This is a genomic window from Belliella aquatica (genome assembly GCF_014637795.1).
Classification (GTDB): domain Bacteria; phylum Bacteroidota; class Bacteroidia; order Cytophagales; family Cyclobacteriaceae; genus Belliella; species Belliella aquatica.
The window spans coordinates 196,768-254,438 of record NZ_BMFD01000003.1 but is presented as its reverse complement, the minus strand read 5'-3'; the positions used below and the strand labels follow the sequence as shown (position 1 = coordinate 254,438).

Genomic DNA, 57,671 nt, shown 5'->3' with positions numbered 1-57,671 from the left:
CACCTACATTTCCTGATGTAGTTCTTAATGGACTAGCACGCTCCTCAACAGGCGCGATCTCTTCCATCCCTTCCATTTCTGTAGTTGTCTCTTCTTCTGTCTTATTCTCTCCGCCGCAACCGTAAAAGGTCATTGATCCAGCCAACAAAATGGCCATCATCCAAGCATTTGATTTTTTCATATGTTTTTGATTTTTTCGAATTCGAATTTAAAGATTTTTTTTTGAAGTCAATGCTAGCAAAGTTATTTCCCTTAAACAAAGAGACAATAGAATCCAATGTCCTTAATCAGTTGACATCAAATCTTGGAAGATTTAACCCAATCAAATAATGGTATGAATTTCATTGCTCCAATGGAAATTTGAAAATCTGATCTTCAATTTCTGGATGTAAAAAGTAAATAAATTTATCATCCAAGGATGGCGAAAACACATTCGCCCATTCCGGAAGGATTATCTTCTTAATAGGTTTTCCTTCAAAATCAATAACATGCAATTCCTTATCAGATATACTTCTGGAGCTTAGGCCACCTTCACTTTGAGGATCATCTTCAATAATTTCCTCTTGATAAAAAGCATAAATAAATTTATTCGACACTTTTACATTTTTATAAAACAATTGGTTATCAGGTGCAATTTGATTTTTGTTCCCTGAGTTATTGGAATAAAAATCTCTGTTATTCTTAATAAATACTTCCTTTAGACCTCCTGATTTGACATCAAAAATTCTAACTAAAGGCAAATATGAATAGGTCAATACGATATAGCTACCATCTGGTGAAACTCGTGATTGATTTTGAAACATTCTTTCTCTTTCATAAGGTTTTTCATTGTTAAAAGAAAAAAAGTCAGGATAATCTACTAGCTCAGTAAACTGGAAACTCTTAATATCGAAGCAAGTGATGTGCTTAGAAGACATTTCAACCTGACCGCAAATCGTATTTGGATTTAAAAGGAATGGAAAGTTTAAAGGGATCATTTCTGACGGATAGGCTGTTCTAGAAAACTGACTCTCCTCTGACCAAAAATCGCTGTTTAAATCAGCTGAACGCATCGACAACAGATCACCAATGACTAGTTGTTCACCACTTACAGTCATACCAGATGAAAAAGGCATTGTAAAATCCTCAGGGCCCTCTCCTTCATTTCCAAACTCACCAACTAAATCTAGACTTTGCAAGTCAAAAACTTTAAAATAAGCTCCTTGGTCAGCCCCTAAGGTTATAAGATGATCAGGAGTAATAAGCATATCTTTTTCAAGTAATAAAACTGGACTTACTTGTATCGTCTCTAGATTTTCTTCTAAAACAACTGTTTTACCGAAAAAAACATCTTTGGAAGACTTCATTTCTTCACAGCTAAAAAACAAAACAAACAAAAAGAAATTTCTATTTTTCATAACATTTCATTTTAATCATTTTCATGAATAACTTTTAAAGCTGCAAACTAACTGTTTTTTTTGAAGCAAATCAAAGTATCATTTCTTCTGTACAATCACTTGTTCAACTTGAATATCTTTAATTTTTTGTGGCGTTACTTTCAGTGGATTGTCGGAAAGAATCACAAAATCAGCAAATTTCCCTAGCTCTAGAGAACCTGTCATTTCTTCCATAAAAGCTGATCGTGCACCATCTATAGTCATGGCCTTCAGTGCCTCTTCAACTGTTAAGGATTGACTCGCAAACCAACCTGAAGGAGGATCCTTTTCAAGACTCATTCTTGTAACTCCAAAATACAAGGTTTGCATGGGCTCCCATGGTTCACCAGGCATGTCTGAATTGAGAATAAAAGGCACTTGATTATCCAGCATATTCCTCCATGCATAGGCATGCTTTATTCTATTTGGTCCCAATCTGTCCTCGGCCCAATTGCGATCACCTACAGCATGACTACTCTGCATACTAACCCAAACACCAAGAGATGCTGCTCTATGGTAAAAGTTTTCGTAGACTACTTGAGCATGTTCTAGCCTCCATCTGTGGTCAAAAGGCTGCTTTAGAATAGCCTCTTCATAGACATCCAAAATCCTATCATTTCCCAAATCTCCAATGGCATGAATAGCCAATTGAAAACCCTTGTCAGCTGCGCTTGTTGCAAGCTCTTTGATTTTTGCAATACTGATTCTTTCTGTCATTCTCGCTGCTTTGGGATTGTCAGAGTAAGGTCCAAAAAGCAATGCTGTGCGAGACCCCAAAGATCCATCATAGAAGACTTTTATACCTTTGACTAGGAACTTCCTATTTAGATCCATCATAGGCCCTTTTTCAAACCATATCTCCATCATTTCGTCATCATTGCCATTGAGCATGCCATAGACACGAATTGGAAGGAGGTTTGCATCATCTAATTCCAAGTATGCTTGAAGAGAAATTTTTGTCATTCCTGCTTCGTGTATTGAAGTAATTCCTTTAGCTTTCAAAGTTTCTAGGCCAGAAAGAATAGCCCTTTTTGCATCTTCAACAGTTTCCTCTGGAACATGTTTATTGACCAATTGCTGAGCTGAAATTTCTAAAACTCCGGTTGGTTCTCCATTTTCTCTCCGAATGATCGTCCCAACTTCTGGATCAGGTGTGTCTTTATCGATTCCTGCTATTTCAAGTGCTTTTCCATTGTAGAATCCAGCAAAACCATGTAAAGCTTGTAGTTTGATAGGATTATCTGGAAAAGCAGCATCTAGCAATTCTCTATCAGGATAGCCTCTGCTGGCCCATTCTCCTTCATCCCAACCAAATCCTAAAAGCCATGCTCCTACTTGGGGGTTTGGAAAAAATGCTTTCAATCTCTCGACCATTTCCTCAACAGTCTTTGTTCCTTCAAGATTGGCTTTAAGTGTTTGCTGTCCAAATTCATGCGCATGCACGTGAGAATCTACTACACCAGGAATGATTGATTTCCCACCAAGATCAATATGCTCGCTAAGAGGAAACAACAACTTCATTTCTTCGTAAGTACCCAATCCCACTATTACTCCATCCTTGATCACCATTGATTCTACAATAGAATTCGAATCGTCCACCGTGATAATATCTCCATTGTAATACAGTTGAGCTGAATCATTTTCTTTACATGAAAATAAAATAATACAGACCGCTGCAATAAGAAGAGTTTTTATATTTGACATTATTATGTTTAATTCCATAAATTTTGAATGAAAGAATAACCCCTAAGATATATGAAACACTTATTTTATGCATTGAAATCGATGCTAATTGCATTAATTATTTTATCAGCTTCTAGCTCCTGCCAAGAAAACACTCCTGAAGAGTCTCCTTTCCAGAATCCATTTGCAGGGACTAGTCCTTGGCCAGAAATCAGAAAAGAAAGACTGCAAAAACTTCTTCCTCAGGCCATGGCAGAAGCCGGCGTGGATGCTTGGGCGGTTATTTGTAGAGAAAATAACAATGATCCCATTGCCCATCATGTAGGTGGAGAAAATGCTGGCGGAACCGCAGTTTTCCTTTTCCACAAAGATGGAGAAAAGATAAAATCAACAGTATTCTGCCCAATTGGAGAAGCCACTGCTTTAGCGGATTTGAAAATTCACGATGAAGTAATTGCGGTTGAAAGAGGTAATTCTGCTATTTCTCAAGCTGCAGACTTTATCAAAACACAAAATTTCAAAAATATTGCAATCAACAGTTCTTCAGAAAATGAACTAGCAGATGGTCTCAGCTATACGCAAAGAATAGCTTTTGAGAAAGCTTTAGGAAATGACGCCTCAAAATTAATTTCTTCTGATGATTTGGTTTATGAATTTTTGGCAATCAAGCTGCCAGCAGAAGTAGAAATCATGACTCAAGCTGCTCAATTCACCTCTGACTGGCAATATGAAGCTTATGCAGAGATTATCCCAGGAAAAAGCACCGATGCAGATATTGCGGAGTTTCTGAAAAAGAAAATGGAGCTGTATGGAGTTACGGATGCATGGTCACCTGATCAAAACCCAAATGTAAACTCAGGTCCAGACCGTGGTCATTCTCATTCCACTGAGAAAGTAATTATGCCAGGTGATGTGATTCAAATTGATTTTGGTATCCGCGTTTTTGACATGTGGGTATCAGATATCCAAAGATTCGCATATGTCCTAAGAGAAGGAGAAACTCAGGCGCCTGACTCTGTTCAGTTCTATTTTGACTCGTCTATTGGGGGAAATCGAATTGCTTTGGAAGCCATGAAGCCAGGCGTTTTAGGTTACCAAGTGGACAAAGCTCAACGTGATTGGATGACAGAGCGTGGATCTGAGTATGTCATGTGGAGCACCGGACATCCTGTGGGATATGTAGCCCATGACATTGGACCAAATTTAGGTGGCGGCATGTTGGAAAATCCAGCGAGCAGACCTGCTGCTGTAAAACCACTCAAAGAAGGTATGCTGTTCGCTTTTGATGGATTTCATGCTTGGAACCTACCCGAAGGAGGTACTAAAACCATGTCAGTAGAGGAAATAGCCGTAGTCACTGCTGATGGTGCCAGGTATTTGATTGAACCTCAAAAAGAATTGATCTTGATTAAATAATTTAAAATTTCTCTTCGACACCCAAGCCAAAAAGTGCAAAATCATATTTAACAGGATCGGCTGGATCAAATTCTCGGAGCTTTTGCGTAAGCTCTATAGCGGTGATCCAGTCGGTTTGTTTTCTGGTGATCAGCCCAAGCTTCCTCCCTACCCGATCTACATGCAAGTCACAGGGACAAATCAATTGACTGGGTTGAATTGTTTTCCAAATTCCAAAATCGACACCTTTGTCATCTTGCCTCACCATCCATCTGAGAAACATATTAATGCGCTTGCAGGCAGCTTTTCTTTTTGGTGTCGCAATATGTTTTCTAGTTCGCAGCGGTGCATCAGGAAGCTGAAAAAAGAAGTCATGGAAATTAGCCAAAAGTCTATCCATCACATCTATATCTTGTGAATATTCTTGCAAAAAAGCCGTTTCTAGACTTTCATGATTGCGGTAATACCAAGTAAAAAACTCAATAAAATATAGGGTATCTATGTCATTGAAGGTCCTGTGCTTAAAATTCAAAAAGGGCTTAAGTTCATTTTCTGAATGATTCAGCATAAAATCATGTGGCGCGTTGTCCATCATGGCAAACAATTCAATGCATTTGTTGATGATCGTTTTGCGCTGACCCCATGCCAAAATTGAAGCTATAAAACCTGATATTTCAATATCCTGCTTTTTGGAAAACATGTGGGGAATTGAAATTGGATCCAAAGTGATAAATCCGGGCTGATTGTATTCTACTACTTTCGAATCCAAAAACTCTTTTAAATCCATCTTAAAGTGCCACTTTTACTTCACCACCCTGAATCCCATCAAACCACTTGAAAGAAAGGCTTTGTTCTTCGATTTCTGAAAGATGCCAATCAAAGCATTTTATGTTCGTCAACGACTTCAATCTATCCTCATCCGGATAATACAAACAGATATCAAAATCAGGAAGCTGCTTTGAATCTGTAGCATTCCATTTTTCCAACAGAATTGCTTCTTCCATAAACCTCACTTTCCCTCCAAAGTAAAAATCTTGTAAAACTGAAGGTACACCATCTTTTCTTCTCAGCTGATAACAAGTCGGTCCAAACATGATTTGTTTGTGAATTTTTGCTTCCAACAACTCATCCGTATTCGGTAAAATCTCCCAATCAGACACAGTCACTGTTTCTGTTTTTTGATCGGGTCTCCATTTGGTAAGTAGCTTTGATAAAGATGAAAAAGCATATGTCACACCGATAAATAACAACCCAAAGGTCGCCAATACAGGGTAACTGATAATGAAAAGTGCATTCCAGACGTATCTGAACGCATGATGAAGTATGATTTGAAATTTATTCATGAATTCTGCTCTCACAAAAGTACAAGCTTAATCTTGAATACCAAAGTTGATCAAATGGAAGAAAACTAAATCTCCTGAAAAGTAAAAACCGATCAAGATTTGCATCCTGATCGGTTTACTAATTATTCAAAGAATATCTTTATCAATATTTCTCCGAAGGCATATTGCTACAATATTTCAGCTATCAATAGGATACCTCAACAGGAAATCTTGAATTTACCGCTCTAAGTTGATCAAAAGCAGCTTTTGAAAGTTTTACTACAAGCCTGCTATTGTCTCCTGTATTCGGCAATTTGCCTACAACTCTAGCAAAAATAGTGATGTCATTCTCTTCATTTCTTACACGCATAATTGTCCCCACAGGAGCTTCCTTGTGCAAGACTAGATATTTTTTGTGATTACCAGTCCCTTCGATCACCTCAGCTAAGCCTGTTTGTTTGATATTTTTGTAAGGCCTATCGTCTTCTTTTGGAGTCGTCAAAACTGCTTCAGCTCTTTCATTATTCACGATCACTGGGACTGTAGAACTGACAACAGGAACGGTAGAAGGACCTGCGGCTCCTCTGCCGACTTTCAAACGTTGCCCCACAGAAAGGTTATTTGATGATAATCCATTCCAAGTAATCAAATCCTCGACTTTGGAATCATATTTTTTTGCTACCGCAAATAAAGTTTCTCCCTGCTCTACTGTATGTGTAATCCATTCTCCAGGATATACATTCGCACCACTTTCTGTTGATTTAACTTCCTCTTTTACTTTAGCAATTTCCTCAGATGGTTTGGCAACTTCTTTTCTAACTTCTTCCGCTTTGCTACGTGCTTCGTCTTTCTTCTCTTCTGCTCTTTCTTTGTTTTCTGCTGCTTTAGCTTTTCCCGCTGTTGCTACAGCTGGAACAGTAGCTTTTGCTTCCGCTACTACTTTAGGTACCTCTGGTTTTACAACTCCTTGAATAATTAGACCCTGACCTAAGCTAAGGTCGTTTCCTTTTAAATTATTCCAAGTCATGATATCTCCCACCGTGACCTCATAAGCTTTAGCAATTGAAAATAAAGTTTCTCCTTGGGCAACATTATGCAATTTGGCCCCTTCAGGTAAAGCTGCTGGAGCAATATAAGGGATACGGATCCTTTGACCCATTTTTAATCCCGCTTTCAACTCGTCATTATTTGTGATGATTTCGCTGACAGATGTAGAATATCTTTTTGAAATTCCAAACATGGTTTCCCTTTCCTCGACTTGATGTATGATAAAAGTCTTGTCGCCAACTTTTTCAATTCCAATAGAATCCAATCTTGTCAAATCAGATGCATTCGCATGCAAACTCAATGTAATCAAAAATGCAACTAGGATGTTTCTTTTCATAATTTATCGGGGTAGATACTGTGATACAAATTTCTGATTAATTTTATCAAATCCAAGTATACAAACGGAGACTTCCACAAATCGTTCCATACTGCTTTATTAACGCAGCAGACAATTTAAAATTTATTTTATAAAGTTTTTTCTTCTCAAAAAGGTTAACTGGATGCTTATATCTTAATTATTGGTATATTCAAAAATCAAAAGAATTACTTTATGAAAAATGTATTTACACTTACCTTATTATTTTTTATACTAGCTCTAAACTCAGCTTTTTCAAAACAAGATAGTCTTCAAAATGTCAAAAAGAAGGTCTATACCTTTGAAATCAAAAGTGACATTGATCCGAGGATGAATAGAAAGGTAAAACTTGCTCTTGAAGATGCTAAAATCAAAGAAGCTGATCTTATTATTATAGAAATGGATACTTATGGAGGCGCCGTCAATGATGCCGATGATATCCGAACCATGGTTTTGGAGACAGAAGTTCCTATTCACGTGTGGGTCAATAAGGATGCAGCATCCGCTGGAGCTCTAATTTCCATAGCTTGTGACAGTATCTACATGGCACCAGGTGCAAGCATAGGTGCAGCTACCGTAGTGATGGGTGGTGGTGGTGAAGCCGCGCCAGATAAGTATCAGTCCTATATGCGCTCCATGATGCGCAGCACTGCAGAAGCAAAAGGTAGGGATCCAAAAATTGCGGAAGCGATGGTTGATCAGAATCTTGAAGTGGAAGGCGTAAGTGACAAAGGTTCTGTGATCACCTTTTCGGTATCAGAAGCGATTGCCAATGGATTCAGCGAAGGACAAGTCAACAGTCTGACCGAGGTAATCGAAAAGCAAGGAATTGAATCTTTTGAAATTATCAAATATGCAGAGTCAAATGTCGAAAAGGTAATTTCAGTTTTTCTAAACCCTGCGGTAAGTGGCTTCTTAATCTTAATCATTTTTGCAGGAATATATTTTGAAATCCAAACTCCAGGAATTGGTTTTCCCTTAGCGGCTTCGATAATTGCCATTGTGCTTTATTTTATCCCTTATTACCTCGCCGGCCTCGCGCAAAACTGGGAGATTGCAGTATTTATTGTAGGTGTAATTTTATTGCTGGTAGAGTTATTTGTAATCCCCGGATTTGGTGTGTTTGGAATTCTAGGGATCATTGGGATTTTGACAGGACTTACGTTAGGGATGATTCCAAATGATGCATTTGATTTTACTTTTGTACCATCGGGTGATTTGTTCGTTGCACTATTGACCGTTATTTTGGCAGCAATAGTAGCTATGGCGCTGATTTTTTTCTTTGCACCAAAAGTCAACCAATGGAAAGCTTTTAGCACAATCGCCTTGGCAAACACGCAGCAGCGATCTGATGGATACACCTCTACTTCTTATCAAAGTGATTTGCTAGGCAAAGAAGGTGTCGCCCACACGCGATTGATGCCAAGCGGTAAAATTCTTGTGGAAGATGAAGTTTATGATGCTTACTCAAGAGGAGAATTTATCGATAAAGGTGAAAAAGTCATTGTAATCAGTACAGAAGGCACTTCTTTGAAAGTAAAAAAAGGAAAAGCTTAAAAATAAAAATTGAGATCCCTCTAAAGGAAAAATCTAGATTTGACTTTCAAATTAAAATATTAGAATAATGTTTGACGGGGCAGATTATCCCAAATCACTTGATGAATCAGTTTTTGACGATTGGCTCGAACAAGGACGCAACAGTAAAATTCCTTATGCTTATCTGATGATCATATGGGATGAACTTTATGCAGCGTACTCACCCGAGTATGTTGAGCACAGAAAAGATTTACAACAATATACCCGCTACGGACATGGCCCCGACCATCATCTCCTTGTAGCAGCTTACGACTTGTATTCAGAGACTAGGGTGATTTGATCGTATTTTAAATTTTTTCGATTTTCTATCCATTTTTAATAGAATTTGGAAGCATCAGTAAAAAAGGAAGTGCTTTTCCATAATCTAAGGAAGGGTATTCTAAGCCTAAAATGCTGATGTTTGAGTAGTAGGTTTGATGTTGATCATAATACATTTTTTCACTTTGTATAAACCAGGCCTTATCACCTAATTTTTCTGCTAAGAACCATTTTTCTATTAATCTGGCACTTCTGCCATTTCCATCATTCCAAGGGTGAATTTTGACAAAAACTAAATGAATCATGGAGGCATAGAAAAAAACTTCTTCTGTGGACATAGCTGTTTCAAGTAACATGTTCAAATCTGCATAAAACTTCTCCATTTCCTGCTCTACCTCAAAGGGAGAAGCAGCTACATATTCTATCCGTCCATCCGGTGTGGAAACATACATGTTTTGTGTACGGTATTTTCCCTGTCGGTTTTTTGCAAGTATATTTTTGCTCAACAATGCATGAGCTAGGGCGATATTCTCTTTGTTCAGCTTATTGGTTTTTGCAAGGGTGTAGGCGTCGTACAAGTCGTCTATTTTTCTAGTGTAATCCGGTGAAAACTCAATACCAAATTTTTTGTGCTTAACGTAACTATCCAATTCGATGGCTTCCCCTTCTATTTTGCTACTGTAAACGGAGGATACAGAGGTATAAAAACTAAAACTTTCTGTTGAAATTTCAGCATCTTTCAATGCTTCTAAAGCATGATTTAAACCTTTCGGTGCTTTTTCCAAATACTCTGAAAGTAAATCATTGCTTAGAATTAGTAGTTGTTTGTTCATCACTTTTACAGCTCAATAAAAAACTAAGTTAGTCAACTATTGTATTGAAAAAAATAAATGGTTTCTAGAGTTATCTAAAACAAAAAAAGCCCTGCATTTCTGCAAGGCTTTTGCTCCCCCTCTAGGGCTTGAACCTAGGACCCCATGATTAACAGTCATGTGCTCTAACCAACTGAGCTAAGGAGGAATTTGATAGCTTTTGATACCGCTTTCCGTTATCGTGATGCAAACATAGCAGGATGTTTGATTTTTTCCAAACTCTCCAACAAAAAAAATCCCTTTTACGAGCCTCAAACTTATTTTATCCTCTATATCAAGGACTTATTTTTCAAACATTTTATCATCCTATTCTAATCTTCTACACCTTGTTTTGATAACAGCTTATTATAAATATAACTCACCCCCAAAACCATTAATCCTGCTATTACAGCCAAGACAACATTATAGTAGGCCGGAGCAGAAAGTGTCAGTCTTAAGAAAATCGTTGCCAAGGCAAATGAAGAATACCTAAATAAATTGTAGTATTTTGTCGTGTACCTCAATGAAAATAGAAGTATAAACACATCCGTAAAGATCAATAAAGTATAGAACAACTCAATGCTATAAACAATCTCGTGGACTTGATAGGCCAAAATCACATCATAAATTCCTAAAAACAAGAAAGAAAGACCCAAATACAAGGAAAGGATTTTTTTGATGGAAGTAAATCGCTTTTGCTCCTCCATACTCTGTGTGATTCTTGTATGCTTCTGAACTCTGTAAAATATACCTGTAATAAAGAAAATCAAAATCGCACCAAATGCATCAGAAACGATCGGAAGCAACTCTAGCACAAACTCTAATTCCCAATTGACTTCTTCCAAATAATGTCCAAATTCCTTAAACGCATCGCGCAAAAGAACCAAAGATATAATTTCAAATTGCTTTCCAACTGAATCCGCTACAGATTTTGGAATTAAAAATATCAATCCTAAAACTTCAAATATCAATAAGACATTGAAAGCCAATTCGATTGCAAAAAACGGACTGAGAACGTCACTATAAAAAATAACTCCTAAATAATTCAATAAACCGACAACCAAGCCAAGTATAAATGACGACAAGACTATATTAGAAATTAGCTTTGATACTATCGCACCTTCCCAATGCTCATCGAGGAAATCAAAAATTCTAACCTGAAACCTAAAGACTTTTTTTAACATGAATCTGTTTTGCAAACGCTAATGTATTGCAAAAGCCTAACAACATATTGCGACAAAAGTTACAATTCAAAGAAATTAATCACCTCATTTTATTTGAGTTAGGCCTAACCCCCATTTCAATAAAGGTGAAAACACTAAAACAGTTTTAAATCAATTTCTTAGTTCCCTCATCACCAAAACTGGTTCCAAGGACATTCCTCCTGGATTCAATCCAAGTTTACCCTCTGGAACCTTATGTCCAAGATCTGAAAAATAACTCTCCCAAATAGGGAAAAGCTCCCCCGTATCTGGATCATTATATGTCATAGGTTTTGGTGAAAATAAATCTCTACCACCATTCGCCTCTCTAAATGCAAAATGAATCAATTCAGAACAATAAAAAGCATCATTTTCAAAATCAAAAACTGAATCATAAGGTTTCCCAAGATGCTTCTGTGCTTCTTTGATTGCTGCAGGAATCAAATCTCTATATGCTGGCTTGAGTCTTCCAATCATTACTTTTGGACTTCCAAATTCATCTACATGCCGATCCAAAAAGTCTTGAAGTGGAGTTTTACTCACTCCCTTCCCTATTGCCTCCAAAACAAACCAATCACCTGATTCTTTCATGAGCAATCCATTATGGGAAAATTCCTTACCCTCATGGCCTTGAGTCACCTTTCTGATTGCATCACAAAAATCACCACAATTACCATTTTGAAATAGAATATCACCTTCATGAAACTGTTCATTTGTAACACATGAAAATGAAACAATTAAAAATAGAATCAATAATACATTTGAAAACCTATTCATATTCAATCTTATAAACCAATTGACTTTGCTATGCACGTCATATAACCAGGAAGAAAAAGAATAATGCAACTCCTAAAACCAAAACCATTTTTTTTGATTTATCCTTGATAGCCTCACTAATTTTTCTTTTCCTTAACACCAACACAGCTATACTTAACCCCATAAACTGCAATGCAATCCCAACACCATTCAAAGGGCCCATAGGAGCCTCTAGAAGCTTATAGTAGGAGTTCGCTAAAGCAAGTATACACAATCCAATCCCAGTCACTCCAAAGAGAAATGACCTTTGCAATAGCAAACTCTCATCTTTATTCATCCAACTCATAGGTGATTACTATTTGATTTTATTTTTTCTCTCTTCAAAATATTTATTTAACTCTTCCTTACCCAAGGCATTGAAAGTCATTTCAGCGGTTAAACCCCCTTTTCTTCCTATCAAAACACCGTAACGCATATCATCATAACCTTCCATCGCATGTGCATCGGGATTAATAGCGAGCTTTACTCCTTTTTCAATGGCATAATGGACCCATCTCCAATCTAAATCCAATCTCCATGGATTTGCATTGATTTCTATAATAACTCCATTAGCAGCGCAGGCATCAATGATCATTTTATGATCCAATGGATAACCTTCCCTTCTTAACAATAATCGTCCTGTAGGGTGTCCCAATATGGTGGTGTATGGATTCTCTACTGCTTTTAGAATTCTCGCCGTGGCTTTCTTTCTGTCCATACTTAATCCAGAATGAATCGACGCAACGATAAAATCAAAACTAGCCAACACGTCATTAGGATAATCCAAACTGCCATCTGTCAGAATATCACTTTCTATTCCTTTGAAAACCTTGAATGGTGCTAGTTCTATGTTCAGCTGATCAATCTCAGCTTGTTGCTTTTGTACTTTTTCGATATCTAGTCCACCTGCATAGGAGGCTGTTCGGCTGTGATCTGATATTCCCAAATATTCATATCCTAGCGATTTACAATTTTCGGCCATCTGACGCAAAGTGTGTTTCCCATCGCTATAGGTTGAGTGATTGTGCAAAATCCCTTTTAAATCCTTTTTTTCAAGCAATGGTTTTGCGCCATCTTTTGCCCAATCGAACTCAATGAACCCCTCTCTCAGCTCTTCAGGAATCCAAACATAACCTGCCTTTTCATAAACCTCTTCCTCTGATGTGAATTCAAAGTTTTGCAAAATATCTACAAATGGAAGATTACCTTCCATTGGGTAAAGCAAATGAGCTTTACTTCCGGTTCTTAAGATTTTTTCTTTGATGAAACTTGAAGAGTCTGTAAAATGAATCATAACATTCACTTCAGGCTCTGTCATTTTCCCCCTCCACTTAAATGGACTACTGCGCTTCAAGTCTTGTTTTAAGATTGAAACTGATTCAAGAGATTTCATAACTTTCTCTTTGTCACTTACTGCGAAAAGCCATTCTACATGATTTATAATTTCTAATTTCCGAGCAAACTCGCCAACAATAGCTTTGGATGAAATTCCATCGATTTTCCCAAATTTATCATCTACTGCTAATACTGCATTTTCAATGTCAGCATAAAGCCACTTCCCTTGATTAGAAGCTTTAAACTCTAAAGCTTGAATGATACTTTCTTGTGTTTTCTCGCCAAAACCCTTGATTTTGGCAACTTGTCCAGCTTGGCAGGCTTCGAGAAGTTCATGTACAGAAGTGATATTCATCTCTTCCCAAAGGACTTTTACTTTTTTTGGGCCAAGACCTTTGACTTCCAAGATTTCCAAAATCCCTTTTGGTGTCTTTTCTAACAAAGTCTCCAAATAAGAATGGGTTTCTGTAGTACCTAATGCAAAAATAACTTCAGCGATACTTTTACCAATGCCACCAATTTGCTGAAGTTCATCTAAACTTTTTCCTTCAACTGAAATATCTTCTCCCCTCTCCAGGGTATTCACTGCGGACTGATAACTTCTGATTTTGAAAGCATTTTCATCATGAAGCTCCATCAATTTAATAATGAGCTTCAGCTTTTTTATAATATTCTTCTGATCCAATTTTTTAGAGGTCTTGATTCAAGATTAGGACAAATGTCACGATTAATTGTTTTAAAATAAAATCTTAACGCTTATCTTAAGAAATCGAACAGAATAAAACTATAAACCTTAATTAAGGTTATTGACGTTAGAAAAAAACAAACATCTTTCATTAAAGATTTCCTAAAATTCAACTGCTGTCATGAGATATTTATTTTCAATTTGTATTTTCTATCTCACCTATTTGCCTTCTACTGCACAAGTAGATTTTGTCGCAAGATTAGAATTTGAAGCTAAGTTTGGCGAAAGTAATTACATGACTGTTTTTAACAAAGATGGAATTCTTGGATTCAGAACAGTAAAAGAGTCGGGTTTAAACCCCAGACAAATTTTTGAAATGTTTCAAACAGATTATAATCTTAACACCTCATCTCTTAAAAAATTACCCATCAAAGAAGGTCATAATCTGATAGGGTACGATACAGACGAGAACCATTTTTATGTTTTATTTCAACGGGGCAACTCGATAGAAGGAAAAGATCGGTACTTGGTAGACCTTAATTTGAAATCCGATGATGCAAAAGAGTTTAATATTTCAAATATCCTAAATATGGATTTGAAAGAATTTTACGTCATGAATGGCAAAGGTATTTTTATGGGTGTTTCAGAATCTCTTCCAGTAATTCAGATTTTTGATATGAAATCGGGAAATATTATCACTACACAAGGCATCTATTCCAAAGACACTGAAATTCTTCAATTGAGAAAAGATCAAGAGCTTGGTGTATTCGATGTATTGATCAGTAAAAGAGATCAGTATAAAGTAAAACAAGTATCAATTTTAACTTTTGATCTAGAGGGAAGCAAACTTAGAGAAGTCAATATTGGGAATTTGTATGACTCGAAATTAGAAATCATAGAGGGTATACTCACACCATTTGAAGAATATCAGCAAACATTGATTGGGACATTTGGGAAACAAAGGCAAGAAGCCTATCAAGGTATTTACCTTACCGAAATCAATGAATTTGGTGAAACAGTTAAAAAATATTACACACTAGAGGATTTTGAAAATTTCTACAATTATTTGCCAGAAAAGCAAAGGGCTAAAAGAATCCGATCTTTAGAGAAATCTTTGAAAAAAGGTAAAATACCAGACATCAAACCTGTGCTTTCTACTCGTGAGGTTATTACAATGAATGACGGGTATTTGGTTTACAGTGATTTGTTCACGGCTAATAATCCTAGATATTACCCTATAGATGGAATGTATGCCAATAGCATGTACAGAGCTTCGCCTAATATTAACACGATGAGTAATGGAGTTATTGGAAGTAATCAAGAATTGAATTACATCAATAAGCAAAATATGATTAACTCATCTCTTTTCAGAGATGGAGAATATAAGTTTCATGCAGCTCAGCTTCTTTTATTGGATAAAAATGGCAATATCATCTGGGATAATTCCTTAAGTCTTCCGAGCAGGACAACAACCAATCCAAGTAAATTTGGTGAACTAAGCTTAACTGGAGACAAGCTTCATTTCATGTATTTGGAAGAAAAAAAGCTAGTCCTAAGTTACCTCTACAATGGAGAAGTGATTTTTGAGAATGAAAAGTTTGAGTTAAAATTGCTAGATGATATGGAAAGGATTCGGGAAACTGATGACAATGGTTTGATACTCTCTTGGTGGTACGAAAACAATTATTTGCTTTCAGGAAAACAATCAATCCGATATCAGGATGAAGAAGGAAGAGCCAAAAACAGAGAAGTATTTTTCATAACCAAAGTCACTGTCAACGGAGCACTTTTTGATCCGGATATAGACCAATAAAAAGTTTCCTTTACGAAGGAATCTAAACTAACAAACCACTCTATTTAGTCAATCAATTCAGATTTGATATTTCTGGAAGTGTAGATCAAAAGATAGATAATCAATAACAAAATTACGAGAGCTGCAACTTCGAATTGTGCCCAAATCCTAGACCTTGTCACTACCTTTTCGGAATTGATTGCAAGCTTATGTCCTTCTTCGAGTTGGATATTCGAAAGCTTTTCCAAATCACTTATCGCTCTTTCTATGTATTCATTATAAATGTGGACTTGCTCATAATTGATTCCCTTCTCTTCTGAATATAGAAGATCATAATCTGCGATCCTCAGGTTTGTTTCGATAATAGTTCTAAAATCCTTTAAAAACTCATCCTCTGAAGCAGTTAGATTAGTCTTTTCAAATGTATTTACAGTAGTAAGGATTTTATCTTCATATTCTTCAATATCTTCTATTACATGAGAATAATCAGTCTCTTCCCAGCAATGGTTGACCAACAGTTTGATTCTGAATAAATTCTCAGAAATTGTAAAAATATAGCTTTCAACGACCAGTCTATCTTCATAAACTGAGGCAAAAGACTCTTCAAGTTCATTGAAATTTTTTCTGTCCAATATGTTCTTTCCAAATATCACTAAAAGAAGAAATGTCAATACAATTGCAGCTTTTAATTTATTATTTAATGACTTAGGGGTCTTCATGGCTCACACTGGGTTTATCAGCTATATGGGTATTTCCTACAACTTTTAATTAAAGTGTTAAATAAGCAAAAGAAAACATCAAAAGCAAAATTATAAAGTAAATGACTTTTTTGAGGATTTATTAGAAGTATTTGGTAAATTCTATTTTAAAAATTCTGGAGAATTTAACCCAGTCATAAACATCGAAATAAAAAAACAAAAATTATAGAACGGACTAAATTCTCCCTATTAAGCACCCTTCCCAGCTTAGATCGGGATGCTCTATTTGCGCATGACATAGGGTTGATATAAACAAAAAAACCTCCAATTAAGGAGGCTTTTGTGATCCCGCTGGGATTCGAACCCAGGACCCATACATTAAAAGTGTATTGCTCTACCAGCTGAGCTACGGAATCATAATTAAATTAAATGGAGCATTCCTTTTGATCGAAATGCTCCATCGATATAGGTCTGGCGACCTCTTGTGATCCTGTCAGGACTCGAACCTGAAACCTACTGCTTAGAAGGCAGTTGCTCTATCCAATTGAGCTACAAGACCATTTTTTTTTAAATACTGAAATGCAAATTTAAGCTCTCAAACTCTATTTAAAAAGGATTGAGCCAATCTAATTTCAAGTTTTATTTAATATTTTTCTAACTACCTCAGCACAATCTATTTAATTTTTTGTGTGTCTAGTTAGAAAATTTGTCGGGGTGGCAGGATTCGAACCTACGACCTCCTCGTCCCAAACGAGGCGCGATACCGGGCTACGCTACACCCCGAACTAATTACTAATGTTTTCAATCTACTTAATTCCTTTTGAATTAAATTTGTGATCCCGCTGGGATTCGAACCCAGGACCCATACATTAAAAGTGTATTGCTCTACCAGCTGAGCTACGGAATCTTTTTGTCTATTTTGTCTCTAGCGTTTTAGAGATTTTTAACGGTTTTTGATTTGTTTTTTGTTAAATCATTGCCGTAATTGGACTGCAAAAATAAGCGTACTATTTTAAAATGCAAAACTCAAAGGCAATCTTTCTCAGAAATTTTACAATAATTTTGTTCGTATTCATTCAAAGCTTTAATTGTCAAGCGAATACACTTGGCTTACAAAAAGCAGATTCTTTATTTAATACGAACAACTACCAAGAAGCAATGACTGTTTATGAAAACTTGCTTCAAAATGACGAGGTTTTCTCCCCTGCCATGCTTCTGAAAATGGCCTATATTTCTGAAGGAAAAGGCGATTTTTCAAACGCTAGTTTTTATCTCGCTAAGTACTACGACATTAACCCAAATCCGAGAGTAATTACCAAAATCAAAACACTCACTGAGCAGCAAAACCTTGTAGGGTATGAACTTACAGATTGGGACAGATTCTTTAAATTCACCTCTGATTTACAGCAAGAAATCACATTGGTATTTTTAGGATTCTTATTGATATCTATTATTCTTCTTTTAATTTTTAAACAAAAAGCAGGTAAACCAAAATATTATATCCCCAGCTTAATTTTAATTTTATTGGTTTTTGTAAGCAATAATTTCCTCAAGCAATCATCTACAGGTATTGTTACTGGAAGTCCCACGATCATCATGGATAAGCCTACAGCAGGCGGGAAATTAATCAAAAATGTAGATCCCGGTCACCGAGTGATCATCAAATCCTCTAAAGACATTTGGTACGAAATAGAATGGGGAAAACAAAAAGCCTTTGTCAAAAAGGAAAGTATCACCAAGCTTTAATATTGGTCAGATCAAAAGTCTAGTGCATCCAAAGTCTTAAAATGACCATTCATTTTTATCTTGGCTTTTGCTCTTTCCACTTCTCGTAAAACAGGGATGATTTTGATGAAATGCTTTATAAGAAACTGAATCCTTAAGGCTTCTTTTCTCATAACAAGAAGTTCATACTCTTCCTCAATAGACAAACCTATTTTATGGGTTAAAGTGAAGGAATTAATCGCTAAGGGCTCAATACTTTGTGGCTCTCCGATTAATCTAAAAAACTCCTTGAGGTAAAAAATAAACTCGTTGTGTAAGTGAGTAGGAACAGTAATGTCATTTTCAAAGGGTATTATTTCTCCTGCTGCATAAAGCCTATCCTGGTAAGGATTCTCAAATTTAATCAATTCATAGGATCTCAATACGCTAGTTTTGATATCTAACCGACCATCTTCATAAACTTTGGAAACTTCTTCTAGAAATACCTCTGAACCAAAAGGCATCAACTTATCCAAATAAACCGATACTCCAAACCTACCATCTCCTTCACTGACATCAGAAATTAATTGTTTGTAGCGAGGTTCGAAGATATGAAGATTGAGTTGCTCTCCGGGAAAAGCAACTAGTTTGAGCGGAAAAATTGGTATTATTTCATTTGTCATATGTTTCCAACTCAGAAAGATAAAGAAAGTTACTTTTGAGATTTTTACAAAAGTATAAAATGCGAATGACAAGGATTAAGAGCTATTCTTGAAATAAATTTCTAAAATATATCGTTGATCAGCACATGTTCTCCAAATCAACCATCTTCATTCTCCAACTCTTCTTGCAAACTTAGAATCTGTTGTGGAGACATATACAATTCTCTAATCTTGTTTTTATAAGCTTCATCAAAACCTTCTTGATTGAGAATAAAATCTTTGACTGATAATATTTGGTATCCCATACCGCAAGAGATGGCATAAGTGTCAGCAGCTATTTCAGCCTCTGTAAGCCTTTTGTTCGACATAATGTACCTCATTCCAAAATGCATCAGGTTAGTTGTGCTACGGTTCTTATAATCCATAATATGACCCAACTCATGTCCGACCCACCCAACTAATACATCATGGGGCACATCCTCAATTAAAATACTATCGTCTCCAAAATCTAACGCTCTCGTAATTTTAATTCTATATTCTCGTCTTTCTTTTCCTGTTACCAATAGGGTCGTCAATCGAGGCTGAGCTTGCATTATTGACCCATTAATGTTGTCTTTAAATTCAAATTCAATATTCACTCCAGATAATTCAGGAAAATATGATAATGCCTCAATAACAACATCCTTGATTTCTATTGGAATTACTTTATTATCAACCTCAAACCTGTTTGACACAGCCTGCTGTTCAGAAATTGAATCATTAAAATTTGGCAGAGATCCTGATAATATTAATATTAAGTTTAGAAGGAGTGTTAACATAATTGAGTTTTTTAATACCAATCCTCATTCTAATGAAAAAATCACATATTTCAAAAAATAATACAGAAAATAAAGAAAAAATCCCAAAAAGAGTCAAATTTGCAGCTTTATATTAAAACTACTCGTTTGATCTTTTTGGGATTCAAAATGAATCTTATAATTCGATATTATTTACTTGCGATATAAGAAAGTAAGTCAACAACCTTGTTAGAATAACCCCACTCGTTATCGTACCAAGCTACTACTTTAACAAATTTATCACTCAATTGAATTCCAGCTCCTTTATCAAAAATTGAAGTTCTGCTATCACCATTGAAATCCGTAGAAACAACATCATCTTCAGTGTAGCCCAAAACACCTTTCATAGTAGTCTCAGATACTTCTTTCATCTTAGCACAGATTTCTTCATAAGAAGCCCCATTTTTCAATCTTACAGTCAAATCAACCACTGATACATTTGGAGTAGGAACTCTAAATGCCATTCCTGTCAATTTACCATTTAATTCAGGAATAACCTTTCCTACCGCTTTTGCAGCTCCTGTAGATGAAGGAATGATATTTTGAGATGCTCCTCTACCACCTCTCCAGTCCTTTGCAGATGGTCCATCCACAGTTTTCTGAGTTGCAGTAGTAGCATGAACAGTAGTCATCAAACCTTCTTCAATCCCCCAGTTATCATTCAATACCTTAGCGATTGGAGCTAGACAGTTAGTCGTACAAGAAGCATTGGATACAAAAACCATATCCGAAGTATATGAATCTTCATTTACTCCCATTACAAACATCGGTGTATCATCTTTGGAAGGTGCAGACATGATAACTTTTTTAGCACCAGCATCAATATGTCCTTGCGCTGTTTCTTTGGTTAAAAATATACCAGTAGACTCTACAACATAATCAGCACCTACTTCACCCCACTTCAAGTTTGCAGGACTTTTTTCAGCAGTAACTCTGATTTCGTTGCCATTAACTACCAATTTACCATTTTTCACTTCAACATCTCCGTCGAATTTACCGTGAGTAGAATCATACTTTAGCATGTAAGCCATATAATCCACATCGATTAGGTCATTGATCGCTACAACTTGAATATCATTCCTTGTTTGCGCAGCTCTGAATACCAATCTACCGATTCTTCCGAATCCGTTGATTCCAATTTTAATTTTGCTCATAGTTTTGTGTATTTATTGTTTATAGGTTTGATTGCAAATAGATTGAATCAAAAATTAAATAGTTTCCATTTCACTTTGAAGTAGATTAATAGCCTTAAAATTACCAATAATATCTCGCCTACCCAAATAAAACAGTGGGTTACTGTGGTTCATTTTTAGAGTTTTGAAAATACAATCGATTTCGAAAAATAAAATTTTACTCAATGATTTTTTTTCATCAGTGATAAAGAGATTTTTGATTTTAATTTGAAAAATCTATTCAATTTAAATTCTATCCGTTACTTTAATTTTTGAAGTCAAATTAATACTCAATGTTTGTACAAGCTATTTCAAAAGTATCAGGATTTACGAGAGCGATTCATTCCATTAGCAGGAACTACAAGGGTGAAAAAATCATTCCAGGAGCAGCAACTTTGTTTTTTGTAAACGATGAAGGGTTTGCTATTACCTGCAAACACGTCGTACAATGGCTTTCTCAAGGGATGCAGATGGGAAAACATTATACAGCCTTCAAAGAAGAGTTGAATAGGATACCAAAAGATGGACGCTTTAAGCAAATGCTAAGAAACCTAGAGACAAAGTATAAATTTGAAGAAAATAGTCCTATTCAGATGAAAACAACTTTTGTTGACTGTATTGATAAAATATCTGGATTCACTTGGCATCTTCACCCCGATTATGACCTAGCAATAATCAAATTCAACGATTTCAATAAACTGCTTTACCAAGGTCATGCGGTTTTCCCAAAGGACTCCAACAACATCAATCAAGGTAAGTTTTTATGCAGACTTGGTTTTCCTTTCCCCGAATTCAACAACTTCAGATTCAATCCTGAAAAAGACGATATCGAGTGGACCAATGAAGGTGTAAAAGCTTCACCAAGATTTCCAATAGACGGAATGCTTACTCGATTTATTGGTGATGCAAAAGGTGTAAAATATGGTATTGAAATGAGCACACCTGGACTAAGAGGACAAAGCGGTGGGCCTCTTTTTGATGAAAACGGAATCGTTTATGGAATGCAAAGCAGAACAAAGCACCTCCACCTTGGCTTTGATATCGAAGACAAAGAAATCATCACCAAAGGCAAAACAAAAAAAATCAATGATTATTCCTTTATTCACTTAGGTGAATGTATTCATGTTGATGTGATCAAAGCTTTTCTTACGCAACATCAAGTTAGGTTTACAGATGTATAAACAAAAAAAAGCAGCTTTCGAGGCTGCTTTTTTTGTTCAGTTTATGACTTCCATTTTCTTAAGCTATTTGCGCAAGAATTGCATTGAAAGTAGCGCTTGGACGCATGACTTTATCAACCTTAGCTGCATCAAGTCTGTAATAACCACCAATATCTACTTTGACACCTTGCGCATCATTCAATTCCGAAACGATTTTAGTTTCATTTTCAAGCAACTGCTTGGCTATGGATTCAAATTTATTTTTCAATTCCATGTCTTTTTCTTGCGAGGCCAAAGCTTCCGCCCAATACATGGCAAGATAAAAATGACTTCCTCGGTTATCCAATTCCTTTGCTTTCCTTGAAGGAGACTTATCTTCATCCAAAAACTTACCAGTCGCTTCATCTAAGGTCTCTGCAAGGACTTTAGCTCTGTCATTAGAGAATGTATCACCAAGATGCTCCAAAGAAACAGCAAGGGCCAAAAACTCTCCAAGAGAATCCCAACGCAAGTGGTTTTCTTCAACCAATTGCTCTACATGTTTTGGAGCAGAACCACCTGCACCAGTTTCAAATAAACCTCCACCATTCATCAAAGGGACGATAGAAAGCATTTTTGCACTCGTTCCTAACTCCAAAATTGGGAAAAGATCAGTCAAATAATCCCTCAACACATTTCCAGTTACCGAAATCGTATCTTTTCCTGCTTTGATTCGTTCTAAAGAAAATTTGGTAGCATCGATTGGAGACATGATTTGAATATCTAAACCAGAGGTATCATCATCTTTTAGATAATTATTTACTTTTTTGATTAATTCTCGATCGTGAGCTCTTTTGTCGTCCAACCAAAAAATGGCAGGAACGCCCGTAGCTTTTGCTCTGTTGACAGCCAATTTAACCCAATCTTGGATAGGTGCATCTTTCGTCTGACACATTCTCCAAATATCACCTTGCTCAACAACATGAGAAATTAAAACTTCTCCTCCAGCCACTACGCGAACAATACCTTTCTCTTCAATTTCAAAAGTCTTGTCATGTGAACCATATTCTTCAGCTTTCTGCGCCATCAAACCAACATTTGGCACTGACCCCATTGTGGATGGATCAAAAGCGCCATATTTCTTACAGAAATCAATTGTTTCTTGATAAACACCAGCATAAGATCTATCTGGAATCACAGCTTTAGCATCTTGTTCTTTTCCTGCTTTGTTCCACATCTGACCAGAAGTTCTGATCATGGCAGGCATAGATGCATCAATAATCACATCGGAAGGCACATGTAAATTGGTAATTCCTTTGTCTGAATTTACCATTGCGAGGTCAGGAGAATCTGCATAGCAAGCTTCAATAGCAGCTTCGATTTCTGATTTTTCAGCAGCAGGTAACTTATTCAATTTGGCTAGTAAATCACCAAAACCATTGTTAACATCTACACCAAGTTGAGACAACTTCTCTCCATATTTTTCAAATACTGGAGCGAAAAACACCTTTACAGCATAACCAAAAATGATTGGATCTGATACTTTCATCATGGTCGCTTTCATGTGAAGTGAAAAAAGTACACCTTCTTCTTTTGCTAAAGCAATTTGTTCTTTGAAAAATGTTTTCAACTCTGCGACACTTAATACAGAAGCATCTATAACTTCACTTTCTTTTAGAGATAGTCCAGACTTTAAAGTTTTGACTTCACCAGAAGCATTTACAAATTCTATATCAACAGAGGTAGCAGAAGATAGCGTCAGTGATTTTTCACTGCCATAGAAATCTCCTTTTTGCATACTTGCAACGTGAGTTTTAGAATCTGCACTCCAAGCCCCCATTCTATGTGGATTTTTCTTTGCGTAATTTTTTACCGCTAAAGGTGCCCTTCTATCTGAATTCCCTTCTCTTAGCACTGGGTTTACTGCACTACCTTTAACTTTATCATATCTTGACTTGATATCTTTTTCCTGATCGTTTTTTGGATCAAACGGATATTCAGGAAGCGCATATCCTTTTTCTTGCAATTCCTTAATAGCAGCTAATAATTGAGGCATAGAAGCACTGATATTTGGCAGTTTGACTATGTTAGCCTCAGCAGTCTTTGCTACGTCTCCTAACTCTGCTAGTGCATCCCCAATTTTTTGATCTGGAGTTAAAAACTCTGGAAAAAGCGCGATAATTCTTCCTGACAATGATATATCTCTGGTCTCTACAACTACTCCAGCCGAATCTGTAAAAGCTTTTACTATCGGCAATAAAGAATAAGTCGCCAATGCTGGCGCTTCATCTGTAAGTGTGTAAAGAATTTTAGCTGTTTTAGTGGTCATTTTATTTTTATTAACTATGATTTTATTTATAATTAGTGAAATGAGGCTGAAACACAAAAAATGTTTGCATTTGCCTACGCATTAAAATTCGGGCTAAATTAATCAAAATATCGCAGTTTCAAATATTGATTGGGAACATTGAAGCTGTTCCTGTTTTACAAATAAAGAATTACAGCTATCATTGATTTTATAAAATCTCAAACTTATCAGCATCTTTCCATGCTGGGAATTTTTCCCTAAATAGATTCAACTCTTCTGCATTTAGATCTACAATCAAAATTTCTTCTGTATTTTCAGAAAAGACCATTTGCTCACCCTTGAAATTATATACAGCTGAATGACCCGAGTACGGAACTTGATTACCATCACTCCCTACCCTATTGACCCCAACTGAATAGGCTAAATTTTCTACAGCTCGTGCTTGCAATAAAATATCCCAAGCATTGATTCTGGGTTCAGGCCAACTTGCGATATAAATGCAAACATCATATTCTATTGAACCTTCCTCTTGTCTGTTCCTAGACCAAACTGGAAATCTTAAATCATAGCATACTTGTGGAAGAATCTTCCAGCCTTTTAATTCAAAAATCTTCTTCTCCTTACCCATGGAATAGCTTTGATCTTCATTGGCCATCCTAAATAGATGCCTTTTGTCGTACCAAAGCAATTCGCCGTTAGGTTTTGCCCAGAGCATACGATTGAAAAAATTACCGTTTTCTTGGATAATTACGCTTCCTGTCACCACTGATTGTGTTTGAGAAGCCATTTGCTTGAGCCATTTACAAGCTGTGAAATTCATCGGTTCTGCCATTTCTGATGCATCCATGGTGAATCCTGTTGAAAACATCTCAGGCAAAATGATTAAATCAACCTGCTCTTCAATTTCCCATATTTTTTCTTCCAACATCGCGAAATTAGCTGTCTTATCTTTCCAGTGCAGTGCTGTCTGTATCAGTGCTAATTTAAGATTTGGGATAGATTTCATGGTTTTATTTGAATTCTATTGCTAATTGATCCAATGATCAGGTTTGTCAAGGCTGATTTGTAAGTAAAGAAATATTATTTGATCAAATTTTTTATCTCAAAGGATAAATCATCCTATAATCTGTCGGCACTTTTCCTTTGCTTACTTCAATCAGTTTAGATTGAACAAGTCTTTTCTTGAGTCCTTTCAAGTAATCTATAAATAAGATTCCCTCCAGGTGATCATATTCGTGTTGAATTACTCTTGCTGTCATTCCTGAAAATTCTTCTTCTCGAAGGTTCCAGTTTTCGTCATAATATTCAATTGTCAATTTCTCAGGCCTGATAATTTCAGCTCTGACTTCAGGAATTGACAAACACCCTTCTTCAAATCCGAAATGATCTCCGTATTCATCTAGAATAATGGGATTAATGAAAGCTCTTCTTATACCTTTTTCTTCGTCATCTTCATCCAACATCAGCGAACTATCAATCACAAAAAGTCTTACTCCTTGATTGATTTGAGGAGCAGCTAAACCAACACCACTTGCGTGATCCATGGTGCTAAACATATCCTTAATTAAGGCGGATACATCTTCATTTTCGTGAATTTCTTCTGCTTCTTTTTTCAGAATTGGATTGCCGTATGCTACAATCGGGTAAATCATATTTGCTGTAAATAGGTTTGTAGTATAATTGCTGCACTAATTTTGTCTAAGTTGCCAGCTTTTTCTTTTCTATCTTTTTTCTTACTTCCCATGGCAATCATACTTTGCATCGCCATTTTGGAAGTATACCTTTCATCGACTAAAACGATATTTTTATCAGGAAATATTTTCCCTAGTCTGTCTTTTAGGCTAATCACTCTAGGTGTCATTTCGTTGTCAGAACCGTCGAGTGATTTTGGATATCCGATCACAATCGTTTCCACCTCTTCTTTGCTGAAATATTGGGTGAGGTAGTCAGCAAGTTTGCTTGTCTCCACTGTCTCTAATGGATTAGCTGTAATCTTAAGCACATCCGTAACGGCCAGCCCAGTCCTTTTAGTTCCCAAATCAATCGCAATAACTCTTCCCATCAATTGCTTTTGATCTGTTTTTTCACTTGCCTCAGCACTTCTTTCTCTAACTCTACCGCTTTAGGAAAAAGCAACTCGTCCTCAATTCTTGCGTGTATCACCAACTCCTTCTCAAAGTTTTGTAATTCATTGTACAAAATCTTCATACTCAATGGAGCACCTTCATGTAAAATGTAGTCTTTGGTAAGTTTTCTGATCCCAACCATTTCATCATCGTGGTCTTCATGGGCATGCGCCAACAAGGAAATTGGACTTTCTTCCAAGATCGTCAGTGCGTCATTCAAACTGAATTGCCCAGTCTCAATTTCATGTAAAAGGTATATCCTTTTGAAGACTCTACTTTCTTCTTCATGAATATGATGAATAAAATCCTCTACAAACATTGGAAACATAATTCTCAAATCGGCCAAGATAGCAGCGAATTCTCCTTCTAACTTGATGCCTGCAACCATATTAGATAAAAAAGGCAATTCTTGTCTTACGAAGAAATAGTGCTTCTTTTTCAGATAAGCGACTAAGACTTCGATAGGATGTAAGTACAATTCTTCAGCTTTGGGCTCTCTTCTATTGGCCCATACTTCTAATTCTTCAACAAGTTGATTGGGATTCACTTTGAATTTTTTGCATACTTCTTGCAATGAATTCTCTTCGTACTGATAGAAATTTATCCCAAAATAGTGTAATACAGAGGCAAAAACATAATTCTCAGATACAAGATCTTTGATTGGCGTTTTGTGTATTTCCTTTGGATTCAACATAACTGTAAAAGTAAAGTTTTTTAAGAGAAATTATCTCAATTCTTTATCTAAATTGAATTTGTTGCGTTTATAAAAACGAATTGGGCATAAATGGAGTTAAGTACTATATTTGAAAATTACCGAAATCAAAGACATCAATATAATCAGAGGATATCGTGAGCGAAATTAAAAATACTAAAGCACAAGTACGTCTTCCAATTATCATCGCTTTAGCAATAGCTGGAGGGATTTGGGTTGGAGCAACTTTTGCAGAACCCAAAACTGACAGAAATGACCTGAAGGCAGCAATTTATAAGCTTCAGGAAATCATCACCTACATCAATAGGGATTATGTAGACAGTGTCAATACCAATGAATTAGTAGAATTTGGTATTGAGAAAATGCTCGAAAAACTCGATCCACATTCAAGCTATATCCCTGCCAAAGATGCCGCTCTTGCAAAATCGCAATTAGAGGGGAATTTTGACGGGATTGGAGTGGAGTTCGGAATCATACGAGATACCATTTATGTGGTGGCACCTTTGACAGGCGGTCCATCTGAAAAACTTGGTATTCAATCAGGTGATCAGATTATTAAAGTGGATGGAAAAACAGTAGCAGGTACTGGAATCACCAACAATGATGTATTTTCTTTACTTCGTGGCCCTAGCGGTAGCATAGTGGAAGTAGATATTAAAAGAAAATCTCAAAAAGATTTTTTAAGATTTGACATCGTAAGAGATAAAATCCCTCAATATTCGATCAATGCTTCGTATATGATCAATAATGAAATCGGATACATCAAAGTAACTAGATTTGCTGCTACAACATATGATGAATTCAGGAAATCAGTTTCCGAATTGAAAGAACAAGGAATGAAAAAGCTTGTTCTTGATCTCCAAAGTAACCCTGGTGGATACATGGGAGCGGCTATTAATATTGCTGATGAAATACTTGGCTCTAACGCTGTAATTGTATCACAAGAAGGAAAAACAAGCAGATTCAATCAAAAAGCTTATGCAGTCAAGCCTGGGATCTTTGAAGATGGGTCTGTCGTTGTCCTGATCAATGAAGGAAGTGCAAGTGCTTCAGAAATTGTAGCTGGAGCCATTCAGGATAATGATAGGGGTTTGATCGTTGGTAGAAGATCATTTGGAAAAGGATTGGTTCAAATGCCGATTGACTTGTCAGATGGTGCAGAGTTAAGATTAACTATTGCACGATACTATACGCCTTCTGGAAGATCAATTCAAAAGCCTTATGGTGATGATGAAGAAGATTATAGCTTAGACTGGATCAAGAGATTTGAGCATGGCGAGTTTTTCTCGGCTGATAGTGTAAAGTTCAATGACAGTTTACGCTATGAGACTACATCAGGAAGAGCAGTTTACGGAGGAGGAGGAATCATGCCTGACTATTTTGTCCCACTAGACACTACTATGTCGAGTGCATACGTAAATAGATTATTCAATTCCGATTCTGCAAGGGAGTTTATTTTGGATTATTTGGACAAGAACAAGAAAAAGTTCGACGGAATGAGCTTCGAGGAGTATTACAGCAAATATCAAGTCTCTGATGAAATGCTCAAAGGTCTGGTGAAAGTTGGGGAAAGAAACAAAGTGAAGTTTGATGAAAAAGATTTCAATAAGTCTAAAGAATATTTGAAAATCTTAGTGAAAGCCAATATGAGTAGAAATATCTTTGATGACAATGCATATTACAAAGTCATTAATGACATCAATGAGATTTATTTACAAGCAATCAAACTGTTTGATGAAGCGGAAAAACTAGCTCTTTCAGCTAAAAAGAATGAATAATTAAACCGAAAAAATAATAAAAGGGGAAGTCAATCAAACGACTTCCCCTTTTATTTTGTCTCGTATTCAAAATGATTAAAACTTTCAAGTCCTCAGGTATAATAAGAATCAGTTAACTTAGTATTCTTCAAACCCAAAATTCCATGAAACGATACATCATCATTTTCATCATTAGCTTTTTTTATATGAATCAACCTATCCAAGCCCAAGTAAAAATTACCCACATTGCTGTTTATGTCAGTGATTTGAAAGAGAGTGCAAACTTTTACAGAGATGTTCTCAAATTTAAAGAAATCGACGAACCCTTTAAAGATGGACTTCATGCTTGGTTTGATATTGGGAATAATGTTCAGCTTCACATTATAGAAGCAGAGTGGCAACCGATCACTATCAATAAAATCAATCATCTGTGCTTTAGTATCCCGGTGATGGAAGATTTTATCGCTAATCTCGAAAGCCATAAAGTTGCTTTCGAAGATTGGCCCGGAGAACAAGGAAAAATAACAATCAGACCTGATGGGATTCAGCAAATCTACCTCAAGGATCCTGATGGTTATTGGATAGAAATCAATGATGAATATTGAATAACGTAATTATCCGCAATGACACCAGTATTTAAATTCTTCACTTATAATAATGCGGATAATAGTTAGCCAAGAGACAATAGCTGATTGAAATGAACAGCATACAATATTATCAATGGGTATTGTTATAAAAGCGGATATACATACTAACAAAAAAAGGAAGACCTCAATCTGAGGTCTTCCTTTTTTGTTTAACTATTTGAGCCTATTAATTTTCATAAAGCGAAGAAGGCCAAACATCATTTCCAGCATTGGTATCTGTGATGATTTTGTTCGGATCAATTTCAATCTTCACCACTTTCTTGTCCACTTTCAAAAGATGTTGCCATGTATTTCCTTTAAACCAAATTTCAACAGGAAGAGATCTGTTCTCTTTTGTTCCATCTTCATAAGTCACCTCAAATTCTACTGGCATTGGCATTTCTCCTTTATTAGAAAAAACAGCGATGTAATTTGCACCATAAGGATAAACCCCATCAATAGATAGGTCAATATTAGCATTGCTGTAAAACCAACCTTTCCAAAACCAATCTAAATTTTCTCCAGCTACATTCTCCATGTGGTTGAAGAAATCTGAAGGCTGTGGATGCTTATAAGCCCAATTTTTAATGTAAGATCTAAATGCTCTATCAAATCTCTCATGCCCTAAAACATACTCTCTAAGCATAATCAAACCCAATGCTGGTTTCATATAAGCTACCATCCCCAAGTTATTGGATTGAGTTCTGTCTGCATGAGTTGCGATTGGTTCTCTATTCTCGTTTGTCAACCAACCCAAATATTTTCTAGTCTGAATCAAGTCATTGGTATACTCACCATCATTAAAAGCCAAATAGCTATAATAATTGATAAAAGTATTGAAGCCTTCATCCATCCAAGCATGTCTTCTTTCATTGGTACCAACAATCATCGGAAACCAATTGTGACCAAATTCATGATCCGTAACACCCCAAAGTGATTCCCCTTTAGATTTGTAACTACAGAAGTTCAATCCCGGATATTCCATCCCTCCAATGTCTGCTGCTACATTTACCGCTACAGGGTAAGGATATTCATACCACATTTCTGAATAATGCTCTATTGAGGCTTTGCTATATTCTGTTGATCTGCCCCAAGCCTCTTCTCCATCACTTTCTTTTGGATAAGCCGATTGCGCAATTATCTTTTTACCACTTGGCAAATTAACCCCTACGGCATCCCATATAAATGCTTTGGATGATGCAAAAGCAATATCCCTGCTATTTTCCATTTTGAAGTGCCAAGTAAGCGTACCTTCCTGCTTTGGTCGGATAGTTGCATTTTCTCCAATCTCCTCGGGAGTAACTATATAAACTCTTTCTTCACTTTCAGCAGCTTTTTTCATTCGATTTTGCTGTTCCCTTGTCAAAACTTGATTTGGGTTTTGTAATTCACCCGAACCTACCACAATGTGATCAAAAGGAACGGTTACTTTATAATCAAAATCCCCGTAACCTAAATAAAATTCTCCAGCGCCCAAATAGGGATCTGTGTTCCAACCAGTCACATCATCCAATACTGCCACTCTTGGATACCACTGTGCCATGGCATAGATGGTGCCATCTTTCACATCTAACCTTCCCATTCTGTCCATCCCTTTTACAGGAATATTATATTCAAAATCCATAGAAACGGTAGCTATGCCGCCATCTGCAGGAATTGGTTCTGTAAAAAATACTTGCATGCGCGTATCGCTGATCTGATAATCATTACTAATGGATTTATTTTTACCAGAATTTTGAGCTTTCACATTGGTAATTTGGTACCCACCATTGACATCACCGCTGTATCTATTTCCTTGTATTGGTGTCGTCAGTGTACCTCTTGAATCCTCGGTAAATCTATTTTGCTCTAAAAAAAGCCAAATAAAATCAAGAGATTCTGGACTGTTATTGGTGTAAGTGATGGTCCAAGAACCTTTTACAGAATGATTTTCTTCATCAAGCTCCACATTGATGACATAATCAGACTTATTTTGCCAATAATTCGGCCCAGGCTTACCAGTAGCAGATCTATATGCAGAGCCTTGTCGATAGCCGAATTCTGTGAATGCTGCATCCTTATTGTCTTTTACTTGCTGTGCATCCAGAGATATTACACTGCTAAATGCTAGAAATAATAGAAAAATTTTTTTGATAGTTTGTGTCATATTTTAAGTAGATAAATAAATGATGAGGCTAAAATACTGAAACAAAAGAGAACAAAAAACCAAAATCAACTTCTATCATTCCCAAAACCTTTGATTTTCTAAAAATTTCAAAATTTGGATTTAGCCATATTTAGCAGCTATTTTACTATTTAATTGACATTGTATTTATGAAAAAAAGATTACTACTACCTGTGCTTTTGATGACTACCCTTATCGCAAAGGCAAATCAAGATACTACTCTTGTTGATCTCGGAGAAGTTATTATTAAAGAAAATCGAATAGAAATCCCATTTAATAAAATTTCCAGAAACGTTTCCATCATCAGTAGAAAGGACATAGAAACAACGCCTGCAAGGAGCTTGCAAGAGGTGCTTTCTTTTACCCCAGGAGTGGATGTACGGCAAAGGGGCGTAAGTGGTGTTCAAGGAGATGTAGGAATTAGAGGAGGTGGATTTGAGCAGACTTTGATGCTGATCAATGGTATAAAAATGACTGACCCACAAACAGGTCATCACATCATGAACATTCCTGTTCCTCTTCAGGCGATTCAACGCGTTGAGGTGATGAAAGGCCCAGCTTCTCGCATCTATGGACAGAATGCCTATGCCGGTGCAATCAACATCGTAACTATGCTTCCCGAAACTCGAGGATTGAATATTCAGGCTTATGGAGGTGATTTTGGCATGAAGGGTATTAGTGCAGTCTCTTCTTTGCCAGTCGATTTGCCCTTTGGGAAATATAAACAAACACTATCTTTCTCTCACGATGCGTCCAGTGGGCATTGGTATAACTCAGATTACAAGGTGAGTAATGTTTTTTATGAGGGAGGATTGGAGCTGAATGATAGAAATGAATTGAGGACCATGATTGGTTACACAGACCGATCATTTGGTGCAAATGGATTTTATACAAACAGTTTTCCTGATCAATGGGAAAGCATACAGACATTTCTAGCATCACTGAGTCATACTTACAATTATGAAAACCTTTATATTCAGTCAAGAGCCTATTGGAGGAGAAATACAGATGAATTCAGATTGAGAAGAAATGAGCCTGCTTTTTTTACAAATAACCATGTAACGGATGTGCTAGCACTAGAATTTAATGGTCGCTATGAATCTAAATTAGGAACATCAGGATTCGGTGTAGAAGGCAGGCAAGAACAAATCGAAAGCTCAAACCTTGGAAATAGAGAAAGGTCATTTTTGGGCGTATTTGCTGAACATAGATTTGAATTTTGGGATGATTTTGACTTTAGAGCAGGCGTATATTCCAATTATTACAACGAATATGGCTGGAAGCATTTCCCAGGAGCAGAATTGGGTTACCAAATCAGCAATAGCTCTCGAGTCTATACAAACTACGGTGCAAGCTATAGAATCCCTTCATTCAATGATCTCTATTACGAAGATCCAAGTAATTTCTCCAATCCAGATTTAGTTCCTGAGGAAGCGCAAAGCTTTGAAGTGGGATACAAATTCAATAGACGAGGATTGAGATTCGAGCTAGTTTACTTCAATCGATATACAGAAAACCTGATTGATTGGAGTAGAGCACCAAGTGATATTGTTCCGAATCCAAATAGATGGACACCAAGAAATATCTCCGAAGTAACTTTTCAAGGAATCGAAACAGGCCTACAATATGCCTTAAACTTGGGAAGTGAAAACTTCAAATTAAAGGAGGTATCACTGAGTTACAACTATATTGATGCAAATCTAAATCAGGCTGCAGGTGTTGAATCTAGGACTTCATTAACAGCATTACGTCACCAAGCTATTGCTGGCGTTCAATCGGAATTTTTTACCAATCTAGAATTGAATGTAAAAGCTAGGTACATCGAACGCATGTCTTTAGACCCATATTTCCTGATGGATATCAGGATAGATTATAATAGATTGAAGACTTTTGGGGTATTTGCTGAAGCTTCGAATGTCACCAATGCAGAATACGTCGAGGCTGGTTTTGTTCAAATGCCTGATAGATGGTTTAGAGCGGGAATTTCTATCAATCTTCAGCAATAAAAACAGATAAAGTTCATTGAAAAGGGCCTCCTAGAGATTATACTTTAGGAGGTCTTTAATTTTATTGAATTCAATATCAATTAATTATAAAAATCTCTTGAAAATTAAAGATTATTCTTTTGCTCAAAATCAAAATAAAGCTACCTTTGCAATCCATTCAAGGAAGAATGGGAGTTTAGCTCAGTTGGTTCAGAGCATCTGCCTTACAAGCAGAGGGTCGGGGGTTCGAATCCCTCAACTCCCACAAATATTTCCTTAATCCCTCGGGAGTTTAGCTCAGTTGGTTCAGAGCATCTGCCTTACAAGCAGAGGGTCGGGGGTTCGAATCCCTCAACTCCCACAATTAGCCTTTTCAAAAGGCTTTTTTTATTTTTAAACAAAAAAAACAGGTTGAAATCTCCTTCCAACCTGTCTTTATTTAAACCTAAATATCAAACTTGATTCCTTGTGCTAAAGGCAATGAATCGCTATAGTTTATTGTGTTGGTTTGACGGCGCATATAGGCCTTCCACGCATCACTACCGGACTCTCTACCACCTCCTGTTTCTTTCTCGCCACCAAAGGCCCCACCAATCTCTGCTCCTGATGTTCCAATATTTACATTGGCAATCCCACAATCAGATCCTGATGCTGATAAGAAACGCTCGGCTTCACGCATATTAAGTGTCATAATCGCTGAAGACAAGCCTTGCGGCACTCCATTTTGCATGGCAATGGCATCTTCCAATTCGGAATATTTCATCAAATACAGAATTGGGGCAAAAGTCTCGTGCTGAACCATTTCAAAATGGTTTTCGGCTTCTATAATACATGGCTTAACATAACAGCCAGATTCAAAACCCTTCCCCTCAAGTACACCTCCTACAACCAACTCCTTACCGCCTTCTACTTTCGCTTTTGAAATGGCATCCTGATACATTTTTACTGCATCAGTATCTATCAATGGCCCAACATGATTTTTTTCATCTAAAGGATTCCCAATGACTAATTTTCCGTAAGCAGACACAAGTCTTGATTTGACTTCTTCATAGACAGAATCTTGAATAATCAATCTTCTTGTCGAAGTACATCTTTGACCAGCAGTTCCAACGGCTCCGAATAGTGCTCCTCTTATGGCAATATCTAAATCTGCATTTTCTGATATAATAATAGCATTATTACCTCCTAATTCCAGTAAAGATCTTCCAAGTCTACCTCCTACTGCTTGAGCAACTAATTTCCCCATTCGAGTTGATCCAGTTGCGGATACCAATGGAATTCTTGTATCATGAGATAAATATTCACCAACTTTATAATCGCCGATGATCAATGATGAAATCCCTTCAGGAAGATTATTTTCCTTTAAAACTTTGGCAATTATATGTTGACAAGCTACACCAGATAGTGGTGCTTTTTCTGAAGGCTTCCAAATACAGACGTCTCCACAAACCATAGCTATCATGCTATTCCAGGACCAAACGGCAACAGGAAAATTAAATGCTGAAATAATACCTACAATCCCAATTGGATGCCATTGCTCGTACATCCTGTGGCCAGGCCTTTCTGAATGCATGGTGAGGCCATATAATTGACGGGAAAGTCCAACGGCAAAGTCACAGATATCAATCATCTCTTGAACTTCACCTAGTCCTTCTTGATAAGATTTACCCATTTCGTATGACACAAGCTTACCCAAATCAGATTTAACTTCTCTGAGTGCATTTCCGATTTGTCTTACGACTTCACCTCTTTGAGGAGCTGCTACATTCCTCCAATGTTTATATGCTTCCTGAGCTTGTTTTACCACAAGTTCATAAGATTGCTTATCTGTGAGTTGTACTTTAGCTATAAGCTCCCCATCAGCGGGAGAAAATGATCCTAAATAGGTCTCTTTTGTTTCTATCCAAATATCCCCAGTACAAGTACCTTTATTTTCTTCTTCTATTCCAAGCCTATTTAAAGCTGATTTTATTCCAAATTGATCTAACATCTTAATTGGGTTTATAATTCTTCGATATTGGTAAAACTACTAAAAAAACATAAAAAATTATCTCAAAAGAAGCCTTTTCAAATCAACCGCATCAAGATAGGGTTTCAATTTGCGACTGGGTGAAATTCTGTACACAAAATTGATTCTATAATTCCCAGTCAATATTGAATTGTCGAAATCATTGTTTCGAATCATATTGACTCTATTGTGAACATAGTTGGCATTGATTGACCATTTTTCTGAATTATATCCAACAAATCCTCGAAGGAACAGATTTGAACTCACACCCCATTTTTGTTGAGAACTTTCTTCAAAAAACAATCTTTGCTGACCGAGACTTATGTTGGTGGATGCATAACCTGTGATGAAAAAATGTTTTAATATTACAAAAGTATGCACATAACCGAGGTTTGGACCAAATTGAAAATACCGTGTTGCGTCAAACCTTCTTTCTTCCGAAGATAGAAATCCTTGCGGAAGAAATGGTTCATCGTTGCTTGCATTCCCTCCATACAATTCAAAACCTAAAAATGGACTTCCAGCAGACCGTTTTTGCCATTCACTTTGTAAAAATGCAGCTCTGAGAGATATTTTATCACCATTAAACAAGTATTGAACATTGGCTCCAATTTTCCTCGCTCGCATATTTGGCAACAAAAGAAAAGGTTCTGTAGCTGTTGAAAATTCTCCTAAATCTGAATAATACCCCCTATAAAACTGTAAAAACAAATCAATCACCAAATTCTTCGGATACGCATGAGCTTGCAAATCAAGATATTTAGACTTCCCCGTACCTTGGTCTGGATTTAAAAAACCAAAACCATACGCAACATTTAGCGTCAATCCATTGTAGGTTGCCCCCACCCCGAGATTCATTGTAGAATTAGGTTCAAACTTTAAATTATTATCTGAGATTCTATCTTTAATAGTGAATTCAGTATACTTTCTTGAAGTATAAATCCTCGTGGTAAGCTGATCTGGAAATGTTACATAATAGGCACTATCAGCCGTATTCTGTGCATAAATCATTTGCATAGAAATCGTGAAGTACAAAAATAAAAATGTGAAGAATTGATATCGTTTGGGTCTTGTAAATAGCAACTGAAGAATATTAAGCATCATTTTACTTTATCTCGAAAATATTTAGGAAAGAAATATAAAGAAAAAATCCTGCCAAAGCAGGATTTTAAGTTTTGAAATGAAGACTAGTAAAAATGATTATCAAAACAGTCTTCATTTCTTAAATTCAAACAAAAATTGCTAGCAGAAAAAGTTGCTTAATCACCCTTTACAAATATAGAAAAGATTAACCCAATTATCCAAAATATTTTTCATGGTATTTTAAGATAAATTATTAAAATAGTAACAAATGTGATTTTTCATGTTTTTAAAAAACGATTTTGACCCTATCATGGCTATATAAAAACGGTCGAACTCAACTTTCGCCCTTCCCGATATTAATTTTATTTCATCTTTAATTTTTTAGTAATCAATTGTAAATCAATTAATTCAATTAAATTATTACTTATAACATTCCTTTACATCATATTTTAGCTTAAACAAACCTTTTATTACCTGTTCTTTGACTTCCAGATATAAAAAAAGACATATATTTTTTGAATAAACTTTATATTAAAATAATCATATTATTATTAGTCAAATACAAAAAGTTTAAATAAGATAGAATAATAAAAATTCAACAAGCCGAAATAGAAAAAACAGCCTAATTACATAGATTGCGTTTATAAGGAATAGAAGAATATTTTCTCACATTTATCAAAGCGTAATGCGCAAAAAGGATCCACTCTATAAAAACCACATATTCAATTCAAAATCCTTAAAAAAAAACCTCAATAACATGGTTTGTGATCATCTATTGAAAAAAATAAGATTTTTAAACCTTATGATTATCAGCAATCACACCAATAAGGGCATTCATAACAAATAATCTTGCCAATAATTATCAACTATCAATGGCTAATGGTCTTCAGCAATCAAATATAGTATTTAGAATATCTTAATTAGCTAATGATGTAAAAGTGGACATACGCGTTAAATTTTGTCTCTTCCTAAAATAAATTTCTGTAAATAATATTTTATAGGATTGGTGTATTTAAGCTGTTTCCATGGACGACTACCATGGGGTCTATGCCAAACCTTTACTGTGGTTAGCACAAAATTTTGAAAATTATTTTCAATTGACATTTTAGAGATTATTGTATCATACCAATCTTTGGTTTTCTCCAAAGTGTTTAAGTCAATTGAATTTAAAAATGGGGAAGATAACAAAGTACAACAAAAACTAAGGCTTCTTTCTGTTTTAATAACAGGCACTTTTTCTCCTTTGAATTTCAAGTAAGGAAAATTTACTGCTCCATGTTCGTCAACAGTAATCGCACCAACCATACCAATCCCCTCTGTTTTTTCTGTGAAATCGAGGAGTTTTGCTATAGTATCTTCATCAACAATCACATCAGATTCAATGATGATCAAAGGGACTTTTAAACTTATCGCGAGTTTCTTACTCTCTCGTAAAACATAATCATAGTTTGGCGAAGGTGTCTTGATTACATCTTCTAAATTCACCAAATCAAAACCAAAATTGGATTGGTTACGCTCTAATTCTTCTCGAACATTCTTATCACTGAAGTCATTAAAAACTACATGTTTCAAATCCACATTGGATCTATAAATAGACTCTATGGTATCTAAAGTGGTTTCCAAAGAGTTTTTGACGGGGGTAACAACGACTGCTCTAATCATATGCTAAACTGCTAGTATAATAATAAAAGAGACCTTATGAAGTCATACTTCAAAAGGTCTCTAAAGAATTTTAGGAAATTAAACTAACGCGACAAGCGCCTTTTTCATCCTACTCAGTGCTTCTTTCAAATCCTCTTCAGAAGCTGCATAAGATAATCTTACGCAGTCAGGAGCCCCAAAAGCTGCACCTGTGACTACAGACACATTTGACTCTTCGAGTAAATAAATACATAAATCGTCTGAGTTTTTTATATGATGGTTTCCAAAGCTTTTCCCAAAGAAAGCCGTCACATCAGGGAAGAAATAAAATGCTCCTTCGGGAACATGTGTTTTGATACCCGGAATATCTCTTAATAAATTCAACACCAACTCTCTTCTACCTAGGTATGCTTTTTCCATTTCCTTAGAAGGTTGTTGGTCTCCCGAAATCGCAGCTAGCGCAGCACGCTGGGCAATACCTGTTCCTCCTGAGGTAAATTGTCCTTGCATTTTTTCACAAGCCTTGGCAATAAATAAAGGTGCGCAAATGTAACCAACTCTCCAACCCGTCATTGCATAACCTTTGGAAAACCCATTAACTGTAATAGTTCTTTCGAACATTCCAGGAAAAGAACCTATGCTCGCATGTTGACCAGTAAAATTGATCAATTCATAAATCTCATCTGCAATGACATAAACATCTTTTTTACTTTTAAACACCTCTGCAATGGCTTCCAATTCCTCTTTGCTGAATACAGAACCCGTCGGATTGCATGGAGAAGAATAGATCACAGCTTTGGTCTTATCTGTCATAGCATCTTTTAATTGCGCAGCTGTAGCTTTGAAATTATTTTCTAAAGTACCTTCTATTAAAACTGGAACACCTCCTGCTAGCTTGATGATCTCGGCATAAGAAACCCAGTAAGGAGAAAAAATCACTACTTCATCCCCTTCATTCAGCATACACATGAAAACGTTGGCGATTGAATGCTTTGCCCCTGTTGATACTACGATATTTTCAGCTTTTGCTTCAACGATTTGATTTTCTTCACGCAATTTTTTCGCAATAGCTTCTCTCAAATCCTGATAGCCAGCCACAGGAGGATATGCGAAATATTTCCCTTCGTCAATCGCTGATTTTGCCGCTTCTTGAATATGTTTGGGTGTTTTGAAATCGGGCTCACCCAAACTCAAACTGATTATATCTATTCCTTGGCTCTTGAGCTCTCTGGCTTTTTTTGCCATAGCCAGCGTAGCTGACTCTTCCATTTGGTTAATTCGGTCTGATAGGATTGAATTCATTCTAGTGGTTGATTTTAAAATTTGATCAAAATTAAAGATTACTATTATTAATTCTAAACATATAAGGATTTGATTTTGAATTTGTAAATTTAGTGCTCAATAATCCGTGATTTAGGTCGTTTAAAAATTTATGAAATCAATTTACCTGCTTTTATTCTTCTTTTTTGCATTTTCTTGGAGTGCTGATGCACAGAGAAAAAATAAAAAAGAGTCAAAAGAAACTGTTGACCCCGATTCTTCAGGGGTAGTTAGTAACAAATTACTTCCTACTACATCACCTTTACTCCTATTTGACGAACAAGCAAAAAAAGAAAAGAAGAAAAAGGAAAAAAAGAAGGTTAAGAAAAATATATTCTTTGGAGAAAGAACAAAAAAAGGTAGAATTAGACAAAACTTAAGAGATCAAGTCCAATACACACTTTTCAATTATACAACCAATAAAAAAATTATTGATCCTTACATCAGGGATATTTATTGGTATGATCAAAAGGACAGAATGATAAGAACAAAAGATTTCGATCCAAAAATAGGTGTTTTGCTTCATGGTCCTTATGAAAGATTCATTAACGAGACCGTTGTAGAAAAAGGGATGTACTATTACGGGACAAAACATGGTACATGGTTAACCTTTGATACGAGAAGCGTATTGTTGGATAAAAATCACTACAGTGAAGGCTGGCCAAAAGACTCTCGAACGACATATTATGACGGAAATAATAAAGTGATTGAAAAAATCACGCCAATCGAATATGAATTAAGAGAAGGGAACTTCTATCATTTTTATGAAAATGGCCAAGCAGCTGTTATTGGAGAATATCATTATGGAGAAAAGGTAGGCCTATGGACTGAGTATTGGGACACAAAAAATGCTACAGCCATAAGAAAAAGAGAAATACAATATCAAGAAAAGCCATTTACCAAAGGTTTTCGCCCTTACATAAGAGCTGAATGGGATAAAGAAGGCAAGCTAATTTATAGAAACATCGCTTCAAATTAAATAGAATAAACCCTATAATTTTTATAGGGTTTTGTAAAAAAATCTTTTTTTATCTATATATTTGTCACACTAACTATTGGTATGACACAAGAACAATTCAGTAAATATTCATTTTTGCTCGACAGAACAGCGAGAAAAGTTAAACAATATGCACAGCAGAAGTTTAACCAAATGGATTATGACATTACTGTAGATCAATGGTTGGTATTAAAAAATCTTGCTGAAAATGAACTCTTAAGCCAAACAGAATTGGCTCAATTGGTGTTCAAAGACCATCCTACATTGACTAGGATCATTGATATCTTATCTAAAAAAGGTTTTGTAGAAAGAATTCCTCACCCTCAAGACAGAAGAAGTTTTCAGCTTCATCTGACAAAGGAAGGTTCAGAAAAAGTCAATTCTCTCAAACCAGATGTGGCTCAAATAAGAGAAAAAGCTTGGGAAAACTTAGACGAAAAAGATTTTGATGAATTTAAAAGAATACTCAATACTATTTATTCAAATCTTGAATAGAAAATAAAAAAAATAGTTGCTATACTAATTATATTTATACGAACAATCTGAAATCAAATTGGTTTTACCAATAAATAAAAACGGACATGATTAATACTGATATTTGCATAATCGGGGCAGGACCAGTTGGTTTATTTGCAGTTTTTGAAGCAGGACTATTGAAAATGCGTTGTCACCTCATAGATGCGCTTCCACAAGTGGGTGGTCAATTATCTGAAATTTATCCTCAGAAACCTATTTATGACATCCCTGGATATCCAGAGGTGAAAGCTCAGGATCTGGTGGATAATCTAATGGATCAAATCAAACCGTTCAACCCAACATTCACTTTGGGAGAAAGAGTCGATCATCTCGCTAAGCAAGAAGATGGCTCCTTCATAGTCACTACAAGTGATAAGACTAAAATTCATGCTCAAGTTATTGTGATTGCAGGAGGATTAGGCTGCTTCGAACCAAGAAAACCTGTTCTGGAAAATTTAGAAAAATTTGAAGGAAAGGGTGTGACTTACATGGTTAAAAATCCTGAGACATTCAGAGATAAGAAAGTGATTCTTGCTGGTGGTGGAGACTCTGCTTTAGATTGGGCTATTTATCTAGCAGATGTAGCTAAAAGAGTCACACTTGTTCATAGAAATGAGACTTTTAGAGGAGCTCCTGACTCTGCCGCAAAAGTATTCGATATGGCCAATAATGGTAAAATCGATTTAATACTATCTGCCAATTTAAAAGAAATTGGTGGAAATGGCGTTCTGAACAGTGTTACGCTTGAAAGTAAATCCAAAGAAGAAATCAAAATAGATGCGGATTATTTAATCCCACTATTTGGATTAAGTCCTAAACTAGGCCCAATTGCTGATTGGGGGTTGAGCATTGATAAAAATGCAATTGAAGTAGATACTACAGATTATTCTACAGGAGTAGATAGAATTTACGCAATCGGGGATATCAATACCTATCCTGGAAAATTAAAATTGATCCTTTGTGGTTTTCATGAAGCAGCAATAATGATGCATTCTGCTTTCAAATATGTTTATCCAGATCAAAAATTAAGTTTCAAATATACCACCGTCAATGGTGTAAATGCATTTTAATTTTACCTTTGTAGCATGGTAACATTCACAGTAGAAGATCACGACGGCAATCGCCAATCTATAGAAGCTCCAGATGACATGGGCTTAAGTTTGATGGAAATTTTGAAAGCATCAGAATATCCAGTTTTAGCAACTTGCGGTGGTATGGCATTATGCGCTACTTGTCACGTTGAAGTGATGGAAGGCCAAGATCAATTGGGTGAAGCGACAGATGTAGAACTTGATCAGTTGGAAAATCTACCTGAGTATTTTCCAACCAGTCGGCTAGCTTGTCAAGTGAGAATAAGCCCTCTTCTTGAAGGTGCAGTTATCAAACTCAGAGGAGAAGACAATTAATAAAAAAGGAGGCCTAATTGGTCTCCTTTTTTATTATATGCATTTTTATAATTTTCTAAAAGCCTTATAAATTAGTACTCAATCCTACAACTTCACAGCCACAGATAATTCCAGTTCTATTTTTTGATCTAAGACTTCTTCAATTTCCTTCTTTATCAGATTCAACTCCTCTAAATCCAAAGGTGATTCAGAAACTATCGTGATAGACAGTTTCAGGGGAACGACTTTAATCACTTTCACATCCCTTAGAACACCACTTGAAATCTCCTTTCCACTTAAATTTTGAATGATTTTATTTTCCTTCACCATTTTCGAAAAACCAAATGCCAATGGGGCTGAAATTAGAATTACAAAGAATAATGAAATCGTCAATCCTTTTTTGGCAAGCTTAAATGGACTAAAACCGAGGAAAAGAAAAGTCAAAGCAGCTGCCAAAACCATTCCTGCCAAGTTGGTTCCAAGAAGCAAAAGGGCTCCCCAGAAAACCGACCAGTCTCCCCATCCAAGCCCAACACCCGAAACTGCCAAAGGTGGCACCAAGGCCACTGCAATCGCCACGCCTGCTAAAGTTTTGGCCACTTCCTTTTTAGAATGTGCATAGGCTCCAGCCACTCCAGAAGCAGCAGCTACACCCAAATCCAATAAATTAGGACGGATTCGGGCCAAGATCTCGCTATTCATGGTATTCAAAGGAGTGAACCAAGTAATCAAGACCGCAAACAAATACCCTATTGCTAATCCAAAACCGATAGTTTTAAAACTTTCACTGATCAGTTTGTTGTCTTGCCTCAGCACACCCATCGCCAAAGAAATTATAGGTGACATCAAAGGTGCCAAAATCATCGCACCAATAATTACGGGGGAAGAGTCACCAAACAAACCAAAAGTGGCAATTATCGTGGATAAGGCCATCAAAACTAAGTAACTTGAACTCAGTTTTGCATTTTCTCTTAATATGGTAAAAAGCCATTTAAACTCCTCTGTTGTGGCGTGATTGGTGATGGGAAGCAATCTTTCCAAGAGTTCATTTTTCAATTCCCCTGTCGGTAGATTTTGAATTTTATAAATTTTCCTCTTTTTGACCTCTAATTCTGTTTTCAAAGATCTACCAGGAACAATTGAAATTGCCTTATGCTTCACTTCCAACTCTATCAGTTTAGAACTCATCAAAACCTCATCAATCGCATAATTGATAGATTCTGAACTCCCTATAACCACTTTATCAGATTTGATATGAGCTACATATTCAGGAAGCTTACTCCTTTTGGAAGATTTAAAAATACTGAAAAACCCAAATTTGATAATTTCCCATATGCTGCTCGGGGCAAGGATCAAACAATGCATCATGCCATCATTGGCATAAGAATCTTCGATGATCCTTCTCGACAAAATAGAGCTTTGTCCATGCTGAACGATCACCATCCCCAATGCAGCCGTTTCCAGTGGCTTCCCTTTTAATTCACCAGCATCATTACTCCAATTGATACTAAATGGATGCAACTTTACTCTCCTAAAAGAACCAAAAAATCTTTTGATTCTCCCAAGGTATTTGGTTAACCAAGATTTATCCCCATCGACAGCATAGAGTAGACTAAATGTATTCCCCAAAACCAACTTGTTAAGAACAGGCTGACCATTTGCCAAAAGCACATCAATATCAAAAACCTCTTCAGTAGTTAGAATATTTTCAACTGCAATTTCTAAGTTTGAAGAAACACCAAAACCTTGTCTTGCCTCCACCATTTTTGGATGAGGAAGAAACCCGATTTTCCAATGATTCTCTATCACTACATCAAACAGTTCGCGCAGCTGCTCATCAGATAAATAGGTAACAATAAAATCCTCATCTGTAAAATCATGCTTTTTATGATTTTTGTAAGGAATTTTGATTTTTACATTATTGCTCAAAAGTGGTAAAACCTTGTCTTCTAAGGTTTCAAGCAGGTTTTCATCATAAATTAATGTTATAGACTTCATAGAGTTAATTTAAAAAAAGAAAGGTTGAAAAATCAACCCTCCATTAATTTACTTAGTATCTCAATCGCTGCTTTCGGCAAAACTGTCCCCGGTCCAAAAACTGCGGCCACACCTGAGTCAAATAAGAAATCATAATCTTTTGGAGGAATCACACCACCCGCAATGACCATAATATCTTCTCTTCCTAATTTTTTTAATTCTGTAATCAAAGCTGGCACCAAGGTTTTGTGACCAGCTGCCAAAGAAGATGCTCCAACAATATGCACATCATTTTCTACTGCTTGCTGAGCGACTTCCTCAGGAGTTTGAAATAATGGCCCGATGTCAACATCAAAACCTAAATCCGCAAATCCAGTTGCAATCACCTTTGCACCTCTATCGTGACCATCTTGACCCATTTTTGCTACCATGATCCTAGGTCTTCTTCCTTCGAGTTGGGCAAATTCGTCTGCTAACTTTTTAGCTTCAATAAAGCTTTTATCAGCTTTTGCTTCTCCAGAATAAACCCCTGAAATCGCTTTTACAGTGGCTTTATGTCTTCCAAATGCGTCTTCCATGGCATCAGATATTTCTCCTAATGTAGCTCTTTTTCTTGCAGCATCTACCGCTAGATCAAGTAAATTCCCTTGACCTGTTTTGGCTGAGTCTGTAATTTTATCCAATGCTAATTTAACCTCATCAGCATTTCTTTCTGTCTTAAGCGTATTCAAACGATCAATTTGAGACCTCCTGACAGTGTCATTGTCAACTTCACGAATGTCAAAATCTGATTTTTCATCAGTTTGATACCTATTCACACCAACGATCACATCCTTACCACTATCTATTCTAGCTTGCTTTCTAGCGGCAGCTTCTTCAATTCTCATTTTCGGAATTCCTGCTTCTATGGCTTTTGCCATGCCACCTAATTCTTCCACTTCTTCGATCAAGGCCCAAGCACTTTTCACCAATTGATCAGTCAAATATTCCACATAGAATGATCCTCCCCAAGGATCTACTACCCTAGTGATTTCAGTTTCATCTTGAAGGTATAACTGCGTGTTTCGTGCGATTCTTGCCGAAAAATCAGTGGGTAACGCAATGGCTTCATCAAAAGAATTCGTATGCAAAGATTGCGTGTGACCCAACGCCGCAGCTAGTGCTTCAACAGCCGTTCGCGTCACATTATTGAATGCATCTTGCTCAGTAAGTGACCAGCCACTAGTCTGACAATGCGTCCTCAAAGCCAGAGATTTTTCCTGCTTTGGGTTGAATTGCTTCACGATCTTAGCCCACAACAATCTTCCTGCTCTCATCTTGGCGATTTCCATGAAATGATTCATCCCTATCGCCCAAAAGAAGGACAATCTTGGTGCAAAATCATCAATATCCAATCCCGCTGCAACTCCTGTCCTCAAGTACTCCAAGCCATCAGCCAAGGTGTAAGCCAATTCTAAATCTGCCGTAGCACCTGCTTCTTGCATGTGGTATCCTGAAATAGAAATAGAGTTGAAACGAGGCATCTTCTTCGAAGTATAATCAAAAATATCTGCGATAATTCGCATCGAAGGAAGTGGCGGATAGATGTAAGTATTCCTTACCATGAATTCCTTCAAAATATCATTTTGAATCGTTCCACTAAGCTGCTCTGGCTTAACACCTTGCTCCTCCGCCGCAACAATATAAAAAGCCATAATCGGAATCACAGCCCCATTCATAGTCATAGAAACAGACATTTGATCCAAAGGAATCTGATCAAAAAGGACCTTCATATCCAAAACAGAATCAATGGCAACTCCGGCTTTTCCGACATCCCCTAGCACACGAGGATGATCCGAATCATATCCTCTATGCGTGGCTAAGTCAAAGGCTACAGATAAACCTTTTTGTCCAGCAGCTAAATTTTTTCTATAAAATGCATTGGATTCTTCGGCGGTAGAAAAACCCGCATATTGACGAATCGTCCAAGGGCGCATCACATACATTGTACTGTATGGTCCACGCAAAAAAGGAGATATTCCAGCCGCAAACTTAAGATGTTCGGTTTCTTTAATTTTGTCTGCTCCAACCTGAGCCGGAACTTCAATTTTCTCAGCAGTATTCCATACCTGACCCCAGTGTTCTGATGAAGTTTTCTCTGAATTTTCGAGAGTTAATTGATTTAAATCTGGTCTCATGATGCACTTGGTGTTTGATTTTCTACTAAAAAGCTTTCTCTACTTCTCTTCAATTGACTGTTGGACTCCTCCTCTTTTGAGGTTTCGATTGGAGCAGCCTTGCTTGATGAATCTAAATATTTATTCACCCCTACTTTAGTTTGCTTTCCATCCAAAATCATTTTCTGCCTTTCTATTCTCGTCTTCTTGACCTCCTCTTGAATTATATTCTGATCTACTAAATTCCACCAACCTCCAGATGATTGGATAGAAACCATTTTATCTTTAACTTTTTGAAAAATGGAAATGGTAAGCTTTTCCAAGAAATAAGATCCTGCAAATGGATCCAAAATCTGATCTAAGTAACTTTCTTCTTTAAGGATATTTGAGATATTCCTTGCCATCCGAAGAGAGAATTCTGTGGCTTCATTGTTTACACAATCATGTCTCAAAACCTCCAAGGCATTGCAACCACCCAAAATAGCAGACATAGCTTCAGTGGTATTTCTCAGCATATTGGTCTGTACATCGACTCTGGATTTTGTCCAAAAACTTGTCTCTGAAAAAATAAAAACATCTTCAGCTTTCTGACTGACATGATAGAGCGATGCCATTCTTTGAGTCAAAACTCTGATCATTCTAACTTTAGCGATCTCCATAAAATAATCGGCACCTACAGCAGTTCTCAGAATCAAATTATCAAATACTACTTTCGGATCTACTGAAAAATCCTCAATCAAATCGATCAGCGCAGAAAATCCAAAAGCCAATTCCTGAACAGCATTTGCTCCTGAATTGTGATAGTGAGAAAAATCAATAGAAATCGTTTTGAAATTCGGAAGGTCATGACTTAAGTCTAAAAGTTCTCTTGATATCCGAATCAACTCTTCTCTTCCAAGATCATCAATCAGTCTTTTTACAAAACCATCCCAAAGGATACCACCAAAAACTTGTTCTAAATCATGATTTTCTTGCTGTAGCCAAGAATTAAAATTCGCAAAAACTTGAGTTGGTTCTGAAGTAGGCTCAAGAAAAATCTGAATATAAGCTGGTTGCACATCTTTCAGCAAAACTGACAAGTTCTCATCCCCATTTAGAACCAATACAAGCGCATCAGAACCGTTTTGCAAAGCATTTAAGATGATTGCATTTCCATCTTTCTCTGATTTAGTTTCTACTCGAGTGACATTCGACCAAACTCTAGGTGAAATACCTGGTATTTGTGGTTGCGGATTTACTCTATGATGAAATCCCTCCAATGAAGGCTGATCCAAAAGATCTTCTTGGGTGTAAAATGGCGCTATTTGAATACCTTCCAAAGATTGTGAGATAAGCATTTCATCAAAGCTCTTTCCTCTTAAGTCCTTGATCGCTTGAGCAATCCATTCATCTTTATTGGTTGGTTGAAAATCTTCAAACAATTTATTTTTCATATCAAATTATATTTGGGCTATTAGCTGACGAGAAACAAAAGAATTTAATTCCTAGAATGTTTCCCTCACCATGCCAAAGTTACCCTTTATGAGGTAGATGTCAAAAAGATTTAATCCACATGACATTCTCTATTTACTTTAGCTCTTATGAATCAATATTTTCAATATAAACATCCTATTAAAAATGCTCGCACAAATCGCTAGCTTTTTTCTTTACCTCTCAAAGCAGTATAATCTTTTGGTGAATTGGCCTATCTTTGAAAGTCAAAATCTGTTGAAAATCCAACATGAACAAAATGAAAAGAATTTTCTTTACTAGACAAGTACTTTTTGCAAGTCTGATTTCTATTTGCCTCTTTGGCTGCAGTCCTCAACTGAATTATCAAGCAAGTGGGGAGTTTAATCCAATAGACGAGACTATTCAACAAGAAGCTGAATTAGTTGCTTTCATCGAACCCTACAAAGATAATATGGAAGCGAAAATGGGCTCTGTCATCGGAACAACTCAAAAAGCGTTGACACGAGCAGGAAGAGAATCTTTACTTGGAAATTTTGTATCCGATTTACAATTAGAATATGCTCAAGAAGCTTTTGGCTACCCAATAGATATTTCTATAATCAATAATGGTGGAATGCGAAATGATTTACCTGAAGGCCCAGTCACCCTTGGTAATATTTATGAACTTTCGCCTTTCGATAACTTTCTTGTTGTACTAGAACTTCAAGCTGATGATGTCAAAAAACTTGCAGAATTCATTGCTGTAAGGAAAAACATGGCCTTCCAAGGGATGAGAATCACTTCTGAAAATGACAAACTTGCAGAACTCAATATCGATGGAAAGGATTTAGAATCAGGTAAAACATACCTTTTAGTAATCAATGATTATCTCGCAAACGGCGGTGACAATATGGAATTTTTGATAGGATTACCTGTAAAAGAAAATAGCACTACCTCCATCCGAGATATGCTAATCACGATGATTCAACAAAAAACAGCCGCGGGAGAAATTCTTAATGCCGAAATCGAAGGAAGATTAAAAATTAATTAAGATGCAAAGACGTGATTTTCTTAAAAAGAGTTTATTAACTGGTGCTGCGCTTAGCTTGAGCTCCGGAGGTTTTGCTGAACAGCTTTTCACCAATCAATCGAAAAAACTGACTATCCTTCACACCAACGACATGCACTCTCGCATTGAGCCATTTCCAAATGATGGCGGTAGAAATGCTAATCAAGGTGGTATGACGAAGCTAGCTTCTTTGATCAAAAAAATAAGAGCTGAGGAAGAAAACATATTGCTTTTGGATTCAGGAGATTTTTTTCAAGGAACACCCTACTTCAATCTCTATGGTGGTGAATTAGAACTCAAATTGATGAGTCAAATGGGCTATGATGCCAGTACTTTGGGTAATCATGAATTTGATAATGGCCTAGAAGGAATCAAAAACCAATTGCAACACGCCAAATTCAGCATCCTTTCTTCCAATTACGATTTCCAGGACACAATTCTGAAAAACACTTTTGAGCCTTATAAAATATTCAAAAAAGGTGGTGTAAAAGTTGGCGTATTTGCTTTAGGAATTGAGTTGAAAGGTCTGGTAGGATCCAAAAACTTTGGGAATACCAAATACCTAGATCCGGTAGCAAAAGCAGAAGAAATGGTCCAAGAATTGAAAAGTAAAAATTGTGATTTGATTGTCTGTCTATCACATTTGGGCTATTCATATAGATCAGAAAAAATCGATGATGTAAAATTAGCGTCAAAAGTGTCGGGAATTGATTTGATTTTGGGTGGACACACACATTCTTTTTTGGAAGAACCGACCATCATCAAAAACCCTGAGGGACATACGACTATGGTCAACCAAGTAGGTACAGCAGCATTAAGGTTGGGTAAAATAGATTTTGAGTTTTCTAAAGATCACCAAATTTCCTACGCAAGTCACAGAAGTCTAACAATTTATTAGAAAGTCAAGCTGAATTTGATTTTTTATTTAAATATATTTTTGCCAATTTTGATGCCCCTCAATTTAGGACAAGGAGGATAGTTAATCTTTTCAGTTTATAATATTTTACAGGAATTAATGAGTTCAGAGGCTAATGCAGTATGGAAAGAATGCTTACGTGTTATCGAGCAGCACGTCAGTGAACAAAGTTTCTCTACTTGGTTCAAACCTATCAATCCTGTTAGGCTAGAAGGCGGAAGTTTGACAATTCAGGTTCCAAGCCAGTTTTTTTACGAATGGCTTGAAGATAATTATGTAGAAGTTCTTAAGCTTGCAATCAAAACCACTTTGGGTCAAAATGGCCGTCTCGAGTACGCTGTGGTAGTCGATAGAGGGAATTCTCAAAATCAGCCTTACATGGTTAGCTATCCACAAGGAAATGCTGCTGCCAATAACCCTAAGAAACCTGCTCCCATGGAAGAGAGCAGAAGCCCTTTTGAAATGCAATCACTTAATAGTGACATGCTACTTCAATCCAATTTAAATCCCAATTATTCTTTCAACTCATACATAGAAGGAGATTGCAATAGATTAGCCCGATCCGCCGGATTTGCAGTGGCAACAAAACCTGGAATTACTTCCTTTAATCCTTTGATGGTGTACGGTGGCGTTGGACTTGGAAAAACGCATTTGGTGCAAGCCATTGGAAATGAAATCAAGAATGGCCCTGAGGAGAAATTTGTGCTTTATGTTTCTTCAGAAAAATTCGTAAATCAATTCATGGATTCCATTAAAGACGGAAATGTAAAAAGCTTTACTAATTTTTACATGCAAGTTGATGTATTGATCATTGATGATATTCAATTCTTGGCTGGAAAAGACAGGACTCAGGAAATGTTTTTTCATATTTTCAATCATTTGCATCAGAACAAAAAGCAAATCATCATGACCTCAGATTGTCCTCCAAGGGATTTGAAAGGTTTAGAGGAAAGGCTGCTTTCTAGATTCAAGTGGGGATTGACGGCAGACTTGCAGATGCCAGATTTTGAAACTAGAGTTGCGATCATTAGAAGAAAGATGCAATCTGAGGGAATCTATATTCCTGATGATGTAATAGAATATTTGGCATACACAGTCGATACCAATGTCAGAGAACTCGAAGGTGTGATGATATCTCTTATCGCCCACGCTTCGCTAAATCGTGTTGAAATTGATTTGACTTTGGCGAAGCAAATCATGAAAAATATCGTCAAAGATATTGAAACAGAGGTGGGGATAGATTTTATCCAGAAAACTGTCTCGGACTACTTTGATATCAAACTTGATGACCTCAAGGCCAAAACCAGAAAAAAAGAAATCGTAACCGCAAGGCAAGTTGCCATGTATTTTTCTAAAGAGTTCACTAACCACTCTTTAAAATCAATTGGTTACCACTTTGGCGGAAGAGATCACAGTACTGTAATTCACGCCGTACAAACAGTCAATGATCTGATGGAAACAGATACTGCTTTCCGTAATTCAGTCAATGACTTAAAGAAAAAATTCAAAATGCGCTCTTACTAAGAAGCGCATTTTTTTATTTAATTCGGTTGAATTTGATTCATAAAAACCTGAACAAGCTCTCTTGCCTTTTTAATTGCAGACACATTTCCTGATTTGATTTCTGCCATTGCAGTTTTGATATTTTTGTCAATTACTTCATTCTGATAAAATGAAGATTCGAGTAAATAACCAATGTGGTCATGCATCCAATTGACCCTTTGATCAGCCCTATTTGCCTCAAAATACCCATTAGCAATCATTTTATTTTTATAAGATTGAATCATTTCCCAAATAGACTCCAGTCCATCTCCTTCTAATCCTGAACATGTCATCACTTGAGGCAGCCAAGAATTTTCTTTCGAAGGAAATAAATGTAAAGCATTGGCATATTCTCTCTTGGCCCTTTTGGCGGCGTCCTTATTTTCTCCATCAGCCTTATTGATGATCAGGGCATCACACATTTCTATAATCCCCTTTTTTATTCCCTGCAATTCATCCCCAGCACCAGCAAGCATCAGAAGTAGAAAGAAATCCACCATTCCTTTGACAGCAATTTCAGATTGCCCTACTCCTACTGTCTCTATAAAAATCACATCAAATCCAGCAGCTTCACAGAGCAACATGGCTTCTCTCGTTCTTGCACTCACACCGCCCAAAGTAGACCCTGATGGACTTGGCCTGATATAAGCCCTCTTATCCATCGAGAGCACTTCCATGCGCGTCTTATCCCCCAAAATACTTCCTTTGCCTGATTGACTACTTGGGTCTATAGCTAATACGGCTAGTTTTAAACCCTCCTCAATAACCAACTGGCCAAATCGCTCAATAAAAGTGCTCTTTCCAACTCCAGGTACTCCAGTAATACCAATTCTAATTGAATCTCCAGTTCTTGGCAAAATCGCTGACATCACTTCCTCCGCTAACATTTGATCTGAAGGCAAAGCACTCTCCACCAACGTAATTGCCTGACTTAAAATCACTCTATCAGCAGCCAACACACCGTCAATATATACTTGAGCCGAGTATCTATTCCTTTTTTTCAAAATCGATATTTTTAGATGTTGTTATTTTCGAAAAGGGTATTTTACAAAGTTAATATCCCCCATACTTGATTTCTCATATTTTCCTATACAATATTGATTGTACATTTTATCAAAATAAGGTTCTTCAGGAGATATCTCCAATGGGCTATTCTCTTTAGAATCGAAGAAAAACACTTTTGTATTTCCATATTTAGTATGTGGCATAAATTGCCCATATTCCTCCAGAACATTCCAAATCGTATCTTCTGCATACACCGCATAAACACGGACTACCGGCCCAGTATTATTTTCATTTCTATAAAATGCCATTTCTTCAAATTCCAAATCAAGATCTCCTACTCCAGGCTGGGTAAACGACTCTTTTCCGATCCAAATTATCAAAAATGCAACTATCAGGATGATCACATAAAACAAATATCTAGAAGGCATGTTTTTAAGGTTGTTAAGATTTAAAGCCTTAATTTAGCAGAAAAAAAGAACAATGGCCTTCGAATATATCAAAGCTCTTCATATCATTTTTATAGTTACTTGGTTTGCAGGTTTATTTTATATCGTCAGACTGTTTATTTATCAAGCAGAAGCTTGGGAAAAACCAGAAGAAGAACGAAAAATTCTCGTTCCTCAACTCAATCTAATGGCTAACAGACTTTGGTACATCATTACTTGGCCTTCGGCAATCCTAACTTTAGTGTTTGGGTTTTGGGTTCTTTATTATCGCTGGGGATATATGCAATTGGGTTTTATGCATGCCAAACTCGCTTTTGTTTTCTTATTGTACTTATATCACTTTTACTGTCAAAAAATCTACAGAGATTTACAAAATGGCCCCTCAAAATGGAGTTCCACCAAACTTAGAATTTGGAACGAAGTGTCTACAGTTTTGTTGTTTGCTATAGTATTCCTTATTGTTCTAAAGAGTCTAATCAGCGTTGTTTGGGGTATAGTTGGATTACTCACCTTAAGTGTGCTGATGATGATCGGAATTAAATATTACAAAAAAGTAAGAGAGAAGAATCAAAATTAAATATAATGTTGAAATTGAATAAATATATCCCCTTAGTGATTCTTAGCACATTAATAGGAGCTTGTTCACCGCAAGAAACTGAATCTAACAAAGAATTGCCGATTCTTGGAAATTGGCATGTTGACGAAGTTGAAAAAGAAGGTGAAACTGTACAAGATACGGTGTATCATAAAATCGCAGACTTTAGTTTCACCAATCAGGAAGGTCAGGAAATCAGCAATTCATCCACCACAGGAAAAGTCTATGTGGCAGATTTCTTTTTTACCACATGTCCGACCATCTGCCCAATTATGAAAACTCAGATGCTCAGAGTTTATGAGAAATTCCAAGACGAGCCAGAATTCCTAATCTTAAGTCATACCCTAGATCCAGACCATGATACCCAAGAACTTTTGAAAGATTTCGCGGAAAAAATTGGGGTTAAAAATGATCAAACCTGGCATTTCTTAACGGGAGATCAAGAGAAAATTTTTGAGATTGGACAGACAAGCTACTTGACCACAGCGATGGAAGACAAATTAGAACCAGGAGGGATTTTACATTCGGGGGCTTTTGTTTTGATAGATCAGCAAGGTAGAATTAGAGGAGTTTATGATGGTACAAAAGAAGAGCAAGTTGATAGATTGATGAATGATATCCCAAAACTTTTAAGTAATAAATGAAGAATAGATTGATTGGATACGCAATATTATTTTCCTTTGGAGTAATGGCATGTGGTCCAGAAAAAGATAAAATAGATAGAGATCTTTCTGACATCAAAGATGCAAAAATCCTTCAGTATGCTATTGAAGGCAAGATTTTGTATGAAAACTACTGTGGGAATTGTCATCAGAATGAAGGCACTGGCCTAGGAAAATTGATTCCACCACTGAAAGGTTCTGACTACATGAAGGAAGATATCGGTAGAACAGTAGCGATAATAAAAAATGGCTTAAAAGGTGAAATTTTAGTCAACGGTCAAGTTTACAATCAACCTATGCCTGCCAATAGCAATCTCACAAATATGGAAATTGCTCAAATCACCACATATATTTATAATATTTGGGGAAATGAAGAAGGAATTATTGATGCAAAACAAGTTGATCAATATCTAAAAGAAAAAAATTAGACTCCCTCCAATTCCTCTTTGGCTGCTGCCATACTTCTATTGATATCATCTCGCACTTTTGATACCAATACTTTTTGTTCTTGAAGATAAGATTTGATCTCTTCTTCACCCATTTCCTCATAGCTGTTTTTGAACTGTCGCATCCATACAAACATCCCTTCAAATGCATCATCAAGATCTTTAGCTAAAAGTTTTAATTCCAAAACTTTTTCAGAATTAACTACAGAATCTTGTTCTTCAAGCACCTCTGATTTCTCGTTGATTTTTTTTCTTAAAGATTTTAGGTCTCCCATGTAAGGCATAACTTCATCATGGATTGCGATTACTTCATCTTTAAGAATCTGATTTTCATCGACTTGCTCACCGCTACATGAAAATAATATCAAGGCTGTGGATAGAATAGTGAAATAAGTAAAAATAAGTCTCATTTGATTCGTTTTAAATCGAATTACAAATTAAAATTAATTTCACTTAAAAAAGAAATTATTTCACAATAACATTACATTTCCTGTGAAACTTCCAATTAATGATATGAATAATGACCAAACCAATAGAAGCTATTAAAGATACGTATAGCATCCAATAAAATACGTCATGCAACATGACTCCAATAGAAAAAATAGAAACAGCTACCCAAAGTGCTATTTTTATACTCTTAGATTGCGTACTTTTAGCAGCATTATAGACAGCCCATATCGCAAGTGCAACAAAAAGAAAATCAATCCAATGCCAATCAAAATGTATGTGGTCGTGTTCATGAATATGATTATCAACAGGAGAGAAGATAAAACCAACTGAAATCAATACAGGAAAAGCCAAACAATGAATCATACACAAGATGGAAGCTGAAATCCCCATGATGTCCGCTGATTGAAATGATATTCTTCTTATTATTTGCAACATAATTGCAAATATACATCTTTAACTATAATTGAGACCAAAAACCAAAATAAATTTCATGAAACCATACTGCTTTGCAAAAAACGGAATAATTGACTCCTCTAAGGCACTTGTACATCCTATGGACATTAGTGTAATAAGAGGGTATGGAATTTTTGATTTTTTCAGGACATCAAATCATGTCCCTTTATTTCTATCAGATTACTTAGACCGATTCATTCGATCTGCAGAAAAGACTTATCTAAACTTAAAGTACAGCAAATCTGAATTGGCTGACATCATCCTTGAACTGATTGAAAAGAATGATTTGAAAAATGGAGGTATCCGAATGCTTCTCACAGGAGGAGTGTCTGAAAACCACTTTTCACCATCCGAGGGAGGACTTTACATCTTCTGTGAAGACTTGCTTTTCCCAAGTCAGGAAAAGTACGATAAGGGAGTGAAGTTGGTCAGCGCAGATCATGTAAGATCTATTGCAGATATCAAAACGACAAACTATGCGTTTCCAGTATGGCTGAGTGCAACATGGAAAGATAGTGGAGCTGAAGATGTCATTTATCATCATAATGGATTCATATCCGAAAGCTCACGAAGCAATATATTTGTTATTAAGGATGGTCAAATCTCTACTCCTGATCAACATATTCTTCATGGAATTACTAGAATGCGTGTACTTGAATTAGCGCCACAAACTTCCATAAGACCCATTAGCTTTGAAGAGCTTCTTGCTGCTGATGAACTATTTATCACCAGTACGACTAAAAAAATACTTCCAATCACCCTTATTGATGATCAAAAAATCGGAACAGGTCAAGTCGGACCATTGACCAAAAAATTGATGGCTGATTTTGTTGAAATGGAAAAGAAACACATTTAACAGTCTGATTATCAATTACGCTACGCTATCGGATGTTTTTCACAAATAATCTTGCTGATAAGCGGCAACACTCCAAGACTAACGCTTAAGTGCCACGACTTTATTGGCTAATAATAAGAAAGCGGAAAATCATTCTCGGAGAAGTGGTACGGTAAAATAAAAAGGTCAGCGGAAAATTTCCACTGACCTTTTTATTTGATGAAATATGAAATTAAGCTGTTAATTTAACAACACAGCATCTATCAAGATGTACATCAATTTTTCAGGATCTTTATCATTCAGAGTCAGCTTACCTCTTACTTTGACACGTTTTGAAGTGTATTTGATAGGATCTTTCATCATGACTTCCATTACTGTCTCAGGACCACCCGACCCACAGAAAAAACATTCTGCCAAAGGCAAAGATGAAAGGATAATGTGCTCAGGTTTGAACATGCCTTCAAAAGGAATGATATAGCCATCTGCCTCTACCACTTTACCTTCAAGTCCTTTAATTTTTGGACTAAATACAGGGATGTACAATTCGCCAAAATCATCTTCTCCTATTTTGTATGTCACTTCTGACAAATCCCTCCACACATTTGGTGATGTCTGTGCCCATGCGATAGAAGTGCTAAACAACAGACCTATAATAATTAATGTTTGTTTTAATCTCATTTGATGTAATTCTCTTTGGGTTGACAATTTTAATTAGATGCGATTTAAGACTTTGTTAGCTGTTTTGCAATGTCTGTTTGATATGCGGTCCAAGCTGGTATTAAAGAAGCTACAAAACCAACGATTACTGCATATCCAACAATCCACAATTCTTCTTGCAAGAATACAGCCGCACTCAAACCACTTATTGCTCCTTGTTCATTTTGCATAACGAGAACAGCTAAGAAAAGGTGCCCAATAGCAATTCCAACTATTGCTCCTAACAAGGTTAAAATCACACCTTCCAATACTATATGAATAAACAACTGTCCACTTGAAGCTCCTAAGGTTCGCATGACTGCCAAATCGTATTTTCTTTCCTTGAGTGAATTGAATAAAGCAATAAATATTCCTAAACCAGCAATGATAATGATAGCAACAGCCAAACCTTGAATCAACTT

The 57,671-nt window shown here is 36.4% G+C and carries 54 protein-coding genes and 7 tRNA genes (2 of these 61 only partly in view); 22 read left to right on the top strand and 39 right to left on the bottom strand.

The genetic code is table 11. The annotated features are described in order from the left end of the window. The 3 genes from IEV57_RS05995 to IEV57_RS05985 form a co-directional block, all read right to left on the bottom strand. Positions 1–181, bottom strand: partial view of a DUF2911 domain-containing protein gene (locus tag IEV57_RS05995; RefSeq protein WP_188440644.1) — the beginning only. 401 nt of this gene lie to the left of the window's left edge; the window shows 181 of its 582 coding nt (coding positions 1–181); it begins with the start codon at positions 179–181; its stop codon lies beyond the left edge, outside the window. 160 nt (positions 182–341) lie between these two features. Further along, complete coding sequence (locus tag IEV57_RS05990) at positions 342–1,397, bottom strand: BF3164 family lipoprotein (protein ID WP_188440642.1); 1,056 nt, start codon at positions 1,395–1,397, stop codon at positions 342–344. Positions 1,398–1,475: 78 nt separating this feature from the next. Then, positions 1,476–3,119 carry an amidohydrolase gene (locus IEV57_RS05985; protein ID WP_188440640.1) on the bottom strand — a complete coding sequence of 548 codons (1,644 nt, stop codon included), beginning with the start codon at positions 3,117–3,119 and terminating at the stop codon, positions 1,476–1,478. Between the two features lie 51 nt (positions 3,120–3,170). Between IEV57_RS05985 and IEV57_RS05980 the strand changes: the two genes are divergently transcribed. Further along, positions 3,171–4,514 (top strand): M24 family metallopeptidase, encoded by a 1,344-nt coding sequence (locus IEV57_RS05980; protein ID WP_188440638.1) that lies wholly within the window; start codon positions 3,171–3,173, stop codon positions 4,512–4,514. Between the two features lies 1 nt (position 4,515). Here the strand turns inward: IEV57_RS05980 and IEV57_RS05975 are convergent, their stop codons facing one another. The 3 genes from IEV57_RS05975 to IEV57_RS05965 form a co-directional block, all read right to left on the bottom strand. Next, on the bottom strand, positions 4,516–5,280 hold the full coding sequence (locus IEV57_RS05975) for a TIGR02757 family protein (RefSeq protein WP_188440636.1): 765 nt from the start codon (positions 5,278–5,280) through the stop codon (positions 4,516–4,518). A 1-nt stretch (position 5,281) separates the two neighbouring features. Further along, on the bottom strand, positions 5,282–5,836 hold the full coding sequence (locus tag IEV57_RS05970; protein ID WP_188440634.1) for a hypothetical protein: 555 nt from the start codon (positions 5,834–5,836) through the stop codon (positions 5,282–5,284). Positions 5,837–6,020: 184 nt separating this feature from the next. Further along, a complete protein-coding gene (locus IEV57_RS05965) occupies positions 6,021–7,199 on the bottom strand; it encodes a LysM peptidoglycan-binding domain-containing protein (protein ID WP_188440632.1) in 1,179 nt (392 codons plus the stop codon). Between the two features lie 213 nt (positions 7,200–7,412). Here IEV57_RS05965 and IEV57_RS05960 point away from each other — a divergent pair, with 213 nt between their 5' ends. After that, entirely contained in the window at positions 7,413–8,774 is a 1,362-nt protein-coding gene (locus IEV57_RS05960; RefSeq protein WP_188440629.1) for an NfeD family protein, read from the top strand. 67 nt (positions 8,775–8,841) lie between these two features. Then, positions 8,842–9,093 (top strand): hypothetical protein, encoded by a 252-nt coding sequence (locus IEV57_RS05955; RefSeq protein ID WP_188440627.1) that lies wholly within the window; start codon positions 8,842–8,844, stop codon positions 9,091–9,093. 25 nt (positions 9,094–9,118) lie between these two features. Here IEV57_RS05955 and IEV57_RS05950 read toward each other — a convergent pair whose 3' ends face one another. From IEV57_RS05950 to IEV57_RS05925, 6 genes are all read right to left on the bottom strand, one after another. Then, entirely contained in the window at positions 9,119–9,904 is a 786-nt protein-coding gene (locus tag IEV57_RS05950) for a Fic family protein (RefSeq protein ID WP_188440625.1), read from the bottom strand. Positions 9,905–10,017: 113 nt separating this feature from the next. Further along, positions 10,018–10,091 (bottom strand) — tRNA-Asn (locus IEV57_RS05945). Between the two features lie 163 nt (positions 10,092–10,254). Next, positions 10,255–11,106, bottom strand: a complete 852-nt coding sequence (locus tag IEV57_RS05940; RefSeq protein ID WP_188440623.1) for a hypothetical protein — start codon at positions 11,104–11,106, stop codon at positions 10,255–10,257. 150 nt (positions 11,107–11,256) lie between these two features. Then, the gene (locus IEV57_RS05935; protein WP_188440621.1) at positions 11,257–11,901 is read right to left on the bottom strand and encodes a YiiX/YebB-like N1pC/P60 family cysteine hydrolase; all 645 of its coding nucleotides are present in this window, start codon (positions 11,899–11,901) and stop codon (positions 11,257–11,259) included. A 37-nt stretch (positions 11,902–11,938) separates the two neighbouring features. After that, positions 11,939–12,226: a hypothetical protein gene (locus IEV57_RS05930; RefSeq protein ID WP_188440619.1), complete on the bottom strand. Its 288-nt coding sequence runs from the start codon at positions 12,224–12,226 to the stop codon at positions 11,939–11,941. A gap of 9 nt (positions 12,227–12,235) precedes the next feature. Then, positions 12,236–13,891 (bottom strand): DNA polymerase/3'-5' exonuclease PolX, encoded by a 1,656-nt coding sequence (locus IEV57_RS05925; RefSeq protein ID WP_229744256.1) that lies wholly within the window; start codon positions 13,889–13,891, stop codon positions 12,236–12,238. Between the two features lie 229 nt (positions 13,892–14,120). On the opposite strand from IEV57_RS05925, the gene IEV57_RS05920 reads away from it, so the two are divergent. Next, entirely contained in the window at positions 14,121–15,752 is a 1,632-nt protein-coding gene (locus IEV57_RS05920; protein WP_188440615.1) for a transcriptional regulator, read from the top strand. Between the two features lie 44 nt (positions 15,753–15,796). Here IEV57_RS05920 and IEV57_RS05915 read toward each other — a convergent pair whose 3' ends face one another. From IEV57_RS05915 to IEV57_RS05895, 5 genes are all read right to left on the bottom strand, one after another. Next, positions 15,797–16,450, bottom strand: a complete 654-nt coding sequence (locus tag IEV57_RS05915; RefSeq protein ID WP_188440613.1) for an MCP four helix bundle domain-containing protein — start codon at positions 16,448–16,450, stop codon at positions 15,797–15,799. A 322-nt stretch (positions 16,451–16,772) separates the two neighbouring features. Next, positions 16,773–16,845 (bottom strand) — tRNA-Lys (locus IEV57_RS05910). A gap of 69 nt (positions 16,846–16,914) precedes the next feature. Then, positions 16,915–16,988 (bottom strand) — tRNA-Arg (locus tag IEV57_RS05905). A 150-nt stretch (positions 16,989–17,138) separates the two neighbouring features. Further along, positions 17,139–17,212: transfer RNA gene (locus tag IEV57_RS05900), tRNA-Pro, on the bottom strand. Positions 17,213–17,263: 51 nt separating this feature from the next. Beyond that, positions 17,264–17,336, bottom strand: a tRNA-Lys gene (locus IEV57_RS05895). Between the two features lie 110 nt (positions 17,337–17,446). Here IEV57_RS05895 and IEV57_RS05890 point away from each other — a divergent pair. Continuing rightward, positions 17,447–18,175 carry a tetratricopeptide repeat protein gene (locus tag IEV57_RS05890; protein WP_188440611.1) on the top strand — a complete coding sequence of 243 codons (729 nt, stop codon included), beginning with the start codon at positions 17,447–17,449 and terminating at the stop codon, positions 18,173–18,175. 11 nt (positions 18,176–18,186) lie between these two features. Here the strand turns inward: IEV57_RS05890 and IEV57_RS05885 are convergent, their stop codons facing one another. The 3 genes from IEV57_RS05885 to gap form a co-directional block, all read right to left on the bottom strand. Continuing rightward, positions 18,187–18,816 carry an LON peptidase substrate-binding domain-containing protein gene (locus IEV57_RS05885; protein ID WP_229744244.1) on the bottom strand — a complete coding sequence of 210 codons (630 nt, stop codon included), beginning with the start codon at positions 18,814–18,816 and terminating at the stop codon, positions 18,187–18,189. Between the two features lie 137 nt (positions 18,817–18,953). Then, complete coding sequence (locus tag IEV57_RS05880) at positions 18,954–19,613, bottom strand: hypothetical protein (protein WP_188440608.1); 660 nt, start codon at positions 19,611–19,613, stop codon at positions 18,954–18,956. A gap of 167 nt (positions 19,614–19,780) precedes the next feature. Further along, a complete protein-coding gene (gene gap, locus IEV57_RS05875) occupies positions 19,781–20,785 on the bottom strand; it encodes a type I glyceraldehyde-3-phosphate dehydrogenase (RefSeq protein WP_188440606.1) in 1,005 nt (334 codons plus the stop codon). A gap of 311 nt (positions 20,786–21,096) precedes the next feature. Here gap and IEV57_RS05870 point away from each other — a divergent pair, with 311 nt between their 5' ends. Further along, a complete protein-coding gene (locus tag IEV57_RS05870; protein WP_188440604.1) occupies positions 21,097–21,984 on the top strand; it encodes a trypsin-like peptidase domain-containing protein in 888 nt (295 codons plus the stop codon). 58 nt (positions 21,985–22,042) lie between these two features. Here IEV57_RS05870 and IEV57_RS05865 read toward each other — a convergent pair whose 3' ends face one another. The 5 genes from IEV57_RS05865 to IEV57_RS05845 all read right to left on the bottom strand — a co-directional run bounded on the left by IEV57_RS05865 (position 22,043) and on the right by IEV57_RS05845 (position 27,070). Beyond that, on the bottom strand, positions 22,043–24,271 hold the full coding sequence (locus tag IEV57_RS05865) for an NADP-dependent isocitrate dehydrogenase (protein WP_188440602.1): 2,229 nt from the start codon (positions 24,269–24,271) through the stop codon (positions 22,043–22,045). A gap of 187 nt (positions 24,272–24,458) precedes the next feature. Next, entirely contained in the window at positions 24,459–25,256 is a 798-nt protein-coding gene (locus IEV57_RS05860) for an amidohydrolase (RefSeq protein WP_188440600.1), read from the bottom strand. 91 nt (positions 25,257–25,347) lie between these two features. Next, entirely contained in the window at positions 25,348–25,902 is a 555-nt protein-coding gene (gene def / locus IEV57_RS05855; RefSeq protein ID WP_188440598.1) for a peptide deformylase, read from the bottom strand. After that, positions 25,899–26,312: a Holliday junction resolvase RuvX gene (gene ruvX / locus IEV57_RS05850; protein ID WP_188440596.1), complete on the bottom strand. Its 414-nt coding sequence runs from the start codon at positions 26,310–26,312 to the stop codon at positions 25,899–25,901. Before ruvX ends, def begins: the two co-directional genes overlap by 4 nt. Next, positions 26,312–27,070, bottom strand: a complete 759-nt coding sequence (locus IEV57_RS05845; RefSeq protein WP_188440594.1) for a hemerythrin HHE cation-binding protein — start codon at positions 27,068–27,070, stop codon at positions 26,312–26,314. The genes ruvX and IEV57_RS05845 overlap by 1 nt, the downstream gene beginning before the upstream one ends. A gap of 155 nt (positions 27,071–27,225) precedes the next feature. Between IEV57_RS05845 and IEV57_RS05840 the strand changes: the two genes are divergently transcribed. Continuing rightward, positions 27,226–28,866: a S41 family peptidase gene (locus tag IEV57_RS05840; protein ID WP_188440592.1), complete on the top strand. Its 1,641-nt coding sequence runs from the start codon at positions 27,226–27,228 to the stop codon at positions 28,864–28,866. Between the two features lie 143 nt (positions 28,867–29,009). Beyond that, positions 29,010–29,450, top strand: a complete 441-nt coding sequence (locus IEV57_RS05835) for a VOC family protein (RefSeq protein WP_229744243.1) — start codon at positions 29,010–29,012, stop codon at positions 29,448–29,450. A gap of 208 nt (positions 29,451–29,658) precedes the next feature. Here IEV57_RS05835 and IEV57_RS05830 read toward each other — a convergent pair whose 3' ends face one another. Continuing rightward, positions 29,659–31,617: a M1 family metallopeptidase gene (locus IEV57_RS05830; protein WP_188440590.1), complete on the bottom strand. Its 1,959-nt coding sequence runs from the start codon at positions 31,615–31,617 to the stop codon at positions 29,659–29,661. Positions 31,618–31,784: 167 nt separating this feature from the next. Here IEV57_RS05830 and IEV57_RS05825 point away from each other — a divergent pair, with 167 nt between their 5' ends. The 3 genes from IEV57_RS05825 (at position 31,785) to IEV57_RS05815 (ending at position 33,981) form a co-directional block, all read left to right on the top strand. Further along, entirely contained in the window at positions 31,785–33,641 is a 1,857-nt protein-coding gene (locus IEV57_RS05825; RefSeq protein ID WP_188440588.1) for a TonB-dependent receptor plug domain-containing protein, read from the top strand. Positions 33,642–33,810: 169 nt separating this feature from the next. Continuing rightward, positions 33,811–33,885: transfer RNA gene (locus IEV57_RS05820), tRNA-Val, on the top strand. 21 nt (positions 33,886–33,906) lie between these two features. Continuing rightward, positions 33,907–33,981, top strand: a tRNA-Val gene (locus IEV57_RS05815). An 84-nt stretch (positions 33,982–34,065) separates the two neighbouring features. Here the strand turns inward: IEV57_RS05815 and amaB are convergent. The 4 genes from amaB to IEV57_RS05795 form a co-directional block, all read right to left on the bottom strand. Then, positions 34,066–35,610 carry an L-piperidine-6-carboxylate dehydrogenase gene (gene amaB / locus IEV57_RS05810; protein ID WP_188440586.1) on the bottom strand — a complete coding sequence of 515 codons (1,545 nt, stop codon included), beginning with the start codon at positions 35,608–35,610 and terminating at the stop codon, positions 34,066–34,068. Positions 35,611–35,667: 57 nt separating this feature from the next. Beyond that, positions 35,668–36,732, bottom strand: a complete 1,065-nt coding sequence (locus IEV57_RS05805) for a DUF4421 domain-containing protein (protein ID WP_229744242.1) — start codon at positions 36,730–36,732, stop codon at positions 35,668–35,670. Between the two features lie 930 nt (positions 36,733–37,662). Continuing rightward, positions 37,663–38,289 (bottom strand): glycosyltransferase family 2 protein, encoded by a 627-nt coding sequence (locus IEV57_RS05800; protein WP_308419869.1) that lies wholly within the window; start codon positions 38,287–38,289, stop codon positions 37,663–37,665. A 162-nt stretch (positions 38,290–38,451) separates the two neighbouring features. Beyond that, positions 38,452–39,654, bottom strand: a complete 1,203-nt coding sequence (locus tag IEV57_RS05795; RefSeq protein ID WP_188440582.1) for a pyridoxal phosphate-dependent aminotransferase — start codon at positions 39,652–39,654, stop codon at positions 38,452–38,454. A gap of 130 nt (positions 39,655–39,784) precedes the next feature. Here IEV57_RS05795 and IEV57_RS05790 point away from each other — a divergent pair, with 130 nt between their 5' ends. The 4 genes from IEV57_RS05790 (at position 39,785) to IEV57_RS05775 (ending at position 42,591) form a co-directional block, all read left to right on the top strand. Then, positions 39,785–40,651 (top strand): toxin-antitoxin system YwqK family antitoxin, encoded by an 867-nt coding sequence (locus IEV57_RS05790; protein ID WP_188440580.1) that lies wholly within the window; start codon positions 39,785–39,787, stop codon positions 40,649–40,651. 81 nt (positions 40,652–40,732) lie between these two features. Then, positions 40,733–41,164: a MarR family winged helix-turn-helix transcriptional regulator gene (locus tag IEV57_RS05785; RefSeq protein WP_188440578.1), complete on the top strand. Its 432-nt coding sequence runs from the start codon at positions 40,733–40,735 to the stop codon at positions 41,162–41,164. A gap of 86 nt (positions 41,165–41,250) precedes the next feature. Next, on the top strand, positions 41,251–42,255 hold the full coding sequence (locus tag IEV57_RS05780) for an NAD(P)/FAD-dependent oxidoreductase (protein ID WP_188440575.1): 1,005 nt from the start codon (positions 41,251–41,253) through the stop codon (positions 42,253–42,255). Positions 42,256–42,270: 15 nt separating this feature from the next. Then, positions 42,271–42,591, top strand: coding sequence for a 2Fe-2S iron-sulfur cluster-binding protein (locus tag IEV57_RS05775; protein ID WP_188440573.1), 321 nt, complete (start codon positions 42,271–42,273; stop codon positions 42,589–42,591). 84 nt (positions 42,592–42,675) lie between these two features. Here the strand turns inward: IEV57_RS05775 and IEV57_RS05770 are convergent, their stop codons facing one another. The 3 genes from IEV57_RS05770 to IEV57_RS05760 are packed head-to-tail and all read right to left on the bottom strand — an operon-like array spanning position 42,676 to position 48,136. After that, the gene (locus IEV57_RS05770) at positions 42,676–44,568 is read right to left on the bottom strand and encodes a TIGR00341 family protein (RefSeq protein ID WP_188440571.1); all 1,893 of its coding nucleotides are present in this window, start codon (positions 44,566–44,568) and stop codon (positions 42,676–42,678) included. A gap of 32 nt (positions 44,569–44,600) precedes the next feature. Then, positions 44,601–46,724, bottom strand: a complete 2,124-nt coding sequence (scpA, locus tag IEV57_RS05765) for a methylmalonyl-CoA mutase (protein ID WP_188440569.1) — start codon at positions 46,722–46,724, stop codon at positions 44,601–44,603. Further along, complete coding sequence (locus IEV57_RS05760) at positions 46,721–48,136, bottom strand: methylmalonyl-CoA mutase family protein (protein ID WP_188440567.1); 1,416 nt, start codon at positions 48,134–48,136, stop codon at positions 46,721–46,723. The genes scpA and IEV57_RS05760 overlap by 4 nt, the downstream gene beginning before the upstream one ends. A gap of 296 nt (positions 48,137–48,432) precedes the next feature. Between IEV57_RS05760 and IEV57_RS05755 the strand changes: the two genes are divergently transcribed. From IEV57_RS05755 to dnaA, 3 genes are all read left to right on the top strand, one after another. Continuing rightward, the gene (locus IEV57_RS05755) at positions 48,433–49,185 is read left to right on the top strand and encodes a 5'-nucleotidase C-terminal domain-containing protein (protein WP_188440565.1); all 753 of its coding nucleotides are present in this window, start codon (positions 48,433–48,435) and stop codon (positions 49,183–49,185) included. Position 49,186: 1 nt separating this feature from the next. Beyond that, entirely contained in the window at positions 49,187–50,101 is a 915-nt protein-coding gene (locus IEV57_RS05750) for a bifunctional metallophosphatase/5'-nucleotidase (RefSeq protein WP_188440563.1), read from the top strand. Between the two features lie 117 nt (positions 50,102–50,218). Further along, positions 50,219–51,643: a chromosomal replication initiator protein DnaA gene (gene dnaA, locus IEV57_RS05745; RefSeq protein ID WP_188440561.1), complete on the top strand. Its 1,425-nt coding sequence runs from the start codon at positions 50,219–50,221 to the stop codon at positions 51,641–51,643. A 17-nt stretch (positions 51,644–51,660) separates the two neighbouring features. Here dnaA and meaB read toward each other — a convergent pair whose 3' ends face one another. Beyond that, a complete protein-coding gene (gene meaB, locus IEV57_RS05740; RefSeq protein WP_188440559.1) occupies positions 51,661–52,665 on the bottom strand; it encodes a methylmalonyl Co-A mutase-associated GTPase MeaB in 1,005 nt (334 codons plus the stop codon). 21 nt (positions 52,666–52,686) lie between these two features. Then, on the bottom strand, positions 52,687–53,094 hold the full coding sequence (locus IEV57_RS05735) for a hypothetical protein (RefSeq protein ID WP_188440558.1): 408 nt from the start codon (positions 53,092–53,094) through the stop codon (positions 52,687–52,689). 52 nt (positions 53,095–53,146) lie between these two features. On the opposite strand from IEV57_RS05735, the gene IEV57_RS05730 reads away from it, so the two are divergent. From IEV57_RS05730 to IEV57_RS05720, 3 genes are read left to right on the top strand one after another with little or no spacing between them, the layout of a single operon-like run. Continuing rightward, the gene (locus IEV57_RS05730; protein WP_188440555.1) at positions 53,147–53,689 is read left to right on the top strand and encodes a CopD family protein; all 543 of its coding nucleotides are present in this window, start codon (positions 53,147–53,149) and stop codon (positions 53,687–53,689) included. A 5-nt stretch (positions 53,690–53,694) separates the two neighbouring features. Next, on the top strand, positions 53,695–54,351 hold the full coding sequence (locus IEV57_RS05725; RefSeq protein ID WP_188440553.1) for an SCO family protein: 657 nt from the start codon (positions 53,695–53,697) through the stop codon (positions 54,349–54,351). Beyond that, positions 54,348–54,797: a c-type cytochrome gene (locus IEV57_RS05720; protein ID WP_188440551.1), complete on the top strand. Its 450-nt coding sequence runs from the start codon at positions 54,348–54,350 to the stop codon at positions 54,795–54,797. Before IEV57_RS05725 ends, IEV57_RS05720 begins: the two co-directional genes overlap by 4 nt. On the opposite strand, the gene IEV57_RS05715 is transcribed toward IEV57_RS05720, so the two are convergent. Further along, positions 54,794–55,225 carry a hypothetical protein gene (locus IEV57_RS05715; RefSeq protein ID WP_188440549.1) on the bottom strand — a complete coding sequence of 144 codons (432 nt, stop codon included), beginning with the start codon at positions 55,223–55,225 and terminating at the stop codon, positions 54,794–54,796. The genes IEV57_RS05720 and IEV57_RS05715 overlap by 4 nt on opposite strands. Before the next feature lie 55 nt (positions 55,226–55,280). Continuing rightward, the gene (locus tag IEV57_RS05710; protein ID WP_188440547.1) at positions 55,281–55,700 is read right to left on the bottom strand and encodes a MerC domain-containing protein; all 420 of its coding nucleotides are present in this window, start codon (positions 55,698–55,700) and stop codon (positions 55,281–55,283) included. 55 nt (positions 55,701–55,755) lie between these two features. Here IEV57_RS05710 and IEV57_RS05705 point away from each other — a divergent pair, with 55 nt between their 5' ends. Further along, positions 55,756–56,574: an aminotransferase class IV gene (locus tag IEV57_RS05705; RefSeq protein ID WP_188440545.1), complete on the top strand. Its 819-nt coding sequence runs from the start codon at positions 55,756–55,758 to the stop codon at positions 56,572–56,574. Positions 56,575–56,793: 219 nt separating this feature from the next. Here the strand turns inward: IEV57_RS05705 and IEV57_RS05700 are convergent, their stop codons facing one another. Continuing rightward, on the bottom strand, positions 56,794–57,231 hold the full coding sequence (locus tag IEV57_RS05700; RefSeq protein ID WP_188440542.1) for a hypothetical protein: 438 nt from the start codon (positions 57,229–57,231) through the stop codon (positions 56,794–56,796). Positions 57,232–57,275: 44 nt separating this feature from the next. Further along, on the bottom strand, positions 57,276–57,671 hold the end of the coding sequence (locus tag IEV57_RS05695; RefSeq protein WP_188440540.1) for an ABC transporter permease. 828 nt of this gene lie beyond the right edge of the window; 396 of the gene's 1,224 nt are visible here — the last part of the coding sequence; the start codon falls outside the window, past its right edge — the gene reads right to left on this strand; it ends in the stop codon at positions 57,276–57,278.

Excerpts from the sequence above, each read along its gene's own strand:
- IEV57_RS05990 (WP_188440642.1), bottom strand. The coding sequence starts at position 1,397 with ATGAAAAATAGAAATTTCTTTTTGTTTGTTTTGTTTTTTAGCTGTGAA.
- IEV57_RS05985 (WP_188440640.1), bottom strand. The coding sequence starts at position 3,119 with ATGTCAAATATAAAAACTCTTCTTATTGCAGCGGTCTGTATTATTTTA.
- IEV57_RS05980 (WP_188440638.1), top strand. The coding sequence starts at position 3,171 with ATGAAACACTTATTTTATGCATTGAAATCGATGCTAATTGCATTAATT.
- IEV57_RS05975 (WP_188440636.1), bottom strand. The coding sequence starts at position 5,280 with ATGGATTTAAAAGAGTTTTTGGATTCGAAAGTAGTAGAATACAATCAG.
- IEV57_RS05970 (WP_188440634.1), bottom strand. The coding sequence starts at position 5,836 with ATGAATAAATTTCAAATCATACTTCATCATGCGTTCAGATACGTCTGG.
- IEV57_RS05965 (WP_188440632.1), bottom strand. The coding sequence starts at position 7,199 with ATGAAAAGAAACATCCTAGTTGCATTTTTGATTACATTGAGTTTGCAT.
- IEV57_RS05960 (WP_188440629.1), top strand. The coding sequence starts at position 7,413 with ATGAAAAATGTATTTACACTTACCTTATTATTTTTTATACTAGCTCTA.
- IEV57_RS05955 (WP_188440627.1), top strand. The coding sequence starts at position 8,842 with ATGTTTGACGGGGCAGATTATCCCAAATCACTTGATGAATCAGTTTTT.
- IEV57_RS05950 (WP_188440625.1), bottom strand. The coding sequence starts at position 9,904 with ATGAACAAACAACTACTAATTCTAAGCAATGATTTACTTTCAGAGTAT.
- IEV57_RS05940 (WP_188440623.1), bottom strand. The coding sequence starts at position 11,106 with ATGTTAAAAAAAGTCTTTAGGTTTCAGGTTAGAATTTTTGATTTCCTC.
- IEV57_RS05935 (WP_188440621.1), bottom strand. The coding sequence starts at position 11,901 with ATGAATAGGTTTTCAAATGTATTATTGATTCTATTTTTAATTGTTTCA.
- IEV57_RS05930 (WP_188440619.1), bottom strand. The coding sequence starts at position 12,226 with ATGAGTTGGATGAATAAAGATGAGAGTTTGCTATTGCAAAGGTCATTT.
- IEV57_RS05925 (WP_229744256.1), bottom strand. The coding sequence starts at position 13,891 with ATGGAGCTTCATGATGAAAATGCTTTCAAAATCAGAAGTTATCAGTCC.
- IEV57_RS05920 (WP_188440615.1), top strand. The coding sequence starts at position 14,121 with ATGAGATATTTATTTTCAATTTGTATTTTCTATCTCACCTATTTGCCT.
- IEV57_RS05915 (WP_188440613.1), bottom strand. The coding sequence starts at position 16,450 with ATGAAGACCCCTAAGTCATTAAATAATAAATTAAAAGCTGCAATTGTA.
- IEV57_RS05890 (WP_188440611.1), top strand. The coding sequence starts at position 17,447 with ATGCAAAACTCAAAGGCAATCTTTCTCAGAAATTTTACAATAATTTTG.
- IEV57_RS05885 (WP_229744244.1), bottom strand. The coding sequence starts at position 18,816 with ATGACAAATGAAATAATACCAATTTTTCCGCTCAAACTAGTTGCTTTT.
- IEV57_RS05880 (WP_188440608.1), bottom strand. The coding sequence starts at position 19,613 with ATGTTAACACTCCTTCTAAACTTAATATTAATATTATCAGGATCTCTG.
- gap (WP_188440606.1), bottom strand. The coding sequence starts at position 20,785 with ATGAGCAAAATTAAAATTGGAATCAACGGATTCGGAAGAATCGGTAGA.
- IEV57_RS05870 (WP_188440604.1), top strand. The coding sequence starts at position 21,097 with ATGTTTGTACAAGCTATTTCAAAAGTATCAGGATTTACGAGAGCGATT.
- IEV57_RS05865 (WP_188440602.1), bottom strand. The coding sequence starts at position 24,271 with ATGACCACTAAAACAGCTAAAATTCTTTACACACTTACAGATGAAGCG.
- IEV57_RS05860 (WP_188440600.1), bottom strand. The coding sequence starts at position 25,256 with ATGAAATCTATCCCAAATCTTAAATTAGCACTGATACAGACAGCACTG.
- def (WP_188440598.1), bottom strand. The coding sequence starts at position 25,902 with ATGATTTACCCGATTGTAGCATACGGCAATCCAATTCTGAAAAAAGAA.
- ruvX (WP_188440596.1), bottom strand. The coding sequence starts at position 26,312 with ATGGGAAGAGTTATTGCGATTGATTTGGGAACTAAAAGGACTGGGCTG.
- IEV57_RS05845 (WP_188440594.1), bottom strand. The coding sequence starts at position 27,070 with ATGTTGAATCCAAAGGAAATACACAAAACGCCAATCAAAGATCTTGTA.
- IEV57_RS05835 (WP_229744243.1), top strand. The coding sequence starts at position 29,010 with ATGAAACGATACATCATCATTTTCATCATTAGCTTTTTTTATATGAAT.
- IEV57_RS05830 (WP_188440590.1), bottom strand. The coding sequence starts at position 31,617 with ATGACACAAACTATCAAAAAAATTTTTCTATTATTTCTAGCATTTAGC.
- IEV57_RS05825 (WP_188440588.1), top strand. The coding sequence starts at position 31,785 with ATGAAAAAAAGATTACTACTACCTGTGCTTTTGATGACTACCCTTATC.
- amaB (WP_188440586.1), bottom strand. The coding sequence starts at position 35,610 with ATGTTAGATCAATTTGGAATAAAATCAGCTTTAAATAGGCTTGGAATA.
- IEV57_RS05805 (WP_229744242.1), bottom strand. The coding sequence starts at position 36,732 with ATGATGCTTAATATTCTTCAGTTGCTATTTACAAGACCCAAACGATAT.
- IEV57_RS05795 (WP_188440582.1), bottom strand. The coding sequence starts at position 39,654 with ATGAATTCAATCCTATCAGACCGAATTAACCAAATGGAAGAGTCAGCT.
- IEV57_RS05790 (WP_188440580.1), top strand. The coding sequence starts at position 39,785 with ATGAAATCAATTTACCTGCTTTTATTCTTCTTTTTTGCATTTTCTTGG.
- IEV57_RS05785 (WP_188440578.1), top strand. The coding sequence starts at position 40,733 with ATGACACAAGAACAATTCAGTAAATATTCATTTTTGCTCGACAGAACA.
- IEV57_RS05780 (WP_188440575.1), top strand. The coding sequence starts at position 41,251 with ATGATTAATACTGATATTTGCATAATCGGGGCAGGACCAGTTGGTTTA.
- IEV57_RS05775 (WP_188440573.1), top strand. The coding sequence starts at position 42,271 with ATGGTAACATTCACAGTAGAAGATCACGACGGCAATCGCCAATCTATA.
- IEV57_RS05770 (WP_188440571.1), bottom strand. The coding sequence starts at position 44,568 with ATGAAGTCTATAACATTAATTTATGATGAAAACCTGCTTGAAACCTTA.
- scpA (WP_188440569.1), bottom strand. The coding sequence starts at position 46,724 with ATGAGACCAGATTTAAATCAATTAACTCTCGAAAATTCAGAGAAAACT.
- IEV57_RS05760 (WP_188440567.1), bottom strand. The coding sequence starts at position 48,136 with ATGAAAAATAAATTGTTTGAAGATTTTCAACCAACCAATAAAGATGAA.
- IEV57_RS05755 (WP_188440565.1), top strand. The coding sequence starts at position 48,433 with ATGAAAAGAATTTTCTTTACTAGACAAGTACTTTTTGCAAGTCTGATT.
- IEV57_RS05750 (WP_188440563.1), top strand. The coding sequence starts at position 49,187 with ATGCAAAGACGTGATTTTCTTAAAAAGAGTTTATTAACTGGTGCTGCG.
- dnaA (WP_188440561.1), top strand. The coding sequence starts at position 50,219 with ATGAGTTCAGAGGCTAATGCAGTATGGAAAGAATGCTTACGTGTTATC.
- IEV57_RS05735 (WP_188440558.1), bottom strand. The coding sequence starts at position 53,094 with ATGCCTTCTAGATATTTGTTTTATGTGATCATCCTGATAGTTGCATTT.
- IEV57_RS05730 (WP_188440555.1), top strand. The coding sequence starts at position 53,147 with ATGGCCTTCGAATATATCAAAGCTCTTCATATCATTTTTATAGTTACT.
- IEV57_RS05725 (WP_188440553.1), top strand. The coding sequence starts at position 53,695 with ATGTTGAAATTGAATAAATATATCCCCTTAGTGATTCTTAGCACATTA.
- IEV57_RS05720 (WP_188440551.1), top strand. The coding sequence starts at position 54,348 with ATGAAGAATAGATTGATTGGATACGCAATATTATTTTCCTTTGGAGTA.
- IEV57_RS05715 (WP_188440549.1), bottom strand. The coding sequence starts at position 55,225 with ATGAGACTTATTTTTACTTATTTCACTATTCTATCCACAGCCTTGATA.
- IEV57_RS05710 (WP_188440547.1), bottom strand. The coding sequence starts at position 55,700 with ATGTTGCAAATAATAAGAAGAATATCATTTCAATCAGCGGACATCATG.
- IEV57_RS05705 (WP_188440545.1), top strand. The coding sequence starts at position 55,756 with ATGAAACCATACTGCTTTGCAAAAAACGGAATAATTGACTCCTCTAAG.
- IEV57_RS05700 (WP_188440542.1), bottom strand. The coding sequence starts at position 57,231 with ATGAGATTAAAACAAACATTAATTATTATAGGTCTGTTGTTTAGCACT.